This is a genomic window from Thiocapsa sp. C2-2m (assembly GCF_041903745.1).
Taxonomy (GTDB): Bacteria; Pseudomonadota; Gammaproteobacteria; order Chromatiales; family Chromatiaceae; genus Thiocapsa; species Thiocapsa roseilacustris.
The window spans coordinates 57,061-113,075 of the sequence record NZ_JBBWVD010000016.1; the positions used below are offsets into that span (position 1 = coordinate 57,061).

57 protein-coding genes and 1 tRNA gene (1 of these 58 running past the window's edge) are annotated in these 56,015 nt (G+C 62.8%); 28 read left to right on the forward strand and 30 right to left on the reverse strand.

Features of this window, described 5'->3' with window-relative positions; genetic code table 11:
• The 14 genes from AADX97_RS13845 to dsrA all read right to left on the reverse strand — a co-directional run.
• Window positions 1-230 carry the 5' portion of a HesB/IscA family protein gene (locus AADX97_RS13845; RefSeq protein WP_374234187.1) on the reverse strand. The gene continues 85 nt to the left of window position 1, outside the view, so only the first 230 of its 315 coding nucleotides appear in the window; it begins with the start codon at window positions 228-230; the stop codon falls past the left edge of the window.
• Between the two features lie 158 nt (window positions 231-388).
• Window positions 389-1,771 carry a cobyrinate a,c-diamide synthase gene (locus AADX97_RS13850; RefSeq protein ID WP_374234188.1) on the reverse strand — a complete coding sequence of 461 codons (1,383 nt, stop codon included), beginning with the start codon at window positions 1,769-1,771 and terminating at the stop codon, window positions 389-391.
• Between the two features lie 138 nt (window positions 1,772-1,909).
• A complete protein-coding gene (gene nrfD, locus AADX97_RS13855; protein WP_374234189.1) occupies window positions 1,910-3,163 on the reverse strand; it encodes an NrfD/PsrC family molybdoenzyme membrane anchor subunit in 1,254 nt (417 codons plus the stop codon).
• A gap of 21 nt (window positions 3,164-3,184) precedes the next feature.
• Entirely contained in the window at window positions 3,185-3,985 is an 801-nt protein-coding gene (dsrO, locus tag AADX97_RS13860) for a sulfate reduction electron transfer complex DsrMKJOP subunit DsrO (protein WP_374234190.1), read from the reverse strand.
• Window position 3,986: 1 nt separating this feature from the next.
• Window positions 3,987-4,460, reverse strand: coding sequence for a sulfur reduction protein DsrJ (locus AADX97_RS13865; RefSeq protein ID WP_374234191.1), 474 nt, complete (start codon window positions 4,458-4,460; stop codon window positions 3,987-3,989).
• 17 nt (window positions 4,461-4,477) lie between these two features.
• Window positions 4,478-6,442 carry an NAD(P)-binding protein gene (locus tag AADX97_RS13870; RefSeq protein WP_374234192.1) on the reverse strand — a complete coding sequence of 655 codons (1,965 nt, stop codon included), beginning with the start codon at window positions 6,440-6,442 and terminating at the stop codon, window positions 4,478-4,480.
• Window positions 6,443-6,554: 112 nt separating this feature from the next.
• Window positions 6,555-8,090, reverse strand: a complete 1,536-nt coding sequence (gene dsrK, locus AADX97_RS13875) for a sulfate reduction electron transfer complex DsrMKJOP subunit DsrK (protein ID WP_374234193.1) — start codon at window positions 8,088-8,090, stop codon at window positions 6,555-6,557.
• A gap of 38 nt (window positions 8,091-8,128) precedes the next feature.
• On the reverse strand, window positions 8,129-8,860 hold the full coding sequence (locus tag AADX97_RS13880) for a respiratory nitrate reductase subunit gamma (protein WP_374234194.1): 732 nt from the start codon (window positions 8,858-8,860) through the stop codon (window positions 8,129-8,131).
• An 80-nt stretch (window positions 8,861-8,940) separates the two neighbouring features.
• On the reverse strand, window positions 8,941-9,279 hold the full coding sequence (locus AADX97_RS13885; RefSeq protein WP_374234195.1) for a TusE/DsrC/DsvC family sulfur relay protein: 339 nt from the start codon (window positions 9,277-9,279) through the stop codon (window positions 8,941-8,943).
• 28 nt (window positions 9,280-9,307) lie between these two features.
• Window positions 9,308-9,616 carry a sulfurtransferase complex subunit TusB gene (gene tusB, locus AADX97_RS13890; protein WP_374234197.1) on the reverse strand — a complete coding sequence of 103 codons (309 nt, stop codon included), beginning with the start codon at window positions 9,614-9,616 and terminating at the stop codon, window positions 9,308-9,310.
• A gap of 9 nt (window positions 9,617-9,625) precedes the next feature.
• On the reverse strand, window positions 9,626-10,036 hold the full coding sequence (tusC, locus tag AADX97_RS13895) for a sulfurtransferase complex subunit TusC (protein WP_374234198.1): 411 nt from the start codon (window positions 10,034-10,036) through the stop codon (window positions 9,626-9,628).
• A 12-nt stretch (window positions 10,037-10,048) separates the two neighbouring features.
• Window positions 10,049-10,441, reverse strand: a complete 393-nt coding sequence (tusD, locus tag AADX97_RS13900; RefSeq protein WP_120797926.1) for a sulfurtransferase complex subunit TusD — start codon at window positions 10,439-10,441, stop codon at window positions 10,049-10,051.
• Window positions 10,442-10,494: 53 nt separating this feature from the next.
• Window positions 10,495-11,565, reverse strand: coding sequence for a dissimilatory-type sulfite reductase subunit beta (gene dsrB, locus AADX97_RS13905; protein WP_374234200.1), 1,071 nt, complete (start codon window positions 11,563-11,565; stop codon window positions 10,495-10,497).
• Between the two features lie 112 nt (window positions 11,566-11,677).
• Window positions 11,678-12,931: a dissimilatory-type sulfite reductase subunit alpha gene (gene dsrA / locus AADX97_RS13910; protein ID WP_007193787.1), complete on the reverse strand. Its 1,254-nt coding sequence runs from the start codon at window positions 12,929-12,931 to the stop codon at window positions 11,678-11,680.
• Window positions 12,932-13,344: 413 nt separating this feature from the next.
• Between dsrA and AADX97_RS13915 the strand changes: the two genes are divergently transcribed.
• The 11 genes from AADX97_RS13915 (at window position 13,345) to hemP (ending at window position 23,990) form a co-directional block, all read left to right on the forward strand.
• Complete coding sequence (locus tag AADX97_RS13915; RefSeq protein WP_374234202.1) at window positions 13,345-14,271, forward strand: TauD/TfdA family dioxygenase; 927 nt, start codon at window positions 13,345-13,347, stop codon at window positions 14,269-14,271.
• Between the two features lie 160 nt (window positions 14,272-14,431).
• The gene (locus AADX97_RS13920) at window positions 14,432-14,623 is read left to right on the forward strand and encodes a sulfur relay protein DsrC (RefSeq protein ID WP_374234203.1); all 192 of its coding nucleotides are present in this window, start codon (window positions 14,432-14,434) and stop codon (window positions 14,621-14,623) included.
• A 49-nt stretch (window positions 14,624-14,672) separates the two neighbouring features.
• A complete protein-coding gene (locus AADX97_RS13925; RefSeq protein WP_374234205.1) occupies window positions 14,673-15,392 on the forward strand; it encodes a hypothetical protein in 720 nt (239 codons plus the stop codon).
• A gap of 188 nt (window positions 15,393-15,580) precedes the next feature.
• On the forward strand, window positions 15,581-16,285 hold the full coding sequence (gene cas6 / locus AADX97_RS13930; protein ID WP_374234206.1) for a type I-MYXAN CRISPR-associated protein Cas6/Cmx6: 705 nt from the start codon (window positions 15,581-15,583) through the stop codon (window positions 16,283-16,285).
• A 270-nt stretch (window positions 16,286-16,555) separates the two neighbouring features.
• Window positions 16,556-16,894 carry a TusE/DsrC/DsvC family sulfur relay protein gene (locus AADX97_RS13935; protein WP_374234207.1) on the forward strand — a complete coding sequence of 113 codons (339 nt, stop codon included), beginning with the start codon at window positions 16,556-16,558 and terminating at the stop codon, window positions 16,892-16,894.
• A 476-nt stretch (window positions 16,895-17,370) separates the two neighbouring features.
• The gene (locus tag AADX97_RS13940) at window positions 17,371-18,579 is read left to right on the forward strand and encodes a carbohydrate porin (RefSeq protein ID WP_374234208.1); all 1,209 of its coding nucleotides are present in this window, start codon (window positions 17,371-17,373) and stop codon (window positions 18,577-18,579) included.
• Between the two features lie 405 nt (window positions 18,580-18,984).
• The gene (locus tag AADX97_RS13945) at window positions 18,985-20,514 is read left to right on the forward strand and encodes a YdiU family protein (protein WP_374234209.1); all 1,530 of its coding nucleotides are present in this window, start codon (window positions 18,985-18,987) and stop codon (window positions 20,512-20,514) included.
• Between the two features lie 363 nt (window positions 20,515-20,877).
• Complete coding sequence (locus tag AADX97_RS13950; protein ID WP_374234210.1) at window positions 20,878-21,531, forward strand: beta-class carbonic anhydrase; 654 nt, start codon at window positions 20,878-20,880, stop codon at window positions 21,529-21,531.
• Between the two features lie 89 nt (window positions 21,532-21,620).
• Window positions 21,621-21,863 carry a zinc ribbon domain-containing protein gene (locus AADX97_RS13955; RefSeq protein ID WP_374234211.1) on the forward strand — a complete coding sequence of 81 codons (243 nt, stop codon included), beginning with the start codon at window positions 21,621-21,623 and terminating at the stop codon, window positions 21,861-21,863.
• Window positions 21,864-21,913: 50 nt separating this feature from the next.
• On the forward strand, window positions 21,914-23,482 hold the full coding sequence (locus AADX97_RS13960) for a sigma 54-interacting transcriptional regulator (protein WP_374234212.1): 1,569 nt from the start codon (window positions 21,914-21,916) through the stop codon (window positions 23,480-23,482).
• 376 nt (window positions 23,483-23,858) lie between these two features.
• Window positions 23,859-23,990, forward strand: coding sequence for a hemin uptake protein HemP (gene hemP / locus AADX97_RS13965; protein ID WP_371828628.1), 132 nt, complete (start codon window positions 23,859-23,861; stop codon window positions 23,988-23,990).
• A gap of 28 nt (window positions 23,991-24,018) precedes the next feature.
• Here the strand turns inward: hemP and AADX97_RS13970 are convergent, their stop codons facing one another.
• The 3 genes from AADX97_RS13970 to AADX97_RS13980 form a co-directional block, all read right to left on the reverse strand.
• A complete protein-coding gene (locus AADX97_RS13970) occupies window positions 24,019-24,702 on the reverse strand; it encodes a hypothetical protein (RefSeq protein ID WP_374234213.1) in 684 nt (227 codons plus the stop codon).
• A complete protein-coding gene (locus tag AADX97_RS13975; protein ID WP_374234214.1) occupies window positions 24,702-25,487 on the reverse strand; it encodes a DUF4198 domain-containing protein in 786 nt (261 codons plus the stop codon). The genes AADX97_RS13970 and AADX97_RS13975 overlap by 1 nt, the downstream gene beginning before the upstream one ends.
• Before the next feature lie 240 nt (window positions 25,488-25,727).
• Window positions 25,728-26,903: a carbohydrate porin gene (locus AADX97_RS13980; protein WP_374234217.1), complete on the reverse strand. Its 1,176-nt coding sequence runs from the start codon at window positions 26,901-26,903 to the stop codon at window positions 25,728-25,730.
• Window positions 26,904-27,335: 432 nt separating this feature from the next.
• Here AADX97_RS13980 and AADX97_RS13985 point away from each other — a divergent pair, with 432 nt between their 5' ends.
• From AADX97_RS13985 to AADX97_RS13995, 3 genes are all read left to right on the forward strand, one after another.
• Window positions 27,336-27,596, forward strand: coding sequence for an ATP dependent RNA helicase (locus tag AADX97_RS13985; protein ID WP_213461708.1), 261 nt, complete (start codon window positions 27,336-27,338; stop codon window positions 27,594-27,596).
• Between the two features lie 59 nt (window positions 27,597-27,655).
• Window positions 27,656-27,916 (forward strand): hypothetical protein, encoded by a 261-nt coding sequence (locus tag AADX97_RS13990; protein WP_374234218.1) that lies wholly within the window; start codon window positions 27,656-27,658, stop codon window positions 27,914-27,916.
• A gap of 201 nt (window positions 27,917-28,117) precedes the next feature.
• Window positions 28,118-29,677 carry a DUF2325 domain-containing protein gene (locus AADX97_RS13995; protein ID WP_374234219.1) on the forward strand — a complete coding sequence of 520 codons (1,560 nt, stop codon included), beginning with the start codon at window positions 28,118-28,120 and terminating at the stop codon, window positions 29,675-29,677.
• Between the two features lie 114 nt (window positions 29,678-29,791).
• Here the strand turns inward: AADX97_RS13995 and AADX97_RS14000 are convergent, their stop codons facing one another.
• The 3 genes from AADX97_RS14000 to bfr (AADX97_RS14010) form a co-directional block, all read right to left on the reverse strand.
• Window positions 29,792-31,222, reverse strand: a complete 1,431-nt coding sequence (locus AADX97_RS14000) for a BCD family MFS transporter (RefSeq protein WP_374234220.1) — start codon at window positions 31,220-31,222, stop codon at window positions 29,792-29,794.
• A gap of 554 nt (window positions 31,223-31,776) precedes the next feature.
• A complete protein-coding gene (bfr, locus tag AADX97_RS14005) occupies window positions 31,777-32,262 on the reverse strand; it encodes a bacterioferritin (RefSeq protein ID WP_374234222.1) in 486 nt (161 codons plus the stop codon).
• A gap of 25 nt (window positions 32,263-32,287) precedes the next feature.
• The gene (bfr, locus tag AADX97_RS14010) at window positions 32,288-32,752 is read right to left on the reverse strand and encodes a bacterioferritin (protein ID WP_374234223.1); all 465 of its coding nucleotides are present in this window, start codon (window positions 32,750-32,752) and stop codon (window positions 32,288-32,290) included.
• A 113-nt stretch (window positions 32,753-32,865) separates the two neighbouring features.
• Between bfr (AADX97_RS14010) and AADX97_RS14015 the strand changes: the two genes are divergently transcribed.
• Window positions 32,866-33,069 (forward strand): (2Fe-2S)-binding protein, encoded by a 204-nt coding sequence (locus AADX97_RS14015; protein ID WP_374234224.1) that lies wholly within the window; start codon window positions 32,866-32,868, stop codon window positions 33,067-33,069.
• A 460-nt stretch (window positions 33,070-33,529) separates the two neighbouring features.
• Here the strand turns inward: AADX97_RS14015 and AADX97_RS14020 are convergent, their stop codons facing one another.
• Window positions 33,530-34,594: a cytochrome-c peroxidase gene (locus AADX97_RS14020; protein ID WP_374234225.1), complete on the reverse strand. Its 1,065-nt coding sequence runs from the start codon at window positions 34,592-34,594 to the stop codon at window positions 33,530-33,532.
• Between the two features lie 369 nt (window positions 34,595-34,963).
• Between AADX97_RS14020 and AADX97_RS14025 the strand changes: the two genes are divergently transcribed.
• From AADX97_RS14025 to AADX97_RS14040, 4 genes are all read left to right on the forward strand, one after another.
• The gene (locus tag AADX97_RS14025) at window positions 34,964-35,491 is read left to right on the forward strand and encodes a hypothetical protein (protein ID WP_374234226.1); all 528 of its coding nucleotides are present in this window, start codon (window positions 34,964-34,966) and stop codon (window positions 35,489-35,491) included.
• 21 nt (window positions 35,492-35,512) lie between these two features.
• A complete protein-coding gene (locus tag AADX97_RS14030) occupies window positions 35,513-35,743 on the forward strand; it encodes a hypothetical protein (RefSeq protein ID WP_374234227.1) in 231 nt (76 codons plus the stop codon).
• Between the two features lie 51 nt (window positions 35,744-35,794).
• A complete protein-coding gene (locus tag AADX97_RS14035) occupies window positions 35,795-36,235 on the forward strand; it encodes a glycosyltransferase (RefSeq protein WP_374234228.1) in 441 nt (146 codons plus the stop codon).
• Between the two features lie 497 nt (window positions 36,236-36,732).
• A complete protein-coding gene (locus AADX97_RS14040; protein WP_374234229.1) occupies window positions 36,733-37,128 on the forward strand; it encodes a septal ring lytic transglycosylase RlpA family protein in 396 nt (131 codons plus the stop codon).
• Between the two features lie 20 nt (window positions 37,129-37,148).
• Here AADX97_RS14040 and AADX97_RS14045 read toward each other — a convergent pair whose 3' ends face one another.
• On the reverse strand, window positions 37,149-38,189 hold the full coding sequence (locus AADX97_RS14045; protein WP_374234231.1) for an ABC transporter permease: 1,041 nt from the start codon (window positions 38,187-38,189) through the stop codon (window positions 37,149-37,151).
• A gap of 281 nt (window positions 38,190-38,470) precedes the next feature.
• Window positions 38,471-39,352: an ABC transporter ATP-binding protein gene (locus tag AADX97_RS14050; RefSeq protein ID WP_374234232.1), complete on the reverse strand. Its 882-nt coding sequence runs from the start codon at window positions 39,350-39,352 to the stop codon at window positions 38,471-38,473.
• Between AADX97_RS14050 and AADX97_RS14055 the strand changes: the two genes are divergently transcribed.
• The 3 genes from AADX97_RS14055 (at window position 39,329) to AADX97_RS14065 (ending at window position 44,022) form a co-directional block, all read left to right on the forward strand.
• Window positions 39,329-40,465, forward strand: a complete 1,137-nt coding sequence (locus AADX97_RS14055) for a lysophospholipase (protein ID WP_374234233.1) — start codon at window positions 39,329-39,331, stop codon at window positions 40,463-40,465. The two genes, AADX97_RS14050 and AADX97_RS14055, sit on opposite strands and share 24 nt — an antisense overlap.
• A 210-nt stretch (window positions 40,466-40,675) precedes the next feature.
• Window positions 40,676-41,332 carry a thiol:disulfide interchange protein DsbA/DsbL gene (locus AADX97_RS14060; RefSeq protein ID WP_374234234.1) on the forward strand — a complete coding sequence of 219 codons (657 nt, stop codon included), beginning with the start codon at window positions 40,676-40,678 and terminating at the stop codon, window positions 41,330-41,332.
• A 71-nt stretch (window positions 41,333-41,403) separates the two neighbouring features.
• Window positions 41,404-44,022, forward strand: a complete 2,619-nt coding sequence (locus AADX97_RS14065; protein ID WP_374234235.1) for a PEP/pyruvate-binding domain-containing protein — start codon at window positions 41,404-41,406, stop codon at window positions 44,020-44,022.
• Window positions 44,023-45,028: 1,006 nt separating this feature from the next.
• Here the strand turns inward: AADX97_RS14065 and AADX97_RS14070 are convergent.
• From AADX97_RS14070 to AADX97_RS14080, 3 genes are all read right to left on the reverse strand, one after another.
• Complete coding sequence (locus tag AADX97_RS14070) at window positions 45,029-45,406, reverse strand: DUF5615 family PIN-like protein (RefSeq protein WP_374234236.1); 378 nt, start codon at window positions 45,404-45,406, stop codon at window positions 45,029-45,031.
• Complete coding sequence (locus AADX97_RS14075; protein ID WP_374234280.1) at window positions 45,403-45,924, reverse strand: DUF433 domain-containing protein; 522 nt, start codon at window positions 45,922-45,924, stop codon at window positions 45,403-45,405. The genes AADX97_RS14070 and AADX97_RS14075 overlap by 4 nt, the downstream gene beginning before the upstream one ends.
• A gap of 998 nt (window positions 45,925-46,922) precedes the next feature.
• Window positions 46,923-47,855, reverse strand: coding sequence for a transposase (locus AADX97_RS14080; RefSeq protein ID WP_374234237.1), 933 nt, complete (start codon window positions 47,853-47,855; stop codon window positions 46,923-46,925).
• A 60-nt stretch (window positions 47,856-47,915) separates the two neighbouring features.
• Here AADX97_RS14080 and AADX97_RS14085 point away from each other — a divergent pair, with 60 nt between their 5' ends.
• On the forward strand, window positions 47,916-48,047 hold the full coding sequence (locus tag AADX97_RS14085) for a hypothetical protein (RefSeq protein ID WP_374234238.1): 132 nt from the start codon (window positions 47,916-47,918) through the stop codon (window positions 48,045-48,047).
• Window positions 48,048-48,279: 232 nt separating this feature from the next.
• Here the strand turns inward: AADX97_RS14085 and AADX97_RS14090 are convergent, their stop codons facing one another.
• Entirely contained in the window at window positions 48,280-48,954 is a 675-nt protein-coding gene (locus tag AADX97_RS14090; protein ID WP_374234239.1) for an ATP-binding protein, read from the reverse strand.
• Between the two features lie 285 nt (window positions 48,955-49,239).
• Window positions 49,240-49,500: a hypothetical protein gene (locus AADX97_RS14095; RefSeq protein ID WP_374234241.1), complete on the reverse strand. Its 261-nt coding sequence runs from the start codon at window positions 49,498-49,500 to the stop codon at window positions 49,240-49,242.
• 77 nt (window positions 49,501-49,577) lie between these two features.
• Here AADX97_RS14095 and AADX97_RS14100 point away from each other — a divergent pair, with 77 nt between their 5' ends.
• Window positions 49,578-50,534 (forward strand): FlhC family transcriptional regulator, encoded by a 957-nt coding sequence (locus tag AADX97_RS14100; protein WP_374234242.1) that lies wholly within the window; start codon window positions 49,578-49,580, stop codon window positions 50,532-50,534.
• Window positions 50,531-50,725: a hypothetical protein gene (locus AADX97_RS14105; RefSeq protein ID WP_374234243.1), complete on the forward strand. Its 195-nt coding sequence runs from the start codon at window positions 50,531-50,533 to the stop codon at window positions 50,723-50,725. Before AADX97_RS14100 ends, AADX97_RS14105 begins: the two co-directional genes overlap by 4 nt.
• Window positions 50,726-50,735: 10 nt before the next feature.
• Here AADX97_RS14105 and AADX97_RS14110 read toward each other — a convergent pair.
• A tRNA-Arg gene (locus AADX97_RS14110) sits at window positions 50,736-50,812 on the reverse strand.
• Between the two features lie 481 nt (window positions 50,813-51,293).
• Complete coding sequence (locus AADX97_RS14115) at window positions 51,294-53,300, reverse strand: UvrD-helicase domain-containing protein (RefSeq protein WP_374234244.1); 2,007 nt, start codon at window positions 53,298-53,300, stop codon at window positions 51,294-51,296.
• Window positions 53,301-53,557: 257 nt separating this feature from the next.
• Between AADX97_RS14115 and AADX97_RS14120 the strand changes: the two genes are divergently transcribed.
• The 3 genes from AADX97_RS14120 (at window position 53,558) to AADX97_RS14130 (ending at window position 56,007) form a co-directional block, all read left to right on the forward strand.
• Complete coding sequence (locus AADX97_RS14120; protein ID WP_374234245.1) at window positions 53,558-53,908, forward strand: DUF2782 domain-containing protein; 351 nt, start codon at window positions 53,558-53,560, stop codon at window positions 53,906-53,908.
• Between the two features lie 145 nt (window positions 53,909-54,053).
• Entirely contained in the window at window positions 54,054-54,629 is a 576-nt protein-coding gene (locus tag AADX97_RS14125) for a TRAP transporter small permease subunit (RefSeq protein ID WP_374234248.1), read from the forward strand.
• Window positions 54,622-56,007 (forward strand): TRAP transporter large permease subunit, encoded by a 1,386-nt coding sequence (locus tag AADX97_RS14130; protein WP_374234249.1) that lies wholly within the window; start codon window positions 54,622-54,624, stop codon window positions 56,005-56,007. The genes AADX97_RS14125 and AADX97_RS14130 overlap by 8 nt, the downstream gene beginning before the upstream one ends.
• The last annotated feature ends 8 nt before the right edge of the window (window positions 56,008-56,015 follow it).

The following is a 56,015-nucleotide window of genomic DNA, read 5'->3' on the forward strand; positions in this document are numbered from 1 at the left end:
TCCATCGTCGTTTCGTCGAGCAGCGGCACCTGCTCGGGCGTCATAACGATATCCACGCCTCCGCAGGTCATGCGGATATCGTCCTCGGTCGGCTCGTCGAAACCGATCCGATAGTCGATCGCCCCGTCCGGCATCTGAAACGCAGCCAATCGCAATGACATGCCCTCGGTGCCGCCTTGCTGCGCGGCTTTAAGCACCTGATCGGCCGCTGCTGTCGTGAGTTTGAGCATCTGAAACCTATTCTGATCCTATTGAGTATGCGCATCACATGCGTCCGAGCGGCTCAGCTCCAAACCCCGTTCGGAGCGATCTGAATGCGTGCTGCGCCGGCCGCCGACTCACCGAACGTTCAGTCGGTGCGGGTTGCAACCTCGACTCCTGCAGATCCTCAACCGCCGAGACAGCGCCGAATATGCTCGACGAAGCGCCCTGTCCACCGGACACCACCCACATCCCTGAGGTGACTGTAACAGGCCAGTAGATGACCTTGTACAACCCCGTCATGTGCGCCGTCGATTCCGACGCCGCGCAGCACATCATAGCCGTACCGCCAAGCCGGGTCAGGCGCGACCACCGAGGAATGGTGAAACTCATGCGCGGGGACCTCGCAGGCAGCGCCACCCGCCGCATCCGGCCACGGGAAATCCGAGGTCTCGCGAAGCCGCACATAGCCGCGCCCCTGCGGTCGGGAATGCATCCGGACCTCGGCCTTAAGCGCGCCCACCATCTTACGCCGCTCGCCCTTCCAGTCGATCGACTCGCACAGGTACATCAGCCCACCGCATTCGGCGTAGACAGGCCCGCCGCGGGCGATGAAGTCCGCAATCTCCTCGCGCATCCCGCGGTTCGCCTCGAGCTCGGCCATGCGGCACTCGGGGAAACCCCCGCCGATGTAAAGTGCATCGACCAACGGAAGCTCCCGATCGGCAAGCGGACTGAACGCGACCAGCTCGGCACCCGCGTCGGCAAGGGCGCGCAGATCGTCCGGATAATAGAAGCCGAAAGCCGCATCGCGTGCGACACCGATGCGCATCAGATCCCCGGCCGGAACTTGAATCGACGGCGCGCTCGGGGCGAACGAAGGGCGCGGCACGCCCTCTGCGATAGCGAGCATCCGGCTCAGGTCGACCTGCTCGGCGACACGCACCCGGATGCGGTCAATCCATGCCTCGGCGGCCTCTGCCTCGTTGCTCGGCATCAGCCCCAAGTGTCGCTCGGCGATCTCGATGTCGTCCTCGCGATTCATGACGCCCAACACCGGCAGATCCGTATAGTGCTCCAACGCCGCGATCAGATTGCGGGCATGGCGAGTCCCGCCGACCTTGTTGAGGATCACCCCGGCGAGATTCAGATCGCGGTCGAACGCCTGATAACCGAGCAGAAGGGGAACGATGCCGCGCCCCATACCCTGCACGTTGATCACCAAAACGACCGGTGCACCCAGGAGCTTGGCGAGCTCGGCGTTGCTGTTGGACCCTGCCGGATCAACGCTGTCAAAGAGGCCGACATTGCCTTCAATCAGCCCGAGATCGGCCGTGTCGAGCTCCCGCGCGAAGGCGTCGAGGATCTCCGCGCGACCCATGGTATGGAAATCGAGATTGTAGCAGGCCCTTGAGCAGGCTTCCGTCAGCCACAGCGGGTCGATGTAGTCGGGGCCCTTCTTGAAGGGCTGAACGCGCACGCCGGCGTCACGCCAAGCACGACACAACCCGATTGAGAGCGTAGTTTTTCCCGACGACTTCTGAGCCGCCGCAATATAGAGATGCGCCATCGCCCCGTCACGAGACCTTCGACTGCTGAGTCATTTCGATGACCGCACACATCCGTTAGTCACCGCGGGACCGGGTGTCCCGGGCGACCTGAGCACATGTCGGCTCCGTCCTCGTGGGACGGGCCGGCCGATCCGCGATCAGGCTTCGGCGCCGGCCGGACCACGCTCAACGATCTTCTCCTCGTCGGCCGGCAGGACATCGTCCGCGAGCGACTCGGGAAGGAACTGCAGGACCCGCACACCCACTGAGGTGACAAGGAGCGCAATCGCCACACCGCCGAGTCCCAGTAGGACCTCGGGAATGGTCGGACTGTAGCGCGAAGCCTCGCCCTGTACACCGTCGAAGAAACCGGATGCGAGGACCGTTTGCCCCGGGAACATCTGCAGCGGGTACGCCTGGCTGCCGATGATGATGACATACATGCTGGCCAATCCGCCGACGATCACCAAACCGCAGGCCGCCGCGATCCAGTTCCTGTCCTTGCTCAACACCGGGTGATAGATGATTCCGAGCGGCATAAGTCCGCCGACCAGGATCCAACCGACCCAGAACATGAAGGTATAGATGCCGCCGTCGAGGAGGAGCCAACCGACCAAATCATGGTTCTTGGCTCCGTAGAGATTGGTAAGGTGATAGACCAGCGTGAAATAGAAGACGCCCAGGACAAAGATTCCGAGCAGATTTTTGAGGCGACACAGGATACGCCCGCCGAGGGGGCGACCTTCCTCTGCGAAGGTGAACATGAGCACCAGCATGAAGATGGCGAGACCGTAGGCAAAGGACATCACGACGAACATGGGCGCGAGGATGGCAGCGTCATACGCCTGACGTGCAACCAGAAAGCCGAAGATCGAACCGGTACCCGTCGTCAAGGCTAGGCGCCAGAAGGTCGCGAAGATCCCGATGGAACGGTTGTAGGGCTCGCCGTGGCGATCCGCCATGCTCCAAAGGTAGGCAATCACGATCGCCATGAAGCCCGAGTAAAGGAAGATGTTCCAAGCAAAGATCGACCGGAAGTTGTAGGTGGTCATCGCCACGACCAAGCGCTCGGGGCGCCCGAGATCAAGCACCAGCACCAGCAGACCACCCATCAGAAGCGCCGCGGAGAGGAGGCCGGAGAGCCGCCCGAGCGGCTTGTAGAGCGGCTTGCGGAAAACGGTCCCGATCGAGGCGATATTCAGAGCACCGGAGGCCGAGATGATCAGGAATACTGCAAACACATGGGGCATACCCCAGACCACCGAATTGCTCATCCCTGTGACCCAATGCCCTTCGTGCTCCATGTAAGCGAAGGCGAGCGCGCCGATGCCGACAACCGAGGCAAGAATGCCGAGAAGGCCCCAGTACCGAGCGGGCGGAATGCGCCACTCGCGATAGATGATTCGCTTCATGTCCTGCTCACCTCGCCCAGGTCAGATTCCGGAATACCGAACGCCCGTATTCAAGCTCAGATCTTCGCGGATCTGTCGGCTCGCCATCTCGGCGAGATGCTTTCGGATGGTGCTTTCGGGATCCTTGAGGTCACCGAAGACAATCGCCTCGTGCCCGGCCTCGCGACAGGCATCGACACACGCGGTCGACTCCTCGCCGAAATCGCGCCGATGAACACAGAGATTACAGCTCTCCACGCATCCCTTGCCGCGGGGAACGCGGGTAAGTTGGTCCTCCACCGCCTTGTGGATGAAGCTCCGTGCCTTGTAGGGGCAGGCCATCATGCAGTAGCGGCAGCCGATACAGGTGTGACGGTCGACCATGACGATGCCGTCGGCGCGTTTGAACGAGGCGCCGGTCGGGCAAACATCCACGCACGGCGGATGCTCGCAATGCTGGCACATCATCGGGAGATTGGTCACACGCCCGGTCTGGTTGTCCTGGAGCTGGACCTTGCGGATCCAGACCGCCTTCTGGTCGTCCCAGTGTTCCTGCGACGCACGGGCGGGTTTGTTCTGGAAATTCAGACCGTTCTCGCGGTCGCAAGCATCGACGCAGGCCGAGCATCCATCGACACATTTTGCCGTGTCGATCAGCAAACCCCAGCGCACGTCGCTGGTCACCGCCTCGGAGCGCGGGGCCGCCGTCACCGAATGCAGAACGACCCCCGGAGCGACCAAGGCGGCCGTGACACCGGCGGCAACGCCCATAAAGGTCCGGCGTCCCGAATCGGCAGGACCGGCGTCGGCCGGATGATCGGTTGGTTCGTGGTGATCTTTCATCTCAGTGGTCTTCCCCATCCGGTCGAGCCTGAACCGATCGATCCACACCGACGGCTTGGAAGGCGGCGTGCGACGCCAGCTCGGCACCCGGCCCGTTGGGCACGGATGCGTGGCAGTCGAAGCAATTCAGGTTGACGGCCGTGAAGGCATGACAGGCGCCGCAGAACTCGTCCTTGTGATGAATCGGTTGCGGCACATGGTCTGCGTTGGAGCGGATGTGACACTCCACACAACCGGCAAGACTGTGCTTGCTCGAGCGGATTCCGCCATGGACCGTCTTGTCGCGCTGGTGCTGGATGAGTTCCATGTGCTTGCGACGCATCACATCGGTGGACTCGACACAGGATTCCAAGGCCGCTGCCTTGGATCCCTCGAGCACGTAGGTCTTCGCGTCGGCCGCCAGGACGACTTGGGCGACCAGCACCCAAGCCAAGCCAACGGCGACGAGGCCAGCTCTCACTGCGGCTTTTGCCATCGACGCCTCCACTGTGTTTACTCGCCGAGACCCATCTTGATGTAGCCGGTCGGGCAAACATCGGCGCAGATATGACAACCGATGCACTTGGCATAATCGGTGTCCACGTAACGACCGGTGGTGCGGCTGGCCTTGTCGACCCGGAAGACCGCATCTTGTGGGCAGAAGATCACGCAGTTGTCGCACTCGAAGCACATGCCGCAGCTCATGCAGCGCTTGGCCTCGTCGATCGCCTCGGACTCGGCGAGACCGATCACGCGTTCCTTGAAATGACCCAGCACGTCGTCGGAGCTCGGCACCTCTTCCTTGCGCAGATTGCGGGCGTGGAAGTTGAAGTGGCCGAGGAACAGCTCCTCGTGCGGGATCACCTCGGCACCCGAGCGATCCTCGTAGTTGTGGATCGCATAGTTCGCACTCGATGTTCCGCGCATATCGCCGCGTTGCTCGGGGATGAACGCCTCCGGCGCAAGGTTTGCCTCGGTCATTTTCTCGAGCAGATTGAAGTGATGCACGTCGACCTTGGGACGACGCCTGTGCTCGACCTGACGGACATACTCATCAATGGAGTCGACCGCAATGGACGCCTGCCCGATGGCCGTCGTCAGCAGATGCGGGCGAATGATGTCGCCGGCGACGAAGTGGCCGGGTTTGTTCGGCACCTGATAAAACTTGTCGGCGTTCATCAGGCCGCGCCCATTGTCGAGATCCTCGAGGCCGGACAGATCGCCGCCTTGACCGATCGCGGCGACGATCAGATCGGCCGGGAGGATCCGTTCGGTTCCTTCGACAGGGGTCGGACGACCATCGACCATTTGGCAGTCGGCGACGCGCAGTCCGGTGGCCCGCCCGTTCTCGCCGAGCATGACCTCCAAGGGCATGACGCCGTCCAGGATGGTCACTCCTTCGTGGGTCGCATCGTGAACCTCATGCTCGGAGGCCGTCATCTTGTCGCGCGTGAAGAGCGAGGTCAGCGTAACCTCGGCGCCTTCGGCAGCGGCTGTCATGGCCGCATCATGCGCGACATAACCGTCGTGGATGACGGTCTCGGGTAGATCCTTCGGACCGGTCTTGGTGATATGACCGAGACGGCGTGCGACCGAGACGACGTCGATCGAGGTGTCGCCGCCGCCGACGCACACGACCTTCTCGGCGGTGATCTTCATGCGGCCTTCGTTGAACGCCTTGAGGAAGGCGACACCCGAGACGCAGTTGGGCGTGCCTTGCCAGCCGGGGACAGGCAGCCCGCGGCCACTTTGACAGCCGATCGCCCAGAGCACAGCGTCGAACTCCTTCTCAAGCTGCTCGACGGTGACATCGGTGCCGACCTTAGTCTTCAGACGGACCTCGATCTGACCCATATCAAGGATGCGTTGGATCTCGGCGTTGAGCTTGTCGCGCGGCACGCGGTAGCCCGGGATACCGTAGAAGAACATGCCGCCGAGCCCGTCGTTCGCCTCGAAGATGGTCGCGGCGTGGCCCTTGCGGCGAAGCTGGTACGCGGCGGCAAGACCGGCCGGGCCGCCGCCGATGATGGCGACGCGCTTGCCGGTGTCGGTCGGAGCGGCCTCGAACCGGTAGCCCTTCTCGATCGCGTTGTCGCCGATGAACTGCTCGACGGCGTTGATCCCGACGAAGTCTTCCAGAGCATTGCGATTACAGCCGTCCTGGCAGGGTGCAGGACAAACACGTCCCATCATCGACGGAAAGGGGTTCGCGTCGGTCGAGCGGCGGAAGGCATACTCGGGCCAGTCCATGCCGGCCGGCGGCTTTTCCATGCCGCGCACAATCTGCAGCCAGCCGCGAATATCCTCACCCGACGGACAGCTGCCCTGACACGGTGGCGTCTTGTGGACATAGGTCGGACATTTGTGGGAAGTATCCTGATTGAAGATCTTATCCGTCCACTTCTCCCACTCGTGCTGACCGTCCTCGAAACGGCGCCAGGAAGGTTTGGTCTTCATTTCGTCGGTTGAAGTCGCCATGTCGATCACTCTCCGTACCGGTTGAACCCTGATGCATCGTCAGGGGGCTCGTATCAGCTCGCAGCTCGGGGCCTTCGGGGAAACCTGCGCCTTGCGACGCAAGGCTGCCGGATCAGGCGGCCTCCTCTGCCTCTTCTTCATCGTCCTCGTCGTCCAGGGAGGGGGTCAGCACGATGGCGTTCGACACCAGTTGGTGCAGACTGACGATTTGATCCATCTCCATACCGTAATACGGCAGGACCTTCGTAAACTGGCTTTTGCAGATGGCGCAGATAGCGGCCATGTGCGTCACGCCCTTCTCCAGCATCACGTTGTTCAGGGCCTCCACACGCGGCTTGGCGCCCTTCACACGCAGCTCCATCAGGTCGTCGGTCAACAATCCGCCGCCGCCTCCGCAGCAGAAGGTCCGGTCGCGGATCGTGTCCTCGTCCATGTCGTAGAAGTGATTGCAGGTCGCACGGATGATGGCACGCGGGATCTCGAACTGCCCTCCCGGCGTATTACCCATGCGCGAGGCGCGCGCGACGTTGCAGCTGTCGTGATAGGTGAGAACCTTGTCGTCGTTCTCGCCCTTATCGAAGTTCAGCTTGCCCTCCTGGATCAGGTCATAGGTGAACTCGCAGATGTGCTGCGGCACCGGATAACGCGGATCCAAAAAGTCCCAGGGTCCGGCCAAGGTGTTCAGAAAGCTGTAGGCGACACGCCAGGCATGACCGCACTCGCCGAAGACGATGCGTTTGACCTTGAGCTGGATGGCGGCCTCGCGAATACGCTGGGCAACCCGGCGCATGTTGTCGTAGGAGCCGATGAACATGCCGAAGTTCGCGGCTTCGGAGGCATGCGAGCTTAAGGTCCAGGCCACCCCGGCCTCGTGAAAGACTTTGCCGTAGCCAATCAAGCCATCGACATGGGGCTCCGCGAAGAAGTCGGCCGAGGGCGTGACCAGAAGGATCTCGGCGCCGACCTCGTCGATCGGGTAGCGCACGGCAACGCCCGTGTCGTCGAGGACGTCCTCTTCCAAGCCCTCGAGGGTGTCTCGCAATGCGGGTCCGGGCAAGCCCAGATTATTGCCGATGGTATAGACTTTGCTAATGATCTCGTTGCAGTACTTTTGCCCGACACCGATGCTGTCCATGATCTCGCGCGCCGCCATCGAGATCTCGGCCGTGTCGATGCCGTAGGGACAGAAGACCGAGCAGCGCCGACACTGCGAGCATTGGTGGAAATAGCTGTACCAATCGTCGAGCACTTCTTTGGTGAAGTCCTCGGCCCCCACCAGCTTTGGAAACAGCTTTCCGGCCAGGGTGAAATAACGCCGGTAGACCTTGCGCATCAGGTCCTGCCGACCGACCGGCATGTTCTTCGGGTCTTTGGTCCCGAGATAGTAATGACACTTGTCGGTACAGGAGCCGCATTTGACGCAGGAGTCCAGGTAGACCCGCAACGAGCGATACTTTCCGAGGAGCTCGCCCATCTTATCGAGGGCCTTCTCTTGCCAATCGTCCATGAGCTCGCCGGGAAAGCCGAGAGGCGCTTGGAACTCGGGCTTGGCCACGAACGGCTTGCTGTGAGCCATGGTCTGCGGCGTCACGGGCGGGACGTCGAGGTACTGACTCAGCTCGGGAACTTCAAACGTTGCCTTAGCCATGGATCAACCTTTGCAGCGGACGGGATGGCGCGAAAAATCTATTCCTGCTCAAGTCGTTTCGCCCAAGGCGCGATGTGTCTTTGCTCGCGCGGGTTATCGACCTGATTGCGGCTGGGGCTAAAGAAGAGACCCGGCGCATGGAGCAACTTGCTGTATGGAAAAATGATCATCAAGGCGGCCACCAGAAAGAGGTGCAGCAGCAGCAGCGGGTCCCCGGGTAAGGGGGAAGGGTCGAAGCTGTAGAGCCCGATGAAGAAGGACTTCACCGCGACGATGTCGGTATGAAACACGAACTTCATCAGCAATCCGGTGCAGCCGATCGCGATCAGCAGCGCCAGAATCAGATGATCCGAGGGCGAGGAGATGTAGCGGACGCGATCGACGAAGAAACGTCGCGCCCACAATCCAGCGAGACCCACGACCATTGCCATGCCGCCATAGATCCCGAACGGCTGGACCAGCTCGATCGGCAGCCACACCGGTTCCATGAAGTAGCGCAGATGACGCAGCGTGACGAGAAAGAGGCCGAAGTGAAAGATCCAGCCGAAGATCCAAGTCCACTTGTTGCCGCGAAACAGGCTTTCGAACAACACGACTTCCCGCGTCATCCTAAACAAGACCCCGGTTCGGGTGGTCGGTGCCGGTGTCGTCGGAATCTTCAGCGGTGCCGGGGCGCGCGCATACTGGACGACCTTGAAGGTCACGCCGGCCAACAACACCAAGGCCGCAAAGTAGTACAGATAGGCGTAGACCATGGTCAGGAACGACATGTGCCTGGTACCTCAGTGGATCGGAGAGTCGCCGGGGGTCGAGCTCGCAGTGAACCCGTCCCCCGGTCACGGCTGACGGATCAGACGCAGCCGGTCGGCTTCGGGAGGCCGGCGAAACGGCATGCCTGCTTGGCCGGACCGTAGGGGAACAGGCTATAGAGATACTTGCTGTTGCCCTTGTCCTTGCCGAGCTTCTTGCCGACGGCCTTGGTGAGTACGCGCACGGCCGGTGCGATCTGGTACTCCTCATAGTACTCGCGCAAGAAGTTGATGATGTCCCAGTGCTCGTCGGTCAACTCGATGTTGTCCTGCGCCGCCATGATGGTAGCGATGCCCGGAACCCAATCGTTCAGATTGGCCAGGTAACCTTCCTCGTCCACGGCGTATTGCTTGCCCTCGACTTCGATCGTGTCTGACATCTCGATGCTCCTATCGGTTTCTGAAAAACTACAACCAGGCCTGAACTTTCCCGTTCTCCGCGGCAAGATCCACGAATCCCGCATAGTCCACGACACTGATACCCTCGATGATGCGCTCCGCGGAGAAGCCGCGCGCCTGCAGGTCCGGACCCAGCACGTAGACCTTCAAACGACCGAGCGCGTCGCTCACATTGGGTTCGGCGGCAGTCCCTTTAAGGGCCGCATAGACGCCGTCTTCAAACAGCAACACGGCCGACCCGTCGGTGGCAAACTTCAGGCAAGACTCAAGCGCGTTGCGCTCGAACGGGGACTTGTTGACGGTGTGCAAAATACTCATGACTTCCCCCTAGAAGCTGAAGATCGCATCGGATTCGTTCATCAGCTCGCTGACGCGGGCCGAGTCGACCACCTCGACGATGTTCTCGATCTCTTCTTCGGTCTCGAAGTCTTCCCAGGCGATCTCCACCAGATCCTCCTGGGTCAGCCCGCGAGCCTCCAGCGACGCACGATCCACGAAGATCTTCTTCACCTCGTAGTCGCCCAGCGTCCGGAAGGTCGGCGAAAAGTTCTTCATGCCGATTGCCTTGGTATCTTGGCCCTTGGTGAGCTGATAGACACCGTCGTCGAGGAACATGACGCTGACGTCCTGATCGAAGGCGGCCCCGATCAGCACCACCTCCAGTGCCTCCCAGGCATAGATGGTCCCGTAGGGCGCCTTGCGGTTGAGGTACATGAATTTCTTCACGACTTCCGACATCTCAACTCTCCTTTAGTCGCCGAAGACGACGAGACGGTCGGCTTGAATGGCCGCCTCGACCAGCTGCCCGAGTCCGGAGATGCGGAACTTGGGATGAATGTTGGTGGCGTCCTTGCCGTTGCGGCTCGCTTCGCCCTCGTCGACGATACCGCGGCGCTGGGCCGCGGCGACACAGACGACCAGATCGAGGTCGTGCTGTTCGGCCAACTCCGCCCAGCGATTGACGATATGACGATCGTCCTGCGGCGGTGTCGTCAGACGTGTCGAGTTATTGACCCCGTCATGATAGAAGAAGACCCGAAAGATCTCGTGCCCCTTCTCCAGCGCCGCCTTGGCAAATTGATATGCCGAGTCGGATGACTGGTGCTGATAGGGTCCCTCGTTGATCTGAAGTGCGAACTTCATGCCGACCTCTCGACTGATTGCGATAGCTCTTGAACCGATCCCTCTGCCCGCCTTTAGAAGCGGATGTACGAGGAGCTGTTGAAGCTGGCCCGTGCGCCGCGCCAGGTATCGATGTGATACTTGGTGAAGGGCAGCTCGACCTCTTCGAAGAAGCGCGGCCAGCCGATCCGCTCGATCCACTCGTTGACCCGCTCCCAATCGCGCGCGCCCTCTTTATACGCCTTGAGGATACGCTTGACGATGGCGGTCGCCTCGGGCCAGCGCGGCGGATTGTTCGGGATTCCGGCGGCGACCAGCTTTTGGAAGGTCGGCTTGCCGCGGGCATTGGAGTGGTTCCCGCCGACCCAGATCGCCAGCTTGGAATGCTCCGCGTCGTTGATCTGCATGGGCGGACAGGGCGGATAGCAGGCACCGCAGCAGATGCACTTGCGCTCGTCGACTTCCAGCGAGGGCTTGCCGTTCACCATGGCCGGACGAATCGCTGCGACCGGGCAGCGCGCAACGACGGAGGGGCGCTCGCAGACGTTCGCGACCAGGTCGTGATTGATCTTCGGCGGCTTGGTGTGCTGCACATTGATCGCGATATCACCCTGTCCGCCGCAATTGATCTGGCAGCAAGAGGTGGTGATATGCACTCGGTTCGGCATATTGGCGTTGCGGAACTCGTCGATGAGCTCGTCCATCATGGACTTCACCACGCCCGAGGCGTCGGTGCCGGGGATGTCGCAGTGCAGCCAGCCTTGGGTGTGCGAGATCATCGCCACCGAGTTCTGAGTACCGCCGACGATGAAGCCCGAACCCTCCAGAGCATCAATCAGGGGCTGGACCTTCGCCTCGTCCGTCACCATATACTCGATATTGGAGCGTAGCGTGAAATGGACAAAGCCCTCGGCGAATTCATCGCCGATGTCGCACAGCTTGCGCAGGGTGAACACATCGAGGATTCGCTGCGTTCCCGCCTTCACTGTCCAAACCTTGTCGCCGCTGTAAGCGACGTGGAGCAGGACCCCCGGACGAGGATGATCATGGTACTTCCACTGGCCAAAATTCTTGCGCATCATCGGATGCATGTATTGCCAGGGATCGGGGCATCCGGATTCGATCGGCTCACGCATGTCTGCCATCGCCATTACTCCAATATTTCAGTCTGATGGTAAGTCAGTCGGCGGCACCCGGGAGCGTCGCACGCAGGATCTCGGCGATCTCATGTGCGACGCTTCGGGTGTCGGTCCGGATTTACTTGCCGGCTTCGGCTTGACGCTCGAACCACGCCTCGGCGGCTTCGTCCCATCCGTCCAATCGGACATAGGAGCTTTGGCGCGGGTGACTCAGCATGTTCGGATCCGGCTCAATCCCGATGCCGTCGAGGAAGTTGGCCAAGCCGATACGCTCGATCATCTCGCCGCAGCGCTCATGTTCCAGACCGTTCTCAGCCCAGAAGTCGATGATGGTCTCGGCGAGCTCGACCATGGACTCATAGTCCTCTTCGGTCTCGAGTTTCTTGAAGGGCACGACAACGGTGCCCATCAGGTCGCCGATCTTGAGGGTACGCTTGCCGCCGATCAGAATGGTGACACCCTTGTCGTCTCCCGGATGCAGAGCCTTGGGCATCACGTTGAGACAGTGCATGCAGCGCACGCAATCGCGATTATTGACCACCAGGGTGTTGTCGTCGGTCAGGCTGAGCGCCTGCGTCGGGCAACGCGTGATGACATTGTCGATGTAGTACTGACGGCCTTTGTCGGCAATATAGTTCTTGACTTCTGCCTGATCGACCTTCATGTCGTCGCGCCACGTGCCAAGCACGGCAAAGTCCGAGCGCTCGATGGCGTTTTGGCAGTCGTTTGCGCAGCCTGAGACCTTGAATTTGAACTTGTAGGGAAGCGCCGGGCGATGGACGTCGTCAACGAAGTTGTTCACCAGCGCACGGTGCGCCTTGAGCTCGTTCGTGCAGGACATCTCGCAGCGCGCCGCACCGACACAGGACATGGCTGTGCGAACACAAGGACCGGCGCCGCCGAGATCCCAACCGTATTCGTTGATCTCGTCGAAGAAGTGCTGCGTATTCTGGCTGTCCGTGCCGATAAACATGATATTGCCGGTTTGGCCGTGGAAGGTCACGAGACCCGAACCCCACTTTTCCCAGCTGTCGGCTAATTGGCGCAGCATGCCGGTCGAATAATGGTTGCCGGCCGGCGGCTGGACGCGAAGGGTATGAAATTCCTTGGATTTCGGAAATGCCTTGCCGACCTCGGAGAAGCGCGGAATGATCCCTCCGCCGTACCCGAAGACCGAAACGGTGCCGCCCTTCCAATACCCCTTGCGAGTCTCGTACGAATGTTCGAGCTGACCTAGGAGGTCATTAGTCATCTCGTTGATCCGGGGCTCCGGATGCTCGTCGCGGAGACGCTTGATACCCGAAATGAAACTCGGCCAAGGGCCTGTTTCGAGCTGATCAAGCATCGGGGTACTGTGCTTCTCGATTGCCATGGCGCTGTCTCTCCGAATCAGAATGAAGCAGGAAGGAACGGGATGTCGTTGAACTTGAGTCGGTCGCGTTTCACCGCACGATTCGCCCACCGAAGCGTCGAACGATGGCGAAGGCTGATTGGCTTAATCTCAATGGCCAGAGCACAGCCCTCATCGCAGTTTAACGAGACCCCATCGGCGTTCGCTAAATTACCGGCTCCAGGGGCCGACGCCCATTCCACGATTGGGAGGGCCATCACCCCACAGACTATCCCATTCGGGATAGAGGCATGACGAACGCCGCGGCGGGTGTCTTCCCGGTTGTTTAGGCGGCAATCATGCTTGAGAAAATTGACAGGAGATGCTACATCCGGATGACGACTAAGTCAACATTCTCTAATATTCAGGTTTGCTCATTCAGGGGGACGGACGCCGTGGACAATCCTTTCGATCTCTCGCAAATCAGTGCCTATTCGGACTGGAGGGCGCGCAAGCTCGAGGCATATCCTGCCGAGATCACGGACCTGCGCGTTCCCGTCCGGCGACTCGACGAGCCAACGCCGGCCGAGCGCACCGCGTTGAAGGCACGGATCGATATCTTCAACATGGCCATGGTCGAGGTCGATCCCGCCGGGATCCAGACTCAAGCTCTCCTGTCGTTCACGCGGGCGCTCGGACTGCAGAGGACCGATGCCAATCTTTTTGCCGACGCATCGGCCGTAAGCCGCATCGCCGCGTCCCGACGCAACCCGAGCGCGGAGGGGTGCGTCGATGCCGGTTCCGAGCCCCCCGGCGGCGCAACCCTCGGCGACTTCCTTCCTTACACCGACAAGCCCCTGAGCTGGCATACCGACGGGTACTACAACGCCCCGGACGAACAGGTCGGAGCCTGGTGCCTCTTCTGTGTCCGCGCCGCGCGTGACGGTGGTGAGAACGGTCTCATCGATCACGAGATGGCCTATCTGCGACTGCGCGACGAATCACCGCAGCACATCGCCGCGCTCGCTCACCCGCAAGCCCTGAGCATCCCGGCGCATGTACAGGAGGGCCGCACACTCCGGGCGGCGAGTGTCGGGCCGGTGTTCTCGGTGCGCCAAGGATATCTGCACATGCGTTACTCGGCGCGTGCTCGCCACGTCATCTGGCGCGACACGCCCGACACCTATGCGGCACGAGCCGCACTGGATCGGTTGTTTTCCCGCCCGGATGTCTTCACGTTCAAACTTGTGATGAAGCCGGGCGAAGGGTTGGTGTCCAACAACGTCCTCCACTGCCGCACCGGATTCGCTGATGACGAGGATCCGTCTAAGTCGCGGCTGCTCTACCGCATCCGCTTCCTGGATCGCATTCTAGCCGATTGAACGTCGGCCTAGGTCGACGCGCACGATGGGCCTTCGGTTACGGCCCGTTTCGTCGCTAGATCGAACGACAACAACGAGACAACGACCCGTGGCCGCAAAATGCCGATCGGGCGAAGGTTTCAAGACAAACCCAACGACAAGGGAGCAGTAGCGGCGACCCATGCTCAAGCTCAGCGAGATACTGGTTTCCAATCAAGACATCGAGTCGTTCGACCAGCTCGTCCCCGTCATCCAGGCGGTCGCACGTTCGGGCGAGCGTTTCTTTAGGATGGATGTCAAACCACCCTACCCCGATACCCCGGAAAACTGGGAGGATCGACTTGAGGCTGCCTTCAGCGGGCTCGTCCGATGACCCCCGAGCAGAGGCCAGAGCCGAGGCCGGATCAGAGGACGGCGCAGTCATGAAACAGTTCGACATCCTGGCAACGCAGATTGCCGACACGGCGGCCGATTCGATCATCAACCGAAGCGCCGAGAACGCATCGCTCGAGTCGCACCTCACGATGCAGCAGGAGCGGTTGAAGAACCTGGTCCAGATCCACGCCCCAGCGCACGCGATCGCGGATGCCCGACTCCAGGTCGCACGCACGCTGGTGAGTCTGGAGCGCGGCGACGAAGCTTGGCCCATCGGTCGGGCGGCCTTTGATCACTTCGTCGCGCACGACTCCTTCGAGCTTGCCGCCGACGCCTGCGATGTCTTATTTCAGGCCGGCCGAGAAGATTCGCTCGTTGCGCTCGGACAAGGCATCTGGCTGGCAGTGACCTGCCCGATCGATCCCGAGCTGACCATCGAGCTTCTCAGTCATGTGATCGACGAAACGCCGGACGACGCCGACGGTGCCGCCGTTGCCGCGACAACGGCACTCTTCATCGCCGATATCCGCGCGCGGGATCGTCAACGCGACGACCTCATGTTCTTCGCAACCCAGATGCTCGGCACGGTCGCACGGCGACACAGCGCGGTCGACACGCCCGAACAGCTCGAACACTGGATGGAGCGCCTCGAGCTCAAGGAGCCGGAGAAATTTCTGGTGCGCTTGCGCAACGTGGTTGATGTGCTGGTACAGGACAATTGGTGGTTCGACCGGCGAGCCCTGCAGGATCGCCTGCCGTTCGCCTAAGGCACGGTTCGAAGATCGGTCAAGCAACTCGACGAGAGAATTGCTTTGCCGTGGTTGTCGTTTGACGTTGTCGATTACGATAACGACAACGATTGGATTCTGTGCTCGACTTGTTTCTGACATGTTGCCGAGGGGATACCCACGCCTTCAGGCCCCGAAACACAAACGAGCGCACCAGGTGGACAAGCATGATGTTTTGGAATGACGACGACAGCCCCGATCGGATTCGCGTGCCGGACGACATCGTCGATCTCCTCTTCGGGATCGATTGCAAGTGCATCCCGGTCGACCACGCCTTTCTGCTCGCCGAGGCGCTGAGACAGGCGCTGCCCTGGATCGCCGATGAGCCGGGCGTCGCCGTACACTCGGTGCACGTCGCCGGGTCACAGAACGGCTGGGAGCGACCCGAACACGGTACGGGCTCCTATCTCGCCGTCTCGCGACGGACCAAGCTCACCCTGCGGGTGCCCCGACACCGCGTCACGCAGGTGTTGCGCGATCTTCCCGGAGCCAAGCTCGATCTCGGCGGGGAAACGCTCGTCGTGGGTGCTGGCAAGACCAAACCGCTCAGCACCGAGACCACATTGTTTTCCCGGTATGTCGCACTCGATCTCGCCGCTGCTGCGGCCGAAGACGAGGGTGTCTTTCTCGAGACTGCCGCGCGCGCCCTCGCCGAGATGGGCATCCGCGTGCGCAAGGCCGTGTGCGGCAGGACCAACCGGCTGGCTACGCCCGAGGGCCCCATTTCGACACGCAGCCTGATGCTCGCCGGACTCACGCAGGACGAATCCATCCGGCTGCAGCAACTGGGGCTCGGTCATCACCCCCTTCTGGGTTGCGGTATCTTCATTCCGCACAAAGGGGTCGAATCGGTCAAGCAGAGCCAAGGCTGAGCACGGCGCGGCGTGGGCTTCATCCTACGAAGCAGCGTCCGCCCCGAACACGAGCTGCGTCTTCGCGGCTGGCCGCTGAACCGCCCTCTCCCGGTGCTTCGTCTCCCCCGAACCACTTCCCAAGTAAGTCGACGCATCGGCAGGCCCACAAAAAGATGTGACGCCTGCATCACAAAATCATAAGATTAGGAAGTTTGGATCAACCCCTAATGACGGGTACATCGGCACGTGACGACTGTACCCCGCCGAGCAAAGACGAGAGGAGCAACCATGGCCATCGAAGTCAATGGCAAGACCGTCGAGACGACCCCAAGCGGCTATCTTCAGGACCTCGCTGACTGGAGCGAAGAAGTCGCGATGAAGCTCGCCGAGATCGAGGGAATCCCCTTGACCGACAAACACTGGGACGTGATCAACTATCTGAGGGACGAGTACCACAACAACGCCCAAAACCAGCCCATGGAGCGCGTGGTTCTGAAGGAAATGGCCAAGAAGTGGGGCTCCAAGCCCACAAGCAAGGATCTCTACACCCTCTTCCCGCTCGCACCGACCAAGCAAGGCACCAAGATCGCGGGCCTGCCCGAGGTGCTGCGCAAGGGCGGTTACTAAAGCGACCTGCGCTGGTCGCACGATCCATGGACGGATCGAATCCCCCGCGTCGACCGGAACCCGCCCGGAGCATCTCGTTGAACCGTCCGTGGTAAACCCGGCCTTCGGCCGCATTCCAACCCGGCGAACCTGCCCCGGCCCCACCAGGCTTCTCGTGGATTCCTCGGAAAGCACCCGGCGATCGACCGAGCTCACCTGACCGACCCCACCTACCGCCCGCGAAAAGCGCATCCCTCGCCGATCTCAATGCGACCCCCGACGCGACATTCCGCGCGAGCGGAGCGGCGAATGCGCGTTGTCCATCGATCGCCCGGTCGACACTCAAAACCCGGGCTTCACTTGATCGAGATCAACTTTCCGCCGTTCGGTCGGGAAGATCGCGCGGTACAAGCCGTCCTGCCTTTACTCCTTCGTGGATGCCATATATAAATGCGAACGGTTCGCATTTGTTTTCGCATCGAGATGGAGTATCCGCTATGTATCGCATCAAACACCCCGCCGACCGTGGCCTCGTCATGGCTGCGCTGACCTCCGGCCTACTCGTCACATCGGCGGTGCCGAGCTGGGCCTACGACGTGACCGACCGCTTCTCGATCGGCGCGGTCTTGGGCGCGGCGGGTCAGTGTCAGGAGGGGCTCGGCGGGTTGCTCGAGGAGGACGGGCAGTCGCTGGACGGCGACACCTGCCGGGGCGGCATGCCGTTTCAGCTTGCATTGAGCGTTCGCCCGAGCGAGCGCGACGAGCTCTACGCCCTGTTCGGCTTCGCCGTGGACAACGGCCTGAACGCCGTCTCGCCCTTTGTGCTCGCCCCCTGGGCGGTCGATCTCGAGGACGATCTGCAGGACATCAACGGGCGCGGACGCGACTACCTGCTGCAGGCCTGGTACAAGCACACCGTCACGCTGGGCGAGGACGCCACCCTCGGCACCACCTTCGGCATCATCGACTCCACCGGGTATCTGGACGAGAACGCCTACGCCAACGACGAATTCACCCAGTTCATGAACGAGGCGTTCGTGAACTCCGGCGGTTTTAATCTACCCTCCTACGACGCCGGCGCGGCGCTCGAGCTGGCGCTGGGGGACTGGGAGATCAAGGCCGCCGCACTGAACATCGGCGAGAACGACGACGGCAACAACTACAACTTCTGGGGCGCGCAGCTCGGCTATCGTCTCGACACCGCACTCGGGGAGGGCAACTACCGCGCCGTGATCACCGGCACCTCATCGGCCTTCGTCAAGCCCCGCGCCGACCTCGGCGAGCCGATGCAGGGGGCCGAGGACGCTCCGCAGGAGGGGACGCCGGTTGCCGCGGAGAAGACCGATCTGATGGGCTACGGTCTGTCCTTCGACCAGGCCCTCGGCGATCATCTCGGCGCCTTCCTGCGCGTGGGCTGGGCCGACCACAAGGACATCCTCCACTACCGCGGCCTCTACACCGGCGGTCTGCAGCTCGGCGGTGGCCTGTGGGGCCGCGAGGCCGATACCCTGGGTTTGGCCTACGGCTATCTGGACGGCGCCAACACCGGCATCTCCAACACCAACGTCGCCGAGCTCTACTACCGCTGCGCCGTCAACGACTTCTTTGCTCTGAGCGCCGACATCCAGTACATGGCCGACGCCTACGACAGCGGCAAGGACATCGAGGGTTGGATCTTCGGGCTGCGTCTCGTTGCGGAGCTGTGATGAAACCGCGATGAAACCGCGTCCGGTGGCGTCATCTTCTTGTGTCGGGTGATTCCACGTTGCGGGCATCAACAAGCGCCGGCGTCGACGCGGTTTCATGATTCCAAAGACAAGTGATTCACCCGTAGGATGGGTAGAGCGTCAGCGAAACCCATCCTCCAAACCGCCGCTTTGCCGGGTTTCGGTCTAATGCACTTGGCGTGGGCTGGATGGGTTTCGCCGACGCTCTACCCATGACGACATCTTTCGGTTGTTTTTGAACCGGCCCCAATCTCCTGAACCGCGTCGCGCCGAGGTCGTTCCTGCGCTCCGAGGCCCAAATCACCTCGGAGCGCGCGTCTCGCGGGGAACGCGGTTCAGTGGCGGTTCAGTAGCGGTTTAGTTGCGAATTGCCGGGATGGCCGCATGCCTACCGGTACCGAGGTACAGCCGACATCAGACCATCGCATGACACAGCAGGCCATCCGTTTCGCGTTCGACAACAGCTATCGACGTCTTCCCGATCATTTTCACGCCCGCATCCAACCCACGCCGGTTACGGCACCCGGCTTGATCAAGCTGAACGTGGCGTTGTTCGAAGAGCTCGGCCTGGACCCATCGGCCGCAGAGCCGGAGGTCGCTGCGCCGCTCTTCGCCGGCAATCTCCTGCCGGACGGCAGCGATCCGATCGCGATGGCCTATGCGGGCCATCAGTTCGGCAACTTCGTCCCGCAGCTCGGAGACGGCCGGGCGATCCTGCTCGGCGAGGTGCTCGACCGGGCCGGGAGACGTCGCGACATCCAACTGAAGGGCTCCGGACAGACGCCCTTCTCGCGCAGCGGCGACGGGCGCGCGGCGCTCGGACCCGTCCTGCGCGAATACATCCTCGCCGAGGCCATGCACGCGCTCGGGATTCCGACCACCCGTGCGCTCGCCGCTGTGGCGACCGGCGAGCCGGTCTATCGCGAGACCGTCCTGCCCGGCGCGATCCTGACACGTGTCGCGAGCAGCCACATCCGTGTCGGGACCTTCCAGTATTTCGCCTCGCGCGGCGACACCGAGGCCGTGCGCCATCTCGCCGATCACGTCATCGCCCGCCATTACCCGCAAGCCGCCGGGGCCGACTCGCCCTACCTCGCACTGATCGAAGCCGTCTTGGAGCGACAAGCCGCCTTGGTAGCCGCCTGGATGCATGTGGGCTTCATCCACGGGGTTATGAACACCGACAACATGGCGATCTCCGGAGAGACAATCGACTACGGGCCGTGCGCCTTCATGGATACCTATGATCCCGCAACCGTCTTTAGCTCGATCGATCGCGGCGGCCGTTACGCCTACGGAAATCAACCGGGGATTGCCCAGTGGAACCTGGCCCGCTTCGCCGAGACCCTGCTGCCCTTGATCGACGAGGCATCGGACGCCGCGATCCAACAGGCGACCGACCTCGGCCGCGGCTTCTTCGGTCGCTACGAGGAGCACTGGACCGCCGGCATGCGACGCAAGCTCGGCCTCGCCACCGCCGAACCGGAGGATGTCGACCTGATCCACGGGCTCTTGGACGCCATGAAGGCATCGGGTGCCGACTTCACACTGACCTTCCGCCGACTAAGCGACGCGGCCGCGGATCCCGGGGCGGACAGCAGCGTACGCGATCTATTCGTCGACCGGCAAACCTATGACGCCTGGGCCGCGCAGTGGCGCGCACGTCTCGAACGGGACCCTCAAACCCCCGCCGAGCGCGCCGAGCGCATGCGCCGCATCAATCCGGCGGTTATCCCGCGCAACCATCGCGTCGAGCAGGCCTTGAATGCGGCCGTCGAGCAGAGTGAGCTTGGACCGTTCGAAACCATTCTGCGCGTCCTCGAGCGCCCCTACGAGGATCGCCCCGAGCTCGCCGGCTACACCGAGCCGCCGCAGAACGAGGAGCGTGTGCTGAAGACCTTCTGCGGGACCTGAGTCGACACCGCCTGCGAAGGCCGATCATCCTATGCCGGCCAGGCCGCAGTGTCCTTCGAGAGGTCTGATCCGACTTGGCCGGCCACTGAATCCACTCCATCGTCGGCCCTGGCGGAAAACCCGGAGTCGTTGGCGCGCCGGTTCGGAAGCAGGGCTTCCATTAAGGAAGTCATATTTCATCATCTCAATTAATTGTTTTTATTCATTTTATGTCGAGTTTCACCAAAACCGACGACGAAACCAAATCCAACCGCTACACTAAGCCATTGATGATGATCATCGCCCACCCTGGCACAAGCATTGCTCAGCTCCGGTTGCCGTTCTCGGCCAACCAGAACAACCACTGAGGGTAGGAAAAACGCGATGAGCTATCTAAAAGACGAGATCAACGCACGTGTCGATGCCTATGATCATTGGGCGGCGCGTCGCCGCTTCGGACCCGATGGCCCCAACAACCGGCGGCTCTGGGTCTTGGCCTGCATGGACGAACGCCTGCCGGTCGATGAGGCACTCGGGATTCGGGTCGACAGCCCCGTCGGCGGCGGCGATGCTCATTGCTTCCGCAACGCCGGCGGGATCGTCACGGACGACGCGATCCGATCGGCGATGCTCACCTGCAACTTCTTCGGAACACAGGAGATCGTCATCGTCCAACACACCCAGTGTGGGATGTTGTCGGCAAACGCCAAGGACCTGGAAGCGGCACTCCGGGCCAAAGGGATCGACATCGACGAGCTGGCTCTGGACCCGACCTTGCCCGAGTTGAAGCTTGAGCCGGGCGGCTTCGCGAAATGGATCGGGATGATGGACGATGTGGACATCACCTGCATGAAGACGGTGGAGACCTTCCGAAATCACCCACTGATCCCGAAGGACGTGGTCGTCAGCGGCTGGGTCTGGGAGGTGGAGACCCGGCGCTTGCGCCCGCCCGTGCTCGATGACGAGAAACGCGCCCGCACGGATGTGACCTCCGCGCAGTTCGGCGTCACGACGCCTCAGCCCAACCGCTGGCGTTGATCGAAACGGCGCCCGGCTCGGGCGCCGCCTTGTCTGGCCGCAAGAGCCTTGCTCGAATAGAAGCGTTGACATCAGAGGAGAGTCCTACAATGCCGATCTACGACTACCGGTGCACCTGCTGCCAAGCCTCCTTCGAGAGCTCCCGGGCCATGACCGCCGAGCCGCCGCCCTGTCCCACCTGCGGGGGCATAACGGCTCGGGTCTTTCTCTCCGCTCCGGCGGTACACGGCGGCATGGCCCGGGGTCGCGATCAGGCCGTTCGCTCGCTGCAGCCTGCCGACACGCCGCAGGTGCACCGACACGGTCCCGGCTGCGGGTGCGGGCACTCATGACTGCACCTTCTGATTTCGAGCCGAAAGATTAAACGTCTCGAACACCGAACATGCCTGAAACGACTGGATCACCGTCACGCGCGGTCGCCTTTCTCCAATCCTTCGTGTCCGAGATCGCCAAGGCGATGGATGGGACCGAGTGTCCCAATTGCGCCGCTCACCTCGAGCAGATCGAGCAGATCGGCCTGACGGCCGGTGTATGCCTGGAGGAAAAGGCCCGCGAGGTTCTCGGCTCTCCTCATCGGATGGACCAGGACCATTACGCCGACCTCATCGTCGAGATCAAGAATCAGATCGGCGGCGGGTTTTCCCGCGCCTCGGGCGAAGCCGGGGTGGTCCGGGTTGTCAACAGCCGATGCCCCTTCGGAGAGCAGGTCAAACATGCACCGTCACTCTGCCGGATGACATCGAGTGTCTTCGGCGGAATCGCTGCACGCCACTTCGGCTATGCGAAGGTGGAATTACGACAAACGATTGCCGCCGGCGACGACTCCTGCGACGTCTGCATCTATCTGGATCCGCAGCTTGCCGCGCGGAACAAGGGCACCGAGTACCGCGCGGACGGCGAGCGCCTGACCTCGGGGAATCTGACGACACTGATGACACCCAAGGTTCATCGACGGCTCCGCGAAAACTGGTGCCCGCCGCCGCCCGGTCTAAGCACAGCGGACGCAGCTCTGCAACCGATCGTCGCGGAGTCTGCGGCGATGCGCGATGCACTGCGGGCGGTCCGGATCGTCGCCCCCACGGACGTCACCGTCATGATCACCGGCGAGACCGGCTGCGGCAAAGAGCTCGTCGCACGCGCACTGCATGGGCTCAGCACGCGGCGCGACAAGCCGATGGTCACGGTCAACTGCGGGGCCATCCCGGAGAACCTAGTCGAAACAGTCCTCTTCGGGCACGAGAAAGGGGCCTTCACAGGGGCTTACGAGGTTCATCACGGTTACTTCGAACGCGCCGAAAAAGGGACGCTCTTTCTCGACGAGATCGACTCACTCCCGCTTTCGGCCCAGGCCAAGCTGTTGCGTGTCATTCAGGAAGGCGAGTACGAACGCGTCGGCGGCAAGCGCTCCCTGCGCTCGGACGTCCGGATTATCGCCGCATCCAACCGCGAGATCGTCGCAATGCTCGACGCCGGACATTTTCGCCGCGATCTCTTCTATCGACTCAACGTCGTGCCGATCGCGATCCCCCCGCTGCGCGAGCGCACCGAGGACATCGACGCTCTCATCACGCACATCCTCCGCAAGCTCGCCCAACGCTACGCCACTGCCGAAAAGACATTGGTTCAAGCCGCGCGCCTCAAGGCATTGGCCTATGCCTGGCCGGGAAACATTCGAGAGATGGAAAACGTTCTCGAACGCGCCTTCATCTTTGCCGTGGATGCTCGGATTACCGACATCGACGTTCCGGTGACCGCGCCGGCCGAATCCGTCCCCGCATGGCGCACGCGCAAACAACAGGCCGCCAAGCAGGCTGAGGTCGACACGCTGACCCGTGCCTTGAGGGTCAGTCGCGGCAATGTCGATCAAATCGCGACCCAGATGGGGATCACGCCGAGAGCGGTCCGCATGAAGCTCAAGGCGCAAGGACTCAGGGCTGCGGACTACAGGTAGAGTCTCGACGGCTGCGCCGTCGGTCGACAATGACGCCACACCTACGCAAGTCGATCGATGGCGGCCGGTTGAAGATTGATCCGCGCCCGGTGCCATATGCGTCATGTGTTGGAGTGTTCTGGCCACACCAGCTCCGACGACTATCGGAGCTGGTGCGGTTTAGGTTCCCTGATCGCGGGGGCTATGTCGGGGGAGCGTGCGGTGGTCGATGAGCACTCTGTCTCACGCGTTGTGAGAGAACTTGACAGGGGAAGGATCGCGACATAATCTTAATAACAACGATTCGCATTTGTAAACAGACTCACGCGGAGTGCCGGCCATGCCAAGAGAATCCCTGTCCGAGACCCCAAGTCCTCGCACACAGTCTTCCGCAGCGATGCGCGCGGACCTGCCGCGGATCGACAGCAACGCCCTGCTGCGCGGCAACAACCTGTTGCTGATCGATCACGCGGGCGATCGTTACATCCTGAGGATGACGCGAAACAACAAACTGATCTTGACGAAATAGGCGAGCATTCGAGTCCTGGCCGCAAGCCTTAGGGCGGACCGGAGGGACGTCGACTCGCCCACCAGAGCGCGAGTCCAGTCAGACCCATGATGTAGCCGATGCCGCCGAGGATATCCTGGAGACGGATCCGATCCTCCGCAGCGACGAGCTGCTCGCGTAAAGGGCGAATCTGGCGCGCAACGGCGCGCTCGATCACCGACTCCAATTCAGGACTCAGGATCGTCACGGGGGGTGCCGATGTGGATGAGGCATCGGTCTCGACGATGACGGACACATCGCTCCGATCAGGCCTTTCGGCGTCTTCGGCGATCGAACCCTCGGACCCGAATCCCGCCGCCAACTCGGCTGCAGGGACACGCCACTCGGCGTGATGGCCGTCGCCCGTGAAGGCCCGAATCAGATGATCGACAGGCGCCTGAGCCGTATAGGCGAACTGACCCTCGCCGTCCGGCGTCAGCTCGGCCAGTGTGTTTCCCTCCCCGTCCAAGACCTCGATCCGCGCCCCCGAAGCGGCGCCGCCGCCGGCAAAGTAGGCCGATCCGCCGATGCTCGCGCCTTCGGCAAAGGCAAAGACCTGAAGCTTATGCGCCAGGGCCGGCGAACCGAGGGTCGATAAGAGGACGAGTGCGGCAATGCGAAGAGTCCCGCCGCTCGGTGGAATCGCGCCCCGTGCGGAACGCGCCGGGCCGTTGCCAGGGTCCGCGATCCTCATCAGCGCATCTCTCGCGTATAGATCCAGATCAACGCACCCAGCTCGACCGGAACCTCCTCGCCGTCGGGATTCTGCATCGGCTCATCGCCCTCGAGCAGTGCGGCGAAACCCCACCAGCCAGCCTTGGGCATCGCATAGCTGAAGACCCCGTTCTTATCGGCCTTGATGACCTGGGTAATGTAGGGATCCGACGGCGGCCTAATCGAGCCGTCGTTGCGCCACTCGACCTCGACTGTGGCAAAGGGCACCGGCTTTCCGTCGCGTTTGACGATCCCTTGAAAGAGATTGCCGGCCCAGAGTCCGTAGGGACGAACCAGCGGCTCGATCTCGACCGGCAGACCGAGATCCGCGTCCCAGCCATCCTCCGCACCGAAGGCATCGACGACGACCTTAGTGTAATGCACGATCATCGCCCCTTCAGCCGGCTCCCAGTAGGGCGCGGGCTCCAGATAGAAGACGTAATCTCCCGGCTGCTTGATCCTGTAGTCGAGACGAAAGGTCCGCTTGCCGTCGATCTCCTGCGCTTGAAGGCTCGCCTTGAGGTCTTCCCGACCCTCGGGGCTCAGGACCCCGACCTGAACGGGCTCTCCCATCATCATCAACGGACCACCCTCCATGGGATGCGTGAAACGCATCTCCAGCGTCAGGCTGTTGCCGGTCTCGGCGTTGACGATATCGGTGGACGGGATGAGCTCTTGAAAGTGGGCATGGGCAGCGGCTGCGCCCATGAGTGCCGCGGCCAGAGAGATCAGGATCGGGTGAGATTGGCTGGAAAGAGGTGTCACGTTGTGCTCCGTCAATGGGTTGTGAGGCGAAGGTCGGCTAAACCGCGCTGCCCCGCGAGATGCGCACTACGAGGCGCTTACGGCGCTGTCGCCCAAGCACAGCCTCGGCGCGACGCGGTTCAGAACATTGACTTTAGAATCATGAAACCACGTCGACGCCGGCGCTTGTTGATGCCCGCAACGTGGAATCACCCGACACGAGAAGATGACGCCACCGGACGCGGTTTCATCGCGGTTTCATCACAGCTCCGCAACGAGACGCAGCCCGAAGATCCAACCCTCGATGTCCTCGCCGCTGTCGTAGGCGTCGGCCATGTACTGGATGTCGGCGGTGAGGGCGAGGTAGTCGTTGACGGCGCAGCGGTAGTAGAGCTCGGCGACGTTGGTGTTGGAGATCCCGGTGTTGGCGCCGTCCAGATAGCCGTAGGCCATGCCGACGGTGTCGGCCTCGCGGCCCCACAGGCCACCGCCGAGCTGCAGACCGCCGGTGTAGAGGCCGCGGTAGTCGAGGATGTCCTTGTGGTCGGCCCAGCCCACGCGCAGGAAGGCGCCGAGATGATCGCCGAGGGCCTGGTCGAAGGACAGACCGTAGCCCATCAGATCGGTCTTCTCCGCGGCAACCGGCGTCCCCTCCTGCGGAGCGTCCTCGGCCCCCTGCATCGGCTCGCCGAGGTCGGCGCGGGGCTTGACGAAGGCCGATGAGGTGCCGGTGATCACGGCGCGGTAGTTGCCTTCCCCGAGCGCGGTATCGAGGCGATAGCCGAGCTGCGCGCCCCAGAAGTTGTAGTTGTTGCCGTCGTCGTTCTCGCCGATGTTCAGGGCGGCAGCCTTGATCTCCCAGTTCCCCAGCGCCAGCTCGAGCGCCGCGCCGGCGTCGTAGGAGGGTAGACTGAAGCCGCCGGAGTTCACGAACGCCTCGTTCATGAACTGGGTGAATTCGTCGTTGGCGTAGGCGTTCTCGTCCAGATACCCGGTGGAGTCGATGATGCCGACGGTGGTGCCGAGGGTGGCGTCCTCGCCCAGCGTGACGGTGTGCTTGTACCAGGCCTGCAGCAGGTAGTCGCGTCCGCGCCCGTTGATGTCCTGCAGATCGTCCTCGAGATCGACCGCCCAGGGGGCGAGCACAAAGGGCGAGACGGCGTTCAGGCCGTTGTCCACGGCATAGCCGAACAGGGCGAAGAACTCGTCGCGCTCGCTCGGGCGAACGCTCAATGCAAGCTGAAAGGGCATGCCGCCCCGACAGGTGTCGCCGTCCAGCGACTGCCCGTCCTCGTCGAGCAGCCCGCCGAGCCCCTCCTGGCACTGACCCGCCGCGCCCAACACCGCGCCGATCGAGAAGCGGTCGGTCACGTCGTAGGCATCCGCGGAAAGGGCGAGAAAGGAGAGCGCAGCGCCAACGACCAGGCGATTGTCCATCGAATAGGTATCCTTAAAGGAGGATTCGGGGTTCCGGATGGTTTGCGATTCGAGGTACTCGGACTCTAAACCTGCCGGACCTAGTCGATACCGCAGCCCGATCGTGTGATCTATTGTAAAAAGATATTACGCCGGGGTGTCAAGCATCGGATTTGGCTCTCCGCGGGAGCAACCAGCCTGCCGGGGATTCACGCCGCAGCTTTCCGTTGACAAGCATCAACCGGCCATCTATCTTTATTGCGAACGATTCTTATTCATAGCCTAGCCAGCAGTCGGGGCGGATAAGGCGCTTGCCGGACCACGCCCCGACCGCTCGCGACAGATTCCAGTCCCGTTCGATGCGGGACTCCCGTCAGCCAAATCCCGGACGCTTCGTCCGTATCGCCAGCGGGGCATTGTTCGACAACCGCTTGATGTTTCAGGAGACACACCATGCCCGTCGATTCCCCCTTGGTTTCAAACTGCGATCTCTCTCGGCTCAAACCGGAGGATCTGGAGCTGCATCTCGGAGAGCTCATTCGCCGTTACGTGCGGCACCGTTCGGCTGATTTGGCCGAACGGGTCGTCGAATCCATCGAGGCGCTCTACCTGCATCCGGATCTCGGGCCCGATGCCGAACGGTTTTGTGCCTATCGCCGACTAGCGCGTCATTGGCGCTGGCTCGCGCAACGCGCCCCCACCGTCGCGCATTAAGCAGGGCCTCGTCCGTGTGCGAGACCGCCAGCCTTCCGGAATCAATCAAGGAGCGCGCTATGCCGCCCTACATCGAGCTTGAGAACATGCCGAGCGCAGCTGTCATGCCGGCCTCCCGAACACGTTTAGGAGCGGAACGCGGGAGCACAGCGGGCAATGTCCGCTATTGGGCAGCGTTCTTCCGGGAACTTGTCGGTGCGGGACAGCTCCGTCTCTACGACGCGCGAGGGCGACTGCTGGCGCAGCTCAGCTCGGTGCCCGGATGCGTCGCCATCGAGAATCCGATCTGGCGCACCCTCGTCAACGCGCTTCAGGACTAAACCGCATCCAGAGTGAAATGCTCACTTTCGAGTCAGCTCGACGTTTGCTGCATCCATAGCCCTTAGCGGAGACGCGGTTTAAAATAATATATTTTTTAATACCTTAAACCGCGCCAGCTCCGGCGGTTGTCAAGTCTGCCGGGGCCGATCCATCCAAAAACATCGCATACCGCGCCGGGCGCGGTTTAAGAGGAAGCCTCTATGCAACGGCTAATTTTCGAGGTCTCCGACCAGACTGCGCGACTCGCGATCTATGACTTCGAGAGTCAGGAGCTGCTTGCCGAGGTCGAAGGAGCGTCATGGCATCGTATGTTCGAGGAGCTGCAGATCGGCAACGGAACACGCAAGCGCACCTGTTGCGCGCATCATGCCGAGGTTCCGACGGTTGAAACCATCCCGCAAGCCCGACGCATGCAGAGCAAGATCGCGCAGGCGCTCTTTCCCGAAACAGATGGGCTCGCGTCGCCGCCGATTGCACTCTCGCGCTCCCCGAGCCCATCGATCTCGGCCGCCGCTTCCGCAGCGACATTGACCGAGCTGTCCGGCCCGCCGAGCCGTCTGCCGACCCTGAAATCGACAGGACGTCGCAGGCTCTGGGACATCCCGCACAAATACCATTGCCCGATCATCGGGACCTGCCTCACGGTGGAGGAGCTGCGCCGAATTGCCGACCGGTCGGCCCAACGGCCCGAGGCGACTCTGTCGGAGTTCGACATCCACGTGAGCTTTGTCGCAGCGGCGGCCGAGAAGAATTCGTTGTCGCTGGCGACGCACAAGGCACTGGAGAAGACATTCAGCATCAGCGTGCGGCGCTATTCGAAGGCACGCGACGCGGACACGCTCCTTCGGCTGTGGCGCGAATCGCTCGACACCGGGGAGGTTCCCGGCGGACTCTGGGCACTCATGACGCACCCGCATGCCGACCATCGGGTGATGACACGCGCCTACGAAGAGATCCATATGCTCTCGCATCAGATCGGCGCGGGACAACGCGCCGATCTCAAGCGGCTCACCGAGACGCGCACCCAGCTCGAGCAGCTGCAACGTGATTTTGATCACCTTCACAGGCGCACCCGTCAGCAGGCGGACTCGCGCGAGGCGAGGATCCGGGCGCTCGAGACCGCCTTGGCGAACCGCGAAAGTGACTACGCCGCATCGTGCGCGCAGGCGCAGGCCCTGCGCGAAGAGCTCGAGCTGTTGAAGGGTCCACGCCTAAAAGACAGGTTAAGCGCGCTGACCGACCGGGTCGCAGACTTGGACGCCGAGCTGACTCGGATCCGCGAGGAGAACGCACACCTTCGAGACACCCGCACACAGGCAAAAGAAGAGGCCGACGCGGCGGAACGTGCGCAGCGCGCGGCGGAGGCCGAATGCCGGGCGACCGAGCGGCTCCTGGCGCACCTGCTCGCGGATCGGTGCGACGGCTGCACATCGGAGGCTTGCGTGCGACCCAAGGATCTTGATGGACGCTTGGTGCTCTGTGTGGGCGGGCGCAAACAGCTCGTCGATCAATACCGCGCGATGGTGGCGGGCTGTAACGGTCGATTCGACCACCATGACGGCGGGATGGAAGATAGCCAACTCCGGCTCGAGGCGATGCTGGCATCGGCCGATATCGTCGTCTGCGCAACCGACTACGTCAGCCACGGCGCCTACTATCGGACCAAACGATTCTGCAAACGCACCGAGAAACCGCATGCGCTGCTCGGCAACTCCGGACTCTCTTCATTCGCCTTGGCGATCGAGAACCTGGCAGCTTGAGCCGATCGCTCGCCGCGGCGAGCGTCGAGCGACTCCGGAGATGGCCGTGCAGGTCGAGGCAAGACGCCTCGCCCGCCTTTGCACAGCCTGGCGAGGCGGGGCGAGGCCGATGCCTCAGGGCATGTGGTCAAGACCGATCTTCGATCCGGCTCGGGTGTTGGCATCTCCGGGGCGAAGAGCCAGCGGGAGAATCATCACAAGCGTGCCGATGAGGAAAAGGATCTCGAGGGCATAGACGACATCGTATCCCAGCGCTGGCCAGGCCAAGTCTTCTCCGAAGACACCTCGGTTCGCCATCGCCATGACAAGGTCACGCAAGAAGCCGCCGGCGGCGAATGCAAGACCCATTGCGGTCGCCTGAACAGCGCCCCACGCGCCGAGCGCCAAACCGCTGAAACCGCCCTCGGCGAGCGCCATTGCGGCAGTCAAGGTTGCCACCATGAAGAGCCCGCCACCGAAACCGATCAGCCCGGCACCGGCTCGATACAGCCAAACTGCATCGAGTGGGGCGGACAGGATAACCGCGATAAAGGCGAGGATCCCGATCATGGCGCCGATCGCCGCAATCCGATAGGGCTCGCTACCACGCCCCATCAGGCGCGCGGCAAGCACGAAGGCGAGCAGTGATCCGGCCGCCCAGATGGCGTTGAGTGCGGTCGTCTGGGAGACGCTCAGCCCGAGTATCTGACCGCCGTAAGGCTCGAGCAGGATGTCCTGCATCGTGAAGCCGACTGTCCCGAGACCCACCACCACCAGCAGTCGGCTCGCGCGTCCACCACGGGTGAAGTTTCGCCAGGTCTCCATGAACGGCGGGCGCGGCACAGGATTGGCCGCGCGCTGCCTGTCCATCGCCTCCTGCTTCCAAAGGGCAACAACATTCAGAACGATCGTCGCCAAGGCCACGCCCTGAGTGACCTGAATCAGCAGCTCGTTGCTGAAGTTCGTGAGCAGTTGTCCGAACAAGAGCGAGCTTCCCGCCCAAGCGGCCAGGAGGGTGACGTACAGCAACGCCACCACGCGAGGGCGTTTCTCCGGCGGGGCGAGATCGGTGGCAAGCGCCAAACCCGCGGTTTGCGTCGTGTGGAGTCCGGCACCGACCAACAGGAAGGCCAGCGCAGCGGCCAACTGACCGATAACGTTGAACTGGTTATTGACATCGGCGAGCAGCAGCAGGGCGAACGGCAACATCGCGAATCCACCGAACTGCATCATGCTTCCGAGCCAAATGTAGGGGATTCGGCGCAGTCCGAATGCGGAGTGGTGGTAATCGGATCGATGGCCGATCAGCGCACGCAGCGGCGCGAAAATCAACGGCAGCGCAAGCATGAGACCGACCAGCGACGCGGGCACGGCAAGCTCGACGACCATGACCCGATTCAGGGTTCCTTGCAGCAGCACCATGGCCATGCCGACCGAGACCTGAAACAGCGACAAGCGCAGGATTCGGCGCAGCGGAAAATCAGCAGACGACACATCGGAAAAAGGCAGTATCCGAGGCAGCAGCTCACGCCAGGCTTGCGCCCAGGGATCGTCTTTACGACTCATGCCGGGATCAGCTCCACAGGTGAAATGGGCTCGGCAACAAGAGCGATGCCTTAAAGGGGCGGGATTATCGCACTCGGGGCTTCAATGATCCACCACGCCCGGATCAGGACCGCAAGGCGGGAGACCCGATCATGTAGGCGCGACTAGGCACGGAATAATCGATCCTAAGGAGGGGTCGACTGCGCGACGCGAGAGCGGCTTCCGGAGGGACCTCACGGTCGATCGGGGTTGGGGATCGGAGAGCATCGAATCTTCGAAGGACCGGGAAAGCCAGGTCGGACGAACTCCGCCCTTCGACAACGATGGGCGCGCTTCGCAGATTTGAGACCGCTGGAGTCGGCGCGGTTTAGGATATTAACAAGATAACCTTTTAAACCGCGTCCAGGCCAAGAGTTTTGGATGCACCAAACGTCGAGCGCACTCGAAAATGACGCATGTCGCTCTGGACGCGGTTTAGGCCCCGATGACGACCGAAAAGACCGGGGGTCAGGTCTCTTTGGCGTCCGTCCCTGGACAATGGATTCAGTGTCCATGGACGGCTGGGACCGGATGGATCATGCCACCCCGACCGGATACATCTGCGACTGGAGGTAGTTCTCGAGCCCCACACGATCGATCAATCCGAGTTGTTGCTCAAGCCAGTCGGCGTGGTCCTCCTCGGTGTCTCGGAGGAGTTGCAGCAGAACGGTCCGGGTCTGGAAATCCTTATGCTGCTCGCAACAGACGATGGCCTCCTTCAACGCGGCTGCAACCTCGTATTCGACTTGGAGATCGTTGGCCAGCATCTCCGGGACGGTCGCGCCGACACGAAGCCCGTCGCGCTGGCTGAGATCCGGCGTCGCCTCCAGGAACAGCATGCGCCGGATCAACATCGATGCGTGCTCCTTCTCCTCCGTCGCCTCGTGCTCGATCCGCGCGAACAGCTTGGCGAAACCCCAGTCCTCATACATGAGCGAGTGGATGAAATACTGATCGATCGCTGCCAGCTCGTTGGAGAGCAGACGCTGAAGATGCGCGATCACTTCGGGGTTACCTTTCATAGTTGGATCTCCGGGGCTGCTGTGGTCAGATCGCCGACTCGAGAAAGTTCGGCAGTCCGACACTCTCGATCAGTGAAAGTTGGGTCTCGATCCAGTCGATCCGCTCTTCGCTCGACTCCTGGATCTCTTCGAGGTGATGTCGGCTGACGAAGTCGCCCTGCTGTTCGCAGTGGGCAATCGCCGCAGAGAGGGCCTCGCGATAACGCAGCTCCATCATGAGATCGCAGCGCAGGATCTCGGGAACATCCTCTCCGATCAGCAGCTTGCCGAGGTCTTGGAGGTTTGGAAGCCCTTCCAGAAAGAGTACGCGCTCGACGATCTTATCGGCCTCCTTCATGGACTCGATCGAGGCGTGGTAGACCCGCTTCTCCAGCGTCTTGAAGCCCCAGTTGCCGAGCATCCGCGCGTGCAGGAAATACTGATTGATCGCGGTCAGTGCTTCCTTGAGCACCGCGTTGTGATGCTGATTGATGGAGGGTTGGGTTTTCATCTGGACTGGACCTTTAGCAAAAAGACTGAAGTTGCACCGAAGGGCATCTTGACACAAATACGAATGATTCCTATCATATCATCAAGATCGAGGGGCGTTTCGGAGGAAATCTCATGTACGTATGCGTTTGTCGGGCCATTACCGATCGCCAGATCATCGCTGCAGCAGAGCGAGGGACGGAACGTCTCGCCGATCTGAGAAAGGAGTTGGGTGTGCCCGGCGACTGCGGACGCTGTGGACTTTGCGTTAAGGCGTTGTTACGAGAAGTAATCGAGAACCGCCGATTACGAGCGGTAGCGGCTGCTGCCTTTTCGTGAACCTCCTCCTCTACCCTGGTTCGAGGGTCCCTCATACCCATGCGAAACACCGATCCCACGCGAACACATCGATCTCGATCGCTCGGAGAGGGCATTCGCCGCATCCTCACGCTCATCGGTCGTGGCATGCCGCTTAGCCGTAGACAGCGGCGGTGGATGTTGATGAAACGGTTTCTTCAGACAGATCGGAAGCGGCAACCCGCTGAATCATCCGTGTCGGTGGGAAAGTAACGTCGAATCGTATGGCTTCAAGTGCCGACGATCGAAACCGGACGTCCCCCGAGGCACCGAGCGCCGAGGGTGGCGTCCTCGAACGTGTGACATCGGCGACTCCCGAGCTGGCTCGGCACCGCCGGATTGATCAACCGACAAGACCGGTGCGGCCCGCGCCGCACCGGTAGTGCCGATCCATCCAATCAGGTCGACTCAATCGTATTGCGGTTCGTCGAGCCTCCGCCCTCTAGTTCGCGACGGGCAATGCCGAGAGGTCTGGCCGCGGCGTCTCGGCCGTCTCCACCGGCAGGATCGGATACTCAATCCTCGGCTGCTCTCCGGTCAGCGCGTGCAGGAAGGCGACGATCCGAGCCGCCTCTTCGTCGGAGATCTCGGTCCCGAGCTGCGCGGTTCCCATCAGGGCGACGGCCGCACCCAGATCCCAAACCGCACCCGAGTGAAAGTAAGGCGCCGTCAAGGCGATGTTGCGCAGCGGCGCGGCACGGAAAACGTACTCGTCTGACACCGTCTTCGTGACCTGGAAGCGGCCCTTGTCGTCCGGCGGGAGGATGTCCGCGCCCGGCTTCGTGATCAGACCGAACGGGAAGTAATCCTGTCCACCGAAGTTGATCCCCGCGTGACAGGCACTGCAACCCTTGTCGATGTAGAGATCCAGACCCTGCTTCTGCTCGGCCGTCATAGCCGCATCATTGCCTTCGATCCAGTCATCGAAAGCCGATCCGGGCGTCACCAGGGTCACCTCGAATGCCTCGATCGCCTTGGCCATATTGTCGAAGGTCACCGGATCCGGCTCGTTCGGGAACGCCTTGGTAAATCGCTCGACATACTCGGGGATACTCTTGAGCGTGACGACCACGTTCTCCGGCTTGTTCGCCATCTCGACACCGGCCTGAACCGGACCCTTGGCCTGCTCCTTGAGGTCATCGGCCCGACCGTCCCAGAACTGCGCCGCGTTGAACACGGCATTGAGCACCGTCGGTGAGTTGCGCGGACCCGTTTGCCAACCATGGCCGACGGACGTCGGCAGGTTGTCGTCGCCGCCCATGCCGAGGTTATGACAGGTGTTGCAGCTGATGACCCCGCTTGCCGAGAGTCGGGGATCCATGAACAGCATGAGTCCGAGGTCGATCTTTTCCCGCGTCACGGGATTGCCTGCCACCTCGGGCACGCCGGCCGGGATCGGGAGCAGTCCGGCGGACTTGGCCTTGTCGCGCAGAGCGGAGTCATCCGCAGCAGCCAGGGTTGCAGCGAGCCCCACCGAGACGGCCAGGGCGATCATTTGCTTCTTCATCGTGTTCTCCTCTTTATGGTCATCTGTTCTCCAAGGAAGCGCATTCGCCGTGGATCGCACCCCACGCGCGCTCGCGCCATACCCCGACCGAGTCTAACCTCGCCGCGAAAATCGGCAAGCAAGAAAGGGCTTGTCAATGTGGCCCTAACCCGACTCACTTCGGCGTCGAAATCGCGTTATCATTTTAGTGTTTTGAAGCGGAATCGTGACATTGGCGATATGCGCTTTCCCATGATATCCGGCCCCCCATTTCCGCTCGAACAGCTTGTTTTCCAGCGAATCTGGTCGTACCGCCCCAATCCATCCGTTCGCCGCCCCTTGCAAACTCCGCTCGGCAGCGCGCGACCCGGCCATGCCGTCCGAGCGCACGTGAGACATTCAAGCAACATCCTCATCCCGATTCTGATCGCCCTACTCACGGTTGCCGCGTGGGCCCTGCTCAACCGGCCGGCCGACGAGCCACCTTGGCCCAACCGCATCCAAGGCTTCTCGTTCGCACCGTTGCGAGCACACAACGATCCGGCTCATAAGAGCTTCCCGACCACCGAGGAGATCGACGAGGACCTGGCCCTTTTGCAGGGAACCGTCCATGCCGTACGCACTTATTCGGTCGAAAGCACACTCTCCGCGATCCCGCGCTTGGCCGCGGCGCGTGGCCTGAATGTCACGCTCGGCGCTTGGATCGGATCCGATCCGGACGCCAACGAAACCGAGCTCGCACGCTTCGGCGAGATCCTGAGTAAAGGTTACCGGAACTTGGTGCGCGTCATGGTCGGCAACGAGGCGATCCTGCGCGAGGACGTTTCGGTCGCTGAGCTGACCCAATACCTGGACCGGGTCCGCAAGATGACCTGGCTACCTGTGAGCACGGCCGAACCCTGGCATGTCTGGCTGTAATATCCGGAGCTTGCGGATCATGTGGACTTCATCACCGTCCACCTGCTGCCCTATTGGGAAGGTGTCCCCGTCGACCAGGCCGTGGCCTATGCGGTCAGTCGCTACGACGAGGTCAAGAAAGCCTTTCCGAACAAAGAGGTCATCATCGGGGAGGTCGGCTGGCCGAGTAATGGCCGGCGCAATCGGGGTGCCGAGGCGTCGGTAACGAATCAAACGCGGTTCCTGCGCCGCTTCCTCGCGCTGGTCATGTAGGGCATCTCGACCGCAGCGGTCTGGATCGTCTACGACTACACACGGCTCTATATGACGCCGGCCACGGCCATCGTCGGTGTCCTGCTTCTCGTCGGCGGGGTCGGCGTCATCGTCCTGATCATGGCCGAGACGCACGAATGGGCCGAGGCGCTGTGGCTGCGTCGTTGGCGTCGGCCGTTCCCCTTGCGAGCGGTCCGCGACGAGGAGCTGCCGTTCGTCTCAATCCATGTGCCCGCCTACAACGAGCCGCCCGAGCTCTTGATCGAGACCTTGGACGCCTTGGCGGCATTGGACTATCCGGGCTACGAGGTTTTGGTCGTCGACAACAATACCAAAGATCCCGCCGTCTGGCAGCCGGTCGAGGCCCATTGCCGCTGGCTCAACGAAACGGTCGGCGAGCGTTTCCGGTTCTTCCATGTGGATCCGCTCGCGGGCTATAAGGCCGGCGCACTCAACTTTGCACTGCGCGAGACCAACCCGTGTGCCTCATGATGGATGTCCGGGTCTGGGTCGCTGTCCTGATCGTCCAGTCCATCCCCTACGTTGTCGTTGTCGTGTTCGTTCGGAATCCGATTACGACAACGACAACGACAACGAAAAATTCTGCGAGGGTTTGCTCAAGACTGACGGCATCAGAGACCCGATGCCTTCCAGGCACTCGCTGTCGGGATGACGATTTCCGGAAATCACCTTAGGCGATTTCCGGGAATGAGCATCCCGGCCGTGCATGCCTCCAATGGTTACCGGGCGACTAAAGTCGCCTCTACATGTTGGTCAATGCATTCCCGGAAATCACCTTAGCTTTCACCCCTCACCTTCACCCCTCATCCTCCACCTTAGACCGGGATCGGACGGAGATCCGGGTTTTCCCGATATAGGGTTTACCCTATAGGTGATTTCCCCTATACTCCTCGCCAGGTTATCAACTGACCGGCATCCAATGCGCCACCCGCGGCGCCCGCCGGCCGATTGCAGAAACGGTCCTGCTTATGAATAAAACGCTCATCTTCGCCTCGCTCGGGGTGTTTCTTCTCGTCTCGGGCCCGGATGCCGAGGCACGCGTCAAACCGGGGCATGCTCAAAAGGGCATCGCCTCCTTCTACCACGACAGCCTCCATGGTCGGAAGACCGCAAGCGGGGCCATTTACAACAAGAACATCCCCAGCGCAGCACACAAGACCCTTCCCCTCGGCAGCAAGGTCCGCGTGACCGACACCAAGACCGGCAAGAGCATCGTCGTCAAGGTCAACGACCGCGGCCCCTTCGTGAAAGGCCGAATCATCGATCTCTCCCGCAGCGCCGCACGCGAGTTGGGGATGATCAAGAAGGGGCTGGCGAAGGTCGAGGTCGAGGTGCTGAGCATCCCGAAGGCACGCGGCTCCTGATCCGACCGCATCCATTCCGCTCACTCCCATCGAAACATCCAGGCCGCGAAGGTCAGCAAGAGGAGTGCGAGACCGGCCAGCAGGCCGATCTGGGGAAGGACATCAACCACGCCTGCGCCGTCGATCATGACGGCCCGCGCACCTTCCACGACATGGGTCAGCGGCAAGAATCGGGACAGGATTTGAGCCGCGCCGCTGGCCCCCTCCATCGAGAACCACACCCCCGAGAGCAGCAGCATCGGCCAGGAGATGAGGTTGAGCAGGCCGTCCGCGACCTCCTCCGTGCGCAGACGCGAGGAGACGATCAGTCCGAGGCTGATCAGACAGAGCGCTCCGGCCACATAGACCAGCAGCAAAGCAAGGTAGGAGCCGCGCATCGGGAAGTCCAGCAGAAGACTGGCGCCGATGTAGACCACGAGGCTCGCCCCGAGAACCACCAGCAGACGCGAGAACACCTGCGCGGTGAGAAACTCCCACGGACTCAGCGGCGTTGCCTTGAGGCGACGTAGCACGCCGTTCTTGCGGTAGCGCACGATCACCCAGCCGACACCCCAGAGACTGGAGAACATAATGTTCATCGCCAGCACGCCGGGCAGCACCCAGTCGACATAGCGCAAGGCAGTACCGCTCACGGTCACGCGCTGCGGGACGGCGCCAGCAGCCGACGAACCTTGACCGTCTGACCCTTGCGAACCCTGTAAGAGACGCTCGACGAGATACCCGTTGGCCGACTCGGAGTTCACCCAGTAGCGCGGACGATCGCCCGGATCCAACAAGAGATCCAACTGATGGCGCTCCACCTTGGCGATCGCCGCCGCCGGGTCGATCACCGGGATGAACTGGATATGACGGGTCTGCAGGAACGGGAAGGCTGCGGACGCTGGTGCAGGGTCGTCGGCAAGCACACCGACCTTGAAGACGTCCGGGGCGGTGTCGCTGAAGATGAAGGCAAAGGCCAGAACCATCATGATCGGCATCATGATGTTCCAGGAGAGCCCGGCCCGATCGCGATAGAACTCGCGGTTACGGGCGACGAGGATGGTCAGGATACGGCGCCACATGAGATGTTCCGAGTGTTTGGAGGACAATCCGCAAGATCGAGGCCGTACGATCGAGACCGAGGGATCGAGCACGCCGGAGCCCCACGGAGCTAAACCGCGTCCAGTGCGAGACGCGCGTTTTCGAGTGAGATCGACAATGGGCGTATCCACGACCCTTCGCGCGGACGCGGTTTAAAATAATATATTTCTCAGCATCTTAAATCGCGCACACTCCAGCGGTCGTGACGTCTGCCGGGGCCGAGCCGATCCCAAAAAACATCGCATACCGCGCCGGGCGCGGTTTAAGACCGCAGATCATGTCCGGTCAGTTTCAGAAAGAGGTCTTCGAGATTCGGCGTCGCCACCCTCAGATCCGTCAGATCGGCCCCGACGCGCTCGATCTCGGCCAACATCGGCGGGACCTCCTCGGCAAAAAGCTCGATGGTCCCGTCGCGCCGCTCGGCCGTCGGCGGAAGTGCAGCCCCGACGGGCCACGCGGACTCGGGAAGGCGAATCACGGTGGCCGGGAAATGATCCCGAACCAAACGCGCCGGTTGCCCCTCGGCGATGATCCGCCCGTGATCAACGATCGCAATTCGATCGCAGAGCCGCTCGGCCTCTTCCATATAATGCGTGGTCAAGACGATGGTCTTGCCGCGCCGACGCACCGTCTCGATCAGACCCCAGAAGTTGCGTCTGGACTGCGGATCCAGACCGGTCGTCGGCTCGTCGAGAAACACCAGGTCCGGGTCGTTGACCAAGGCGATGGCCAAGAGCAGGCGCTGGCGTTGGCCACCCGAGAGCTTGCGCGTATCCCGATCCAGGATCTCCGCGAGATTGCACAGCCGAATGAGCTCGTCGCGGTCCGCGGTGCGCCGGTAGAGGGTCGCGAACATGTCGAGCGACTCGCGCACCGTCTGAAAATCCTGCAGCGCGGTCGCCTGAAACTGGATGCCGACCGATTCGCGATAGGCGCGATCGAGCGGCCGGCCGCGATAGAGCACGGTGCCCGAGGTCGGGGTCTGGATGCCCTCCAGCATCTCCAAGGTCGTCGTCTTCCCGGCCCCGTTTGGACCCAAGAGCCCAAAACACTGACCAGCTTCGACACGAAAACCGATACCATCCACGGCGCGCACGCCAGGATAGACCCGGACAAGATCATGGGCTTCGAGCAGAATAGTCACAGCGGCAGAGTATACGCGATTCGTCCCGAGCCCAACGGGCGGAGCCCGGGCGGGATCGCAAGCACTGCCCGATCGCATGCCGCGGGCCAAACCCTCGTGGCGCAGGTCTGGACCAATGCCATCGCCGCCCTGATTTCGCTTTTCATGGTCACAGCCTGCACCTCCCCGAATATCGTCGAATCCCCCGACACGAGCAGCGGGTCGACTGGCCTCGGCCTCGACCACGCACGGATGGACGACGGCTATCGTCTGCCCCTGCGCGTTTGGAGCGGCGCCGACCCCCCGCAAAAGGTCGTGCTCGGGCTCCACGGCTTCAACGACTACGCGAACGCCTTCGCCCCCTTGGGCCGTGAGCTTGCGGCTGCGGGCATCACCACCTACGCGGTCGACCAGCGCGGTTTCGGCGCCGCCGCCTTGCCCGGTCGCTGGCACGGCAGCGGCCGTCTCGCCGCGGATCTACGTCATCTGGTCGATCTGCTGCGCGCGCGCCATCCGAATGCCCGTCTCTATGTGGCCGGCGAGAGCATGGGCGGCGCCGTCGTACTGACCGCCACGGCGCAGGGGCCACTGCCGGTCGACGGACTGATCCTGATCGCACCCGCGGTCTGGTCGCGCGACACCATGCCCTGGTATCAACGCCTCGCCTTGGACGGTGCCGTGCACACCCTACCCTGGCTGAAGCTGACCGGCGAAGGCATCCGTCTCAGTCCGTCCGACCATATCGAGATGCTGCGGGCGATGGGCAAGGATCCGCTCGTCATCAAGGCGACCCGGGTCGATGCCCTCTGGGGGATCACCGACCTGATGGACCGGGCGCAAGCCGCAGCGGGCCGACTGCAGACCCCTGCCCTGCTGCTTTACGGCGAGCAGGACGAGATCATCCCCAAAAATGCCTTTTGCCGCTTCCTGGCGAAACTACCCGTCAAGGATCCGAGTCTGATGTTCGTTCTCTACGAGCACGGATGGCACATGCTGCCGCGCGACCGCCAAGGGGCACGCGTACGCGCCGATATCGCGGCCTGGCTTAAAGACCGAAATGCCTCGCTGCCGTCGGGCGAAGCCACATCGCCACACGGACCGCGGGCGAGCGCATTTTGCCGCAAGACGCCGTAGGTTGCGCCGACGATAGGAAGCGCAACCCTGCCCGTGCTGAAGTTGTGCCTCGCTCGGCTCGGCACAACCTACGGCAGACACGCGCGCAGTACTGACACAAGCCGCGCCGGGGACATATCATCTAAGGTGAAAGGTGAAAGGTGAAAGGCCAACCTGCCACCGACTTTGACCTTTGACCTTTGACCTTTCCATTCCGACCGGAGATCCACCATGGCCTTCACCCGTCGTCGCTTCACCCACACCATGATCGGCGCACTCGGCGTCGCAATGCTGCCGCTGCGTCCCGCCGCAGCCAACCTGGTCGAGGGTCGCGATTGGCGCGCCGTCTCGCCGCCGCAGCCCGGGACGACTCCCGATAAGATCGAGGTCCTCGAATTCTTCTCATACGGCTGCCCGCATTGCATGGACCTCAACCCGGTTATCAAGCCCTGGGCCGCCAAGCTGCCGGAGGACGTCACCTTCCGACAGGTCCCGGTGACCTTCGGTCGGGCCGCTTGGAACAATCTCGCGCGACTCTTCTTTGCGCTGGAATACAGCGGCGACCTGGATCGACTCAATCAAGAGGTCTTCGTGGCGCTGCATCACGACCGGACCAAGCTCTTCACCGAGAAGGACGTCTTCGCATGGGTCGCGAGCAAGGGCGTGGACGTCGCGACCTTCGAGCCCTTGTTCAATTCGTTCGCGGTCGAGACTCAGATCAAACGCAGCGACACCCTTGTCGAGCGTTATCGCGTCGATGCAGTGCCCATGATCACTGTCGGCGGTCGGTACGTCGTGGTCGGTCAGCAGGCTAAAGGCTTCCCCGAGATGCTCGCGATCGCCGACGACCTGATCCTGATGGCGCGCGAGCAGACGGCGGCGACTTGACCGAACCCGCGCCATCAGCCGGGCCGCTTCGCGACGCCGAGCAGACTTCCCGATCGGCCGAGGTCGCGCCGATGCGGGACACGCTCGCGGCCGCCGACGCCGAGCGCGTCTCGACCGGACTTTCCGGACTGGACCTCGTCCTGGACGGCCTGCGCATCGGCGATAACGTGGTCTGGCGCATCGACGATATCGAGGACTACCGCGGCTTCGTCGATCCCTTCGTCGCCCAGGCCGTCGCGGGCGAGCGCTCCATCATCTATTTGCGCTTCGGCCGACATGCGCCGTTGGTCGCACCGGGGCCGGGCATCAAGATCGTCTCGATCGACGCCCTGCGCGGCTTCGAGGCATTCACTTGCCACGTCCACCGCCTGATCACGGACTACGGCCGAGGCGCCTTCTACGTCTTCGACTGTCTCTCCGATCTGCTCTCGGCCTGGGCCACGGACCTGATGGTCGGCAACCTCTTCCAGGTCATCTGCCCCTATCTCTATCGGCTCGACACCGTCGCCTATTTCGGTCTTCTCTCGCGCAGCCACTGCTACACCACCATGGCGCGGATCCGCGACACCACGCAGGTCCTGATCGATGTCCGACGCGCCGAGAGCGGCTGCTACGTCCAACCCGTCAAGGTCTGGCAGCGCCAGTCGCCGACCATGTTCCTACCGCACATCCACCAGGGCGAGGCATTCTTCCCCGTGGTCGACAGCAGCGACGCGACCCGGCTCCACGCGGATCTCGAACGCCGTAAAGGCGAGACCACGCAGCGCCAGCTCGACTACTGGGATCGGCTCTTCCTCGATGCCGCCGAGGTCCTCAATCAAGACGCCGACGACGAGCGACGCCGCGCGGTTTTGGAGCAGCTCTATCCGATCCTGATCAGCCGCGACGAGCGCATCATCGCCCTTGCGCGTCGCTATCTCGGTCTGCAGGACCTTCTCGAGATCCGGGCGCGCATGATCGGCAGCGGCTATATCGGCGGCAAGGCGGTCGGGATGCTGCTCGCACGCCGCATCCTGTTGCAGGACGATCCCGAGCGCTGGGGGCGTCATCTCGAGCCGCACGACTCCTTCTTTCTCGGGTCCGATGTCTATTATTCGTATCTGGTGCACAACGGCTGGTGGCCCAGGATCATGCGCCAGCGCACCGAGGCGGGGTATTTCACAGAGGCCCAATCCCTGCGCGAGGACATGCTGCGCGGCCGGCTTCCGGAAGAAGTCCGCTCGGAGCTCGAGCGGATGCTCGACTATTTCGGGCAGTATCCGATCCTGGTGCGCTCGAGCAGCCTGCTCGAAGACGGCTTCGGCAACGCCTTCGCCGGCAAATACGAAAGCCTCTTCCTGGTCAACCAAGGCTCACCCGAGCAACGGCTGGCCCAGCTCGAAGAGGCGATCTGCCGCGTCTTCGCCAGCACCATGAGCGAGGACGCCCTCACCTACCGCCGCCAACGCGGGTTGGCCGACCTCGAAGAGCCGATGGCGCTGCTCCTGCAACGCGTCTGCGGGCGCTATCACGGGCGCTATTACTTCCCGGATGCTGCCGGTGTGGGCGTGTCGCGCAATACCTTCGTCTGGGAAGAGTCCATGGACCCGACCGCCGGCATGGTCCGTCTGGTGATGGGTCTCGGCACCCGTGCGGTCGACCGCATCGAAGGCGATCACGCCTGCGTGGTGGCGCTTGATCAGCCGCACAAACGCCCCTTCCGCGATCGCAACGACGCCATGCGCTTCTCCCAGCATGACATCGACGTGCTCGACATCTCCGACAACCGTCTAAGCACGCTCGCCGTAAGACACCTAACGAGCGACCCTGAGCTGCCGCTGCGCTGGTGCGCCGAGCTCGACCGCGAGGCGACTCAACGCTCGCGCGAGCGCACCGGTGGCAACCCCGTCTGGCGCCTGACCTTCACGCCGCTCCTGCGCGAGACCCCGTTCGTCGAGCTGATGCAGCACCTACTCAAGACCCTGGAAGCCGCCTACGCCTACCCGGTCGACGTCGAGTTCACCCTGCATCTCGCCGCGGACGGCACCCCATCCTTCAGTCTCGTCCAGTGCCGACCGCTGCAGACACTCGGTCTCAACCAACGCGTCGAGCTCCCGGACGCGGTGCCGAGCCGGCGGCTCTTCTTCGCGACCGACGGCCATTTCATGGGCGGCAACATCGACCAGCCGATTGCACGCATCATCCATGTCGACGGCCCGCGCTACAGCGCCCTGACCACGGTGCAGAAGTTCGCCGTCGCCCGCCTGGTCGGACGGCTCAACCGTCGCATCGCCGATCGCGACGACTGCCCCACCCTGCTGATCGGACCCGGCCGCTGGGGCACCAGCTCACCCGAGCTGGGCGTGCCGATCCGCTTCGCCGATATCAGCCGGGTCGCCGTTATCGCCGAGGTCGCCGAGCTCGGCGACGGCATGGTGCCGGACCTGTCCTTCGGCTCGCACTTCTTCCAGGATCTCGTCGAATCCCAGATCGCCTATGTCGCCCTCTTCCCGCACCTCGGCGAGGCCAGCTACAACCCCGGCTGGCTGAGCGCCCTGCCGGCATCCACTCGACTCCCCCTCGACCTCGAAGACCCGCCGGACGACGCCGTCGCGGCCGCCCTCACCTGGCTCGATTTGCGCGATACCGGTCTGCGCGTGGTCGCGGATGTCTTGTATCAGCGGTTGGTGTGTTATCAGGCGGCGGGCTGAGGGCCGAGCTCGGCGGCACCACCTTGCCGCCGACCCTTCAACGCTGGCTCCAGCTCGAAATGCCTCTCACGGAGACACGGAGCAGCAATTCCAAACTTGACTCCTCGGCGGCCGGCAAGCCCATGGGACCGCCGACTTCAGTCGGCGAGGATTCCTGCAAGCAGGGGCCGGCTACGCCAATTACCTCTGGCTCCCACGCTCCGGAGATCGTGAAAGAATTCGCCGTAGGCCGGGGTGAGGAACGAACCCCGGCATCCGCGGATTTACAACCGGTTGAAATGCCGGGGTTCGCAAGCTCACCCCGACCTACGCCATGCTGTCTTTCGGCCCATCGCAGGAGTATTTGCGCAGTCTCTCCGGCGTGGGAGCATAGTCGCGACGCTCCGGCGTCCCATGGCAGGCCCAACGCGCCAAGCCCCGGACCATGCCAACCGCGCGCTGCCGCCAGCCGCAACGCATGCCGTGCAGCGGCGTACGCCATTCGCGACGCGACGCTGGAGCGTCGCTGCCTTGCTCCCACGCTGGAGAGATCGGGCACGTATTCGCCCAACCACTCATCGGCGTTCAAACGTAGGCTGAGGTGAGCTTGCGAACCCCAGCATTTCATTGCCTTACGGAGCGGGGGATGCTGGGGTTCGTCCCTCACCCCAGCCTACGCAGAATAGTTGCACAGTCTCTGGAGCATGGGAGCCAGAGAGAATGAACCTGAACCCTTTCCGCTTTCCGCTCGCGATCGCGATTGCCGTGGTACGTCCCCGATTCCTTCACGCCGCCGCGTGACGGTGGCTGGGTCCAATCGCCGGATGCGGAAAACCGCATATCCGGTGGTGTGGGAGAGCTGACGGGCGCAATCCCGTCAGCCCGACCTGTTCCTATCCCACCCCTACCACCCCTACAGGGTCTTGGGGGAAACCGGGGACGTACCACGCGATCCATGCGGTTCCTTGGCCTTGCATCCTGAGCGCGCTATCGCAGGGGTAGCCGGCAAGTTGCTGGCTGAGTGGCTTCAAACCTCAGGAATCGTATGAAGCACCAGATCTCCGCTGCGCTTTGCCTTAAGCACCTGGTTCGTCAGATCCCCCGCGCAGTGATCGTTGACGAATCGCATCGCCTCCTGCAAACGTTCCCACTGCGTTTTCCGATCCAGACCGGCTTCACGAAACGCGATCACCCCGGGATGCAACTCGACCCCGTGGGCAAGCTGGATGAAATCACCGACATTCACCGTCACGACAATCTGGTTATTCGCATAGGCATGACGCCAGACCTGAATGTCGGGCTTGCCCTGAAGTCCCACGTCGACGGCGGCACTGGCGTCCAACCCCTGCTGGTTCGCCCAAGCGGCAAGCTGGGGTGACAGATTCTCGTCGATCAGCAGCTTCAAGGCGCGGTCGCGGTCAGCCTGATCTTCAGTGGTCCCGGCGGTCGGCCCGGCGCCTGGCCCATGCGTGAGCGTAGCTCGGCATAGCGCAGGGCTTTCTCGCTGAGCTGGGGGTAATCTTCGGCGATCTCGGAAAAAGGCACGCCCATGCGAAACTGCTCGACGAGATGCACGACCGGCACGCGTGTGCCCTTGAACACCGGCTCGCTGGAACAGACGTCGGGCCGGTTTTCGATCAGGTCTTCTCCTTGCAGGACTGTTCGCAACGCGCTGTGAGTGCTGTGCACGATCTTGGTCAGGTCGAGCGTGATCGGTACGTCGCCGGCACGCACCAGTTTGCGCCCCGTTCGACGCCAGCCGCCAACCTCACCGGCTTTGACCGTCAAGACCTTATAGAGCGCGCGCCTGTCCTCTGGGCTCAACACCAACCCCTCGCGCTCCAAGGTCCCCTTCAACTTGAAATAGAGCACCTCGCGAAACCGCAGACGGTGACGCTTGAGCCCGTCGGTCTGCGCAGGCATATGCAACACGCGGAAAAACTCCTGGCGCATCAGTTTGGTTTCCGGGCGAGCGAGCCGATCCGTCACGTCCGGACCGCTCGTCACAAACGCCGACTCAAGTCGGCGGTCCCACGGGTACCGGTCGCCAGGTGAGGCATTGCCGCAGGATGATCCCGGGCAGCGGCAACCGGACGTCGGCTTGGCCCGCGCGCGGCTCGGGTGGGCGCCGAGGGTGGCGTTGCGGGATGGGTTGAAGCCGACGATCGGGTATTTTGACGGGTTGTTGCGGAGGGTTGCTTGAGTCTCGGCTCTCGTGTGTGGTGGCCAAGGACAATCCTCACTAAAGTAGTCGTTCTAGCCATATCACCCATTTAGGGGGCAGCATGATTGTCGTGACTTCGGTCGCAGCCCAGAGCCGTTTCGGAGAGTTGATCGATCGGGCGCAGCGGGAGCCGATTGAGATGACGCGCCGCGGGCGGCGCCCTGGCTCCTTTGGGGGGCTCCCGAAGGGCGAGGCGAGAGGCGCTCGGCGCCGTTGTTGCCCGAGCTCGAAAGAGGGTCACTCTTCCTTCGCTCGCGCGCCTAGCCGCCGAACACTTCTCGCCTCGCTGAGCACGCAAAATAAGGTGGAACGGGGTACCGGGGGCCTGTCGGACTTCGCCGACGCCACGCGGCGGTTCGCGATTGGTCGATGACGTCGGCCGCGCCGCATCCACCGAACGCCGCTCCGGCCCGGTCATCGGCGCTCCCGGCCACCGGGGATGATGGATGCGCTGCGCTTATCCGCCCTCCACAATATGGGTGGCCGCGCCGGGATGTCCGGTTACTTTAAATTCCATGACCGCGAACCTGTACTGTGGTCGTAAAGAAAGGCGCTCATGCTTCTGATCTATCTTGATATCTGTTGCTACAACCGACCGATTGACAATCAGAGCCAGCCGTTGGCTCGGCTGCAGACCAAGGCCGGATCGGTACGCGAGAGCTGGGTCTCGCCGGTCTCGGCGAGGACCTCAAGCTGATCACGCCGGCGCCGAGCACGCTCCTGCAGCGCGGCGAGCTGCTCGGCAGTGAGTGTGGGCTGCCGGGCCGGACGCCTCGCCCGCATCGGCGGTGTCGATCTCCTCATGGTCGCGCTCGATGTCGCGCTCCAGTGCCGCCAGCTCCCGCTCAAGCTGCTGTTTGGTTTTGATGCTGCCCGCACTGGCATTGCCGTTGAAGAAACTGCCGTCCAGACCGACTCGGGTGCCGCCATACAGTCCCGGTTCACGGCACAGCAGCATGAACTGGCGATTGACCGCCTTGAGCGCCTTGGCGTTGTCTTTGCGGAAATCGGCAATCGTGTGGTCGCCCGGCTGCAGTCCCTTGAGCAGCCACATGACCCCCAGGTTGCGTTGACACTCGGCGGCCAGCCGCCGGCTGGAGTGCACCCGGTTCAGATCGCCGTAGAGATAGAGCTTGAGCAGGTCGGCCGGATCATAAGCGGGCTGACCGGCACCACCTGCCCCGGCGCCGTGCTTGAACCCCAGTTCACCGACATCGACCAGCAGGTCGACATCGACGCCGATCGCCCGTGCCGGGTTGTCCTCTGCGATGTCATCCTCCACGCTCGGCGGCAGCAACATCGGCTGGCTCGGCTCAAAGCCGCGCTTGTAGCGCCGTCCGCGCAGGACATCGGCCACCGCGGCGGCGGCACGCTTCGGTGCGGGCGTGCCCTCATCCTCGCCCGGCGGCAGGAAGGCGAGCTGCTCGGGCTCAACTGTCCGGTTCCGGCTGGCGGCGACGCTCGGAGCGCGGCTCCGGGATCTCGACGACGCGCTGGGCGGGGTTGGCGACGGTGCGCGCAGGGTGAGCCCGACAGGGACGCTCGTCAAGGCCATGGTCGAGATGGCCTGCGACGCCATCGTGAACACGCCAACGGCCCTGCCCCGGGCAGTATTCAGGTCCGACATCATTCGCGATGCCGAGGGCGAGGTGTCGGATTCCGTGCGCTGGACGCCCGCCGAGAGCCGGTCGTGGAGCTGCCGCTGCTCGGTCTGGTCAGCGCCGGGCAACCGGTCGTGGCCGTCGAGGAGCGCGAGACCCTGACTGCCCAGCCTTACGACATACTTAGGCGAACTCTGGAAACCTTCATACCGGGGGCGTAGGTTGTGCCGAGCCGTGCGAGGCACAACCAAACGTAGGAGGAAGTTGTGCTTCCTATCGTCAGCACAACCTACGGGTATGGAAGTTCGCAGAAATCGCCTTATGCCCCAACCCTCCCGAGACACATGCCCCTTTCACTGCGGCGTACCCTCCGGATCCTCGTAATACGACGGCGCCAACGGACTCTGCGCCCAGCCGAAGTGCTGGATTTACCGAAGCAACCGGCCTACCTCATCAAACGCCACCCCCGCTGCGCCGATAACTCGGCCAGGTGAAGGACACCACAGCGGAGTCGCCTTCGCAGAGCCGGTCCATGATCCGCTCGCCGAGATAACGCTCCATCTCCTCGTCGGTCAGGTTGCCGATCAGGATCGTGGCACGCAGGTTCGCATAGCGGGTATCGAGCACGTCGAACAGCATCGCGCGGCGTTTATCGTCGCTGCCGATCGTCAGTCCGACCTCGTCGAGCACCAGCAGGTCGGGGGCGGTCAGCATCGCCAGCGCCTCGCTTTCCGAGCACGCCGCCCGCGTCGCATAGGTGTCGCGCACCGTGCGCAGCGCGGCCGGGACGGACATGAACAGCCCGGTGTGGCCGGCCCGGATCACGCTCGCGAGGATGGCACAGGCGAGATGGGTCTTGCCGGTGCCGGGACCGCCGAGCAGGAGCAGGCTGTCGCCGTGACAGGCGCCGGCGGCAAAGCGCGCCGCGTAGCTGCGACAGACCATCGAGGCCAGCTGCTGCTCCGGCGTCGTAGCGCGATAGCTCTCGAAGGTCTTCGCGCGAAAGCGCGGGGGTATTCCGCAGCGTCCGACGGCCGATTCGAGCCGGCGTTGCGCCTCGTCCCGGCGTGCGGCGAGGAGTTGTCGGATCTCGCGGCGTCCGTGCTCCGCCAGCTCCTCAAGCGACATCAGCCGGCAGGAGCCAGGGGATGCGATCGGCGACACTGCCGCTCAAGAACGAGCGCCCGTCCACGGATCAGGACGGATCGAGCATCGCCGCAATCGTAAAGCTGATCACGCTCAAGATCAGCACTACAAACCCGACGGTCAGGATGATGTCGTCGTGCGGGACGGACAGGAACTGAACCAATTAGAGCGGTGCGATAGCGGCAAACATCAACACGATGCCGAGCATTCGCATCATCCCGCGTTGCTGTCGGTGGCAGCGCTGAACCGCCGTCGGCGTGGTCACGCTCAGCTCGCCAGCCTGACGAGCTCCAACACCGGCGCCTTGCGGACGTCCTCGCTGCTGCGATAAAGGCTGTAGAGCGCCGCGACCAGCTTGGCCTTCTTCGCCGGCGTCAACGCGGCGCCGATCTCGTCGAGTCCGGCTTCGACGGACTCGAGCAGGGTTTCCAACAACATCACGTCGACCGGACCCCGGACCCTCGCGTCCGTCCCGTCCTCGGCGTGCCCCTGTCCGGTCGCCAGCCAGAGCAGGGACACACCCGCCACGCGGGCGATATCGACCAGCTTGTCCGCCCCCGGAACGCTCGCGCCCGCGAGGTACTTGCGGAAGATGCTCTCGGAGGATGACGGACACGCACTCGACCCCCGACGGGGAGCTCCCCCGGACAAACCCTGCGCCGGACCTCGACTACGAGGTCGATACCCTGAATCTGATGTGGCTGCTCGGGGCACGCGAGCTGGCGCGCTCGGACGCGGAAAAGGCCGTCTTGGTCTATGGTCTCGACCGGGACACGCTGGACATCCTGCGCCATGCCTCGCTCGCGATGCTGCGCGAGCTGGCCGCTTCGGGCGTGCTGTTGTTTCGACCGCGCTTTCGTTTGCGCTGGCTGCAGGAACGTCTTCGGACGACCGGACCGTCCGCACTCGGGTTGGGGGCTGCAGGTGATTCTGCTCGCCGCCGAGGAGGTCGCCCAACCGTGAGACTTCAGCATCACGCCAAGACGCAGCTGGCGATCGCCTTGATCCGGCGCGGCATGCGCACCTCGCTTGTGGGGCGGATCAGCGGTCTGCGCCAGGCCGTACTGCGCGACCTGCACCACGAGACCCACGGCTGCAAGCCCTTGCCCGGTCAGTTGTCGAGCACCGGCAGTCTGCTCGGCACGGTGCGTCGGCAGGCCAACGCGTCGGTGTTCGCGGGCCTGTACCGCGCCTTCGGCGGCACGGCGGTTGAGCGGAGTATCGACATCGAAGCACTGCTCACGGGGCATCGCCTCTATCTGGAGCAGATGGCGCGGCTGGCGGCATCCGGCACGCTCGGCGCCCCTCTCGACACCAATCATGGCTGGGTGATTGCCCGCGACCTGACCACGGGGCTCGTGCTCTTTCGCACCTGCGAGCGTTGCGCGATCCCCTACGTTGCAGGGGCGTTCTCGCGCCGGGCCGTGGATTGCCCGATCTGTGCGTTGAAGGTGTCTCGAACAGCCCGCGAGGGCAAGGATGACGCATCGCCGGAGGGTCTCGCTTCCTCGAGTGCCGAGCAGGGCACTCCGAATCCGGACGCGAGTCAAGCAAGCGAATGAAGCGCCTCTACCACCGCCCGGAAGCCGCCGAGTACCTCGGGATGTCGGCCTCTTCTTTCGACGCCGTCGCCGCGCCGTTCCTGCCGCACATCCTGATCGGGCGCACGGGCAAACGATTCGAGACACCTGCGAGGTGCAAATTGGCACAAAAACAGGCACAGCAAACTAGACCAAAACGAAGGGACTTGTAACGCGTTGATTTGGCGCGCCCGACAGGATTCGAACCTGTGACCCCAGCCTTCGGAGGGCTGTACTCTATCCATCTGAGCTACGGGCGCTTTGGGGATTCTCGCTGTCCGGAATGTTGCGATTCGAGATGGAATCTGAAGTCCGGTTCAGCGAAGACCCTGAAGGATACTGCGATCTGCCACGGTCGTCCATGCCGATCTTACGCTCGGATTGTGCCGGGTCCGGCCGTTGGTCGAACCGTCCGAGTTTAGGCGAATTCCGGAAACCGTTATGCCAAGGGCGTTGTGCCGAGCCGTTCGAGGCACAACCAACCGTCAGCGCAAGTTGTGCTTCCTGTCGTCAGCACAACCTACGGGTATGGAAGTTTGCGGACATCGCCTTAAACCGCGCCCAGCGCGGTATGCGATGTTTTTGGATGGGATCGGCCCCGGCAGATTTGACGACCGCTGGAGCCGGCGCGGTTTAAGAGATTAAAAAATATATGATTCTAAACCGCGTCCCCGCTAAGGGCCGTGGATGCACCAAACGTCGAGCTCACTCGTAAAGTGAGCATCTCGCTCTGGACGCGGTTTAGTCGATGTCGAGCATGCCCTTGAGCGCATGCAGATGGCTCAGGCCGCGGGCCTTGCGGTTCTCGGGGGTCTCGTCGCGTGCGTTGTCCCAGCGCAGCTGATCCTTCGGCAGCTCGGCGAGAAAGCGGCTGGGCTCGCTGGTTACCCACTCGCCGTAGCGTTTGCGCCGGCGGGTGAGGGTGAAGGTGAGTGTGCGCTGGGCGCGGGTGATGCCGACATAGGCGAGACGGCGTTCTTCCTCGATGGTCTCTTCCTCGATGCTGGTGCGGTGGGGTAGCAGCTCCTCTTCCATGCCGACGAGGAAGACGTGCGGGAACTCCAGTCCCTTGGCGGCGTGCAGGGTCATGAGACTGATCCGGTCGCCGCCTTCGTCCTCGTCCTGGCGCTCCATGACGTCCATCAGGGTGAGATGGCTCGCCATCTCGGCGAGCGTCTTCTCCTGCAGCTCGCCCTTCTTGAGTGCGCCGAGCCAGTCGAGCAGATCGGTGACGTTGGCGTAACGGCGGTCGGCGACGGCTTGGCTGGAGGCGTTCTCGCGCAACCAGGCGGCGTAGTCGATCGCCTCGACCAGTGTGCGCATGGTCCCGACGGGGTCGGCCTCGCCGCGACGGGCGTACTCGGAGATCAGCGCGGTGAAGGCGTGGAGGCGCTCGCGTTGGCGCTCGCTCAGGTGCTCGCCGAGACCCAGCTCGCTGCAGGCATCCAGCAGATGGATGCCGCGCTCGCGGGCATAGTTCGCGAGCTTCTCCAGGGTCGTCGGGCCGATCTCGCGCCGCGGGGTGTTGACGATGCGCAGGAAGGCGGCATCGTCCTGCGGATTGGCGATCAGGCGCAGGTAGGCCATGAGGTCCTTCACCTCGGCGCGGGCGAAGAAGGAGGTCCCGCCGCTCAGGACATAGGGCACGTTGTGCTCGCGCAGCGCCTTCTCGAAAGGGCGTGCCTGATGGTTGCCGCGATAGAGGATGGCGATGTCGCCGAAGTCGGCCCCTTCGGCGAACTTCAGATGCAGGATCTCGGAGACCACCTGCTCGGCCTCGTGACCCTCGTCCTTGCAGTGCAGGACACGCGGCGGCTCGCCGGCGCCGTGCTCGCTCCAGAGGCGTTTCTCGAAGACATGCGGGTTGTTCGCGATGAGTGTGTTGGCGAGCCCAAGAATGGTGGCGCTGGAGCGGTAGTTCTGCTCCAGCATGATGACCTTCAGCTGCGGGTAGTCGGTCTGCAGGCGGGCCAGATTTTCGGGCCGCGCGCCGCGCCAGGCGTAGATGGATTGGTCGTCGTCGCCGACCACCGTGAAGGCCGCGCGCGGTCCGACCAGCCGGCGGACCAGGTCGTATTGCGCCCCGTTGGTGTCCTGGTATTCGTCGACCAAGAGGTAGCGGATCCGCCCTTGCCAGGTCTCGCGCAGCTCCGGATGCTCGGCGAGCATCCGTGCCGGGCCAAGAATGAGGTCGTCGAAATCGACCGTGTTGTAGGCACGCAGACTGCGCTCGTAGTCGGCATAGAACGCGGCGAGTCTGGCCTCGAAGTCGTCTTCAGCTCGGCTGGCGGCCAGCGCGGGGTCGACCAAGTCGTTCTTCCAGCGCGAGATGCGGTGTTGGATGGCCGCCGGGCTGAAGGCGTCGCCGCCCCTGGTGTGGCGCAGATGCTCCTTGATCAGCGCCTCGGCGTCCTGGGCGTCGAGCAACGAGAACCGGGGGCGCAGCCCGGCGGGTTCCGGGTGTCGACGCAGCATGTCGAGGCCCAGCCGATGGAAGGTGGAGATGGTCAGGCCGCGCGTCTCGGTGCCCTTGATTCGGCTGGCGACGCGCTCGCGCATCTCGCGTGCGGCCTTATTGGTGAAAGTGAGGGCGCAGATGTGGCGAGGCGAGATCCCGCCTTGACCGATGAGGTGGGCGATCTTGCGGGTAATCACACGGGTCTTGCCGGATCCGGCGCCGGCCAAGACCAGGAGCGGCCCGGCGGTGTAGTGCACCGCCTCGAGTTGTCGGGGGTTGAGTCCGGTCATGCAGGAACCTGTGCGGTCGAGACGATCACGTTCTCGCGTACGGCGAGTCTGCGGCTGGCTGGGGTCGACAAAGATAACCTATCGGCCTTGGTCGAGCGCGTGCTGTCCTGCGTGTACTCCGTGTCTCCGTGTCTCCGTGTCTCCGTGAGAGATTTCAGAAACTGGTGTTGCTAAGCAAGTGCGTGTCCGGATGAGGCAATCCGGGTGCGTTCGTACTACCATGCAGGTCTTTCAATCGACGGTGAGATGGTGGCCCCGTGACGAGAACGATCCTGCTGACGATCCCGCTGCTGCTCTGCCTCGGGACGGCGTACGCGCAAGAGGAACAACCGTCGGCTGTCGGCGGTGGCTTTTTGGAGGCGCCGACGGTGATCCCGTCTCCGATCACCGGCGAGCCGGTGGAGCCCGAGATCACCATTATCGAATCCGGCGACGATGTGATCTACGAATACCGGATCCGCGGGGTGCTCTACATGGTCAGGATCCAACCCCAGTTCGGTCCGCCCTACTTCCTCTTCGACAGCAACGGCGACGGCATCCTGGACATGCAGGAGACTGCGGCGAACAACGTCTCGATCCCGCAGTGGGTCCTGTTCGAGTGGAATTGATGTCTGATCGCGGCGCGTCCGGGATGATGCGTCGGTCTCCAGTCTGCGGGCATGCGGGCATGCGGGTTGCCGGCGCCGTTCAGGCCGATCCGATGTATCGCCCGAGTCGCCTGTTCCTCGGTGAGCCCGAGGCTTGGAGCCCCGTATGAAGAACGATCCTCGGCCGGAAGGTCGGGTGCGCTTGCTTGGTGTCGCTGATCGGATCGATGCCGTCGTCCGACAGGTCGGCGAGTGGGCGACCTGGCTTTCGCTTGCCATGGTGTTGGTCACCTTCGCCGTGGTGGTGCTGCGCTACGCGTTCGACATCGGCTCGATTGCGCTGCAGGAGTCGGTGACCTACATGCATTCCGTTCTCTTCATGCTCGGTATCGCCTATACGCTGGGGCGCAACGGACATGTGCGGGTGGATATCCTCTACGAGCGTCTCTCGCGTCGCGGCCGTGCTCGGGTGGATCTGATCGGTACGCTCCTGCTATTGATACCCGTTTGCGTGCTGATCATTTGGCTCGGTTGGGCCTACGTCGCGGAATCCTGGCGTGTGCAGGAGGCCTCGCGCGAGACCGGCGGCCTCCCGGCCGTCTATCTGCTGAAGAGCCTGATCCTGATCATGCCGATCCTGCTGTTGGCGCAGGGCCTGTCCAACGCTCTGCGCTATCTGCTGTTTTTGACGGGGATGGAGGAGGCACTGCCGCCGTCGGATGGAGGCGCCGGTCATGCATGAGTTGATGCCGGTTCTGCTGTTTGTCGGTGTCGTCATCACCCTGCTGGCCGGATACCCGGTCGCCCTCTCGTTGGGCGGTACGGCGCTCGCGTTTGCACTGATCGGCGAGGCCTTCGGTCTGTTCGAGCCGGCGTTTCTCGAGGCGTTGCCCAATCGCCTCTACGGCGTCATGACCAACGAGACGCTGATCGCGGTCCCGCTCTTCGTCTTCATGGGCGTGATGCTCGAGCGCTCGCGGGTCGCCGAGAGCCTGCTCGACACCATGGCGATGCTGTTCGGACCCCTGCGCGGCGGGCTCGGGATCTCGGTGACCCTGGTCGGCATGCTGCTGGCAGCGAGTACCGGCATCGTCGGGGCGACGGTCGTGACCATGGGGCTCTTGTCCTTGCCGATCATGATGCGCCGCGGTTATTCGCCGAGCCTGGCAGCCGGGACCATCTGTGCGTCGGGGACCCTGGGTCAGATCATCCCGCCCTCGATCGTGCTGGTGCTGCTCGGGGATGTGCTCTCCTCGGCCTATCAGCAGGCGCAACTGGAGATGGGTGTCTGGTCGCCCGAGACCGTGTCGGTCGGCGATCTCTTCGTCGGCGCCTTGGTGCCCGGGCTGATACTGGTCGGCCTCTATATTCTCTATATCGTGGGTGTCGCGGTGTTTCGACCCGAGGCGGTGCCGGCGATGCCGCGCGAGGATCGACCGATCGACGGTGCCGCGCTGGCTTGGCGGGTCGTCTCGGTGCTGATCCCGCCCCTCTTTCTGGTGGTGGCGGTGTTGGGGTCGATACTGGGCGGGTTTGCGACACCGACGGAGGCGGCATCGGTCGGTGCGGTCGGTGCGCTGATCCTGGCCGCGGCGCGGGGTCGGCTGACGATCTCGACCCTGCGCGAGGTGGTGCGTCAGACCACCATGGTGACCAGTATGGTGTTCCTGATCTTCATCGGTGCCGCGATCTTCTCGTTGGTCTTCCGCGGTTTCGGCGGCGACGACCTGGTCACGGAATTTCTCACCGCCTTGCCCGGCGGAGTCGTCGGTGCAGTGGCGCTCGTGATGCTGGTGATGTTCCTGCTGGGGTTCATCCTGGACTTCATCGAGATCACCTTCGTGGTGGTCCCGATCGTGGGTCCTGTGTTGCTCGCGATGGGGCTGGATCCGGTCTGGCTCGGCGTGATGATGGCCATCAATCTCCAGACATCCTTCCTCACGCCGCCGTTTGGCTTCTCGCTCTTCTACCTGCGCGGGGTGGCTCCGCCCGAGATCACGACGGTCCACATCTACAAGGGTGTGGCGCCTTTTATCCTGATTCAGTTGCTCGTCCTTGGCCTTCTTGCGATCTGGCCCGCGCTGGCGACCTGGTTGCCCGGGTTGGTTTACGCGTCTTGAGCCGTCTT

Excerpts from the sequence above, each read along its gene's own strand:
- AADX97_RS13850 (WP_374234188.1), bottom strand. The coding sequence starts at position 1,771 with ATGGCGCATCTCTATATTGCGGCGGCTCAGAAGTCGTCGGGAAAAACT.
- nrfD (WP_374234189.1), bottom strand. The coding sequence starts at position 3,163 with ATGAAGCGAATCATCTATCGCGAGTGGCGCATTCCGCCCGCTCGGTAC.
- dsrO (WP_374234190.1), bottom strand. The coding sequence starts at position 3,985 with ATGAAAGATCACCACGAACCAACCGATCATCCGGCCGACGCCGGTCCT.
- AADX97_RS13865 (WP_374234191.1), bottom strand. The coding sequence starts at position 4,460 with ATGGCAAAAGCCGCAGTGAGAGCTGGCCTCGTCGCCGTTGGCTTGGCT.
- AADX97_RS13870 (WP_374234192.1), bottom strand. The coding sequence starts at position 6,442 with ATGGCGACTTCAACCGACGAAATGAAGACCAAACCTTCCTGGCGCCGT.
- dsrK (WP_374234193.1), bottom strand. The coding sequence starts at position 8,090 with ATGGCTAAGGCAACGTTTGAAGTTCCCGAGCTGAGTCAGTACCTCGAC.
- AADX97_RS13880 (WP_374234194.1), bottom strand. The coding sequence starts at position 8,860 with ATGTCGTTCCTGACCATGGTCTACGCCTATCTGTACTACTTTGCGGCC.
- AADX97_RS13885 (WP_374234195.1), bottom strand. The coding sequence starts at position 9,279 with ATGTCAGACACGATCGAAGTCGAGGGCAAGCAATACGCCGTGGACGAG.
- tusB (WP_374234197.1), bottom strand. The coding sequence starts at position 9,616 with ATGAGTATTTTGCACACCGTCAACAAGTCCCCGTTCGAGCGCAACGCG.
- tusC (WP_374234198.1), bottom strand. The coding sequence starts at position 10,036 with ATGTCGGAAGTCGTGAAGAAATTCATGTACCTCAACCGCAAGGCGCCC.
- tusD (WP_120797926.1), bottom strand. The coding sequence starts at position 10,441 with ATGAAGTTCGCACTTCAGATCAACGAGGGACCCTATCAGCACCAGTCA.
- dsrB (WP_374234200.1), bottom strand. The coding sequence starts at position 11,565 with ATGGCAGACATGCGTGAGCCGATCGAATCCGGATGCCCCGATCCCTGG.
- dsrA (WP_007193787.1), bottom strand. The coding sequence starts at position 12,931 with ATGGCAATCGAGAAGCACAGTACCCCGATGCTTGATCAGCTCGAAACA.
- AADX97_RS13920 (WP_374234203.1), top strand. The coding sequence starts at position 14,432 with ATGCTCAAGCTCAGCGAGATACTGGTTTCCAATCAAGACATCGAGTCG.
- AADX97_RS13925 (WP_374234205.1), top strand. The coding sequence starts at position 14,673 with ATGAAACAGTTCGACATCCTGGCAACGCAGATTGCCGACACGGCGGCC.
- cas6 (WP_374234206.1), top strand. The coding sequence starts at position 15,581 with ATGATGTTTTGGAATGACGACGACAGCCCCGATCGGATTCGCGTGCCG.
- AADX97_RS13935 (WP_374234207.1), top strand. The coding sequence starts at position 16,556 with ATGGCCATCGAAGTCAATGGCAAGACCGTCGAGACGACCCCAAGCGGC.
- AADX97_RS13940 (WP_374234208.1), top strand. The coding sequence starts at position 17,371 with ATGTATCGCATCAAACACCCCGCCGACCGTGGCCTCGTCATGGCTGCG.
- AADX97_RS13945 (WP_374234209.1), top strand. The coding sequence starts at position 18,985 with ATGCCTACCGGTACCGAGGTACAGCCGACATCAGACCATCGCATGACA.
- AADX97_RS13950 (WP_374234210.1), top strand. The coding sequence starts at position 20,878 with ATGAGCTATCTAAAAGACGAGATCAACGCACGTGTCGATGCCTATGAT.
- AADX97_RS13955 (WP_374234211.1), top strand. The coding sequence starts at position 21,621 with ATGCCGATCTACGACTACCGGTGCACCTGCTGCCAAGCCTCCTTCGAG.
- AADX97_RS13960 (WP_374234212.1), top strand. The coding sequence starts at position 21,914 with ATGCCTGAAACGACTGGATCACCGTCACGCGCGGTCGCCTTTCTCCAA.
- hemP (WP_371828628.1), top strand. The coding sequence starts at position 23,859 with ATGCGCGCGGACCTGCCGCGGATCGACAGCAACGCCCTGCTGCGCGGC.
- AADX97_RS13970 (WP_374234213.1), bottom strand. The coding sequence starts at position 24,702 with ATGAGGATCGCGGACCCTGGCAACGGCCCGGCGCGTTCCGCACGGGGC.
- AADX97_RS13980 (WP_374234217.1), bottom strand. The coding sequence starts at position 26,903 with ATGGACAATCGCCTGGTCGTTGGCGCTGCGCTCTCCTTTCTCGCCCTT.
- AADX97_RS13985 (WP_213461708.1), top strand. The coding sequence starts at position 27,336 with ATGCCCGTCGATTCCCCCTTGGTTTCAAACTGCGATCTCTCTCGGCTC.
- AADX97_RS13990 (WP_374234218.1), top strand. The coding sequence starts at position 27,656 with ATGCCGCCCTACATCGAGCTTGAGAACATGCCGAGCGCAGCTGTCATG.
- AADX97_RS13995 (WP_374234219.1), top strand. The coding sequence starts at position 28,118 with ATGCAACGGCTAATTTTCGAGGTCTCCGACCAGACTGCGCGACTCGCG.
- AADX97_RS14000 (WP_374234220.1), bottom strand. The coding sequence starts at position 31,222 with ATGAGTCGTAAAGACGATCCCTGGGCGCAAGCCTGGCGTGAGCTGCTG.
- bfr (WP_374234222.1), bottom strand. The coding sequence starts at position 32,262 with ATGAAAGGTAACCCCGAAGTGATCGCGCATCTTCAGCGTCTGCTCTCC.
- bfr (WP_374234223.1), bottom strand. The coding sequence starts at position 32,752 with ATGAAAACCCAACCCTCCATCAATCAGCATCACAACGCGGTGCTCAAG.
- AADX97_RS14015 (WP_374234224.1), top strand. The coding sequence starts at position 32,866 with ATGTACGTATGCGTTTGTCGGGCCATTACCGATCGCCAGATCATCGCT.
- AADX97_RS14020 (WP_374234225.1), bottom strand. The coding sequence starts at position 34,594 with ATGAAGAAGCAAATGATCGCCCTGGCCGTCTCGGTGGGGCTCGCTGCA.
- AADX97_RS14035 (WP_374234228.1), top strand. The coding sequence starts at position 35,795 with ATGACGCCGGCCACGGCCATCGTCGGTGTCCTGCTTCTCGTCGGCGGG.
- AADX97_RS14040 (WP_374234229.1), top strand. The coding sequence starts at position 36,733 with ATGAATAAAACGCTCATCTTCGCCTCGCTCGGGGTGTTTCTTCTCGTC.
- AADX97_RS14045 (WP_374234231.1), bottom strand. The coding sequence starts at position 38,189 with ATGTGGCGCCGTATCCTGACCATCCTCGTCGCCCGTAACCGCGAGTTC.
- AADX97_RS14055 (WP_374234233.1), top strand. The coding sequence starts at position 39,329 with ATGGGCTTCGAGCAGAATAGTCACAGCGGCAGAGTATACGCGATTCGT.
- AADX97_RS14060 (WP_374234234.1), top strand. The coding sequence starts at position 40,676 with ATGGCCTTCACCCGTCGTCGCTTCACCCACACCATGATCGGCGCACTC.
- AADX97_RS14065 (WP_374234235.1), top strand. The coding sequence starts at position 41,404 with ATGCGGGACACGCTCGCGGCCGCCGACGCCGAGCGCGTCTCGACCGGA.
- AADX97_RS14075 (WP_374234280.1), bottom strand. The coding sequence starts at position 45,924 with ATGCCTGCGCAGACCGACGGGCTCAAGCGTCACCGTCTGCGGTTTCGC.
- AADX97_RS14080 (WP_374234237.1), bottom strand. The coding sequence starts at position 47,855 with ATGATGTCGGACCTGAATACTGCCCGGGGCAGGGCCGTTGGCGTGTTC.
- AADX97_RS14090 (WP_374234239.1), bottom strand. The coding sequence starts at position 48,954 with ATGTCGCTTGAGGAGCTGGCGGAGCACGGACGCCGCGAGATCCGACAA.
- AADX97_RS14100 (WP_374234242.1), top strand. The coding sequence starts at position 49,578 with ATGACGGACACGCACTCGACCCCCGACGGGGAGCTCCCCCGGACAAAC.
- AADX97_RS14105 (WP_374234243.1), top strand. The coding sequence starts at position 50,531 with ATGAAGCGCCTCTACCACCGCCCGGAAGCCGCCGAGTACCTCGGGATG.
- AADX97_RS14115 (WP_374234244.1), bottom strand. The coding sequence starts at position 53,300 with ATGACCGGACTCAACCCCCGACAACTCGAGGCGGTGCACTACACCGCC.
- AADX97_RS14125 (WP_374234248.1), top strand. The coding sequence starts at position 54,054 with ATGAAGAACGATCCTCGGCCGGAAGGTCGGGTGCGCTTGCTTGGTGTC.
- AADX97_RS14130 (WP_374234249.1), top strand. The coding sequence starts at position 54,622 with ATGCATGAGTTGATGCCGGTTCTGCTGTTTGTCGGTGTCGTCATCACC.